Raw genomic sequence first — 57,671 nt, 5'->3', positions numbered from 1 at the left:
AGGATGCCGGGCGCAGTCGACGCAAGCAGCGCCGATCGGAAAATCGCTGAATATTGCAAGGTTAGATCCCCTTCATTTAATGCGAATAGTTATCATTCGCGAGGGGGGTTAGCGCTTCGGTCGGGACGTGCAACTGGCCCAGGGATAAGGTTGGGATGTTGTATATGCCCCCCAATGTTCCGGTAACTTATCGCGCGAGACGAACCTCTACAGCAAAACCGGGCTTGTCCAGAACGGTCGCACAGCCCCCATGGATTTGCGCGACAGCAGAGACAAGGGCCAGGCCCAGACCATGTCCGTCGGTGGTGCGGCTGGCTTCGGTCCGCGTAAAACGGCTGAACAGTCGATCACGCTCGGTTGCCGGAACACCGGGACCATCATCGCAGACTTCAAGAATAACGAAAGCCTCGCTGGCAGTCAGATTGAGCGCGACCGTCGTGCCAGCCGGCGTATGCCGCAGCGCATTATCCAGCAGGTTGGTGATGAGTTGGGACAGCAATCGGGCATCGCCCCGGATGCGAAGCCCCATATGGATGGTGGAATGCAGCGCATGACCTGAAAGCTCGAAATCGGGCGCATAGGTTTCGACCACATCCTCGACCAGATCTCCAAGCGCCAGTTCCTGAAAATCTCGCTTGAGCGTGCCCGCCTCGATTTCGGATATGCGAAGGATGGCCGAGAAGACCTCGAGCAGTTCATGGGATTCTGCTATTGCCGCCTCGATCGCGCGCGTGCGCTTGTCTCCGCTGAAGGCGAGTGCTTCATCCAGACGATTATTCAGGCGCGTCAGTGGCGTTCGAAGGTCATGCGCAACATCGCTCGACACCTGTCGAAGATTCTCGACCAGGGCAGCATTGCGGTCCAGCATATGATTGAGCGACTTGGCGACGCCGTCGAACTCGTTGTCAGATCCGTCCAGCGGCATGCGCTGGGTCAGGTCTCCTCCGATAATGGCCTGGGCCGCATCGTCGAATCGGCGCAATCGACTGCGCGTTACAGCGCCAACGGTCCAGGCGCCCCCGACAGCCAGAAGAAGCATGGCGGCAAATGAGGCCGAAAACAGCTTCAGGATCGTGATGTCCATCTCGTCAATCACCGTGCGATCTGCTGCCACCAGAAGGCGGCTGCCGTCGGGCAGATCGGTGATGAGTGCCTGGGCTATGGCGCCATCCTTCCCGTAGTGCAGTAATTCGAAATATCCTGCCTTTGCCGGAATTTGCGCATCCAGTGCGCCGGCCAGCCGTCGTCCTTGGGGATCGACCAGAATATATCCGAGGCTTGCCGTGCTGTGCCCGGCATCGCGCTGATGAATGAGTTCGGCCAGTGCCGGGGTTCCGCCAGCACCCGCCCGCTCCAGCAAGGCGCTCGTCTCGGTGGCGGTTCGATGGTCCAGTTGCACCTCCATCGCCTCATGGGTCAGCGCATAGGCCAAGAGCCCGATCACAAGCGTCGCCAGAACGAAGGCCAGGCTAACCAGTGCCGTAAGGCCAAAGGTCGTTTTCCATGGGCGGGGCATTAATTGCTCCTGATCATGTAACCCGCGCCGCGAACCGTCTCGATCGCATCGACATCGAAGCCCGCATTCAGCTTCGAGCGAAGCCGACTGAGATGGGTCTCCACGATATTGGTCTTGGGCTCGAAGTCGAAGTCCCATACGCGTTCGAGCAGCATCGTTCGGGTAACCACGCGATGAGAATTGCGCATGAGTTCGGCGAGCAGCGAGAATTCCCGCGGTTGCAAAATGACCTTCTTTCCTCCGCGATGCACTGTGCGCCTGTGAAAGTCGATATCGATGTCGCCAACGGTCAGCCGGGACTGTTCGACTTGCGGTGCCTGCCGTCGACCAAGGGCATTCAAGCGGGCGAGGAGCTCGGAAAAGGCGAAGGGCTTGACCAGATAGTCGTCGGCGCCTGCCTCGAGCCCCTCTACCCGATCCGCTATTCGACCAATTGCGGTCAACATGAGAACGGGCGTGAGGTCGCCGGTCGCGCGCAGCATCTTGAGCAGGGATAGACCGTCCAGTCCTGGCAGCATGCGATCAACGATGATCGCGTCATAATTGCTGTCCGTTGCCTGGAACAGTCCCTCTCGTCCTTCCTCCACAAGGGTCACGGCATGCCCCACTTCCTTGAGGCCTCGGCTGAGGAATTCGCGTGTTTCCCCATCGTCTTCGATAATCAGGATATGCATGCGTTCTTCTACTCCATCACCCTGACCGGATCGAGCGGCTCAGGTGCTCGCTGCCATCCACCGCCCAGCGCACGGAACAGGGAGATATAGGATTGTGCCAGCAGATGATCCGACTGTCCCTTTTGAAGAGCAGCCGTTGCAAGGGTTCGTTCGGCATCGATCACCAGCAATGGCGACGCGTCGCCAATCCTGGCCCGGGCACTGGTTCGACGGGCGTAAAGCCCTGCTGCCTCTCTTGCCCGATCAAGCGCCTGGTTCCGGATGGCTTCGCTTTGTAGGCCTGCAAGTCCGGTTTCGACTTCCCTGAGGGCGCGCAGAACGGCGTTGTCGAACGAAGCCAGCGCAGCGCGTTCGGCTGCCTGCGCCTGCGCGATCTTGGCGCGCGCCGGCGCCTGGTTGGGGAAGGACCAGGAAATTAGCGGTGAGGCACTGGCAGAAAAAGCGCCGGACAGAAGTCCCAATGCGCCGCCCAGCGTGATCCTGGGATAGAGTTCGGCCCGCGCGATGGTGATCTTGGCTGTTGCCGAAGCAAGCTTGCGCTCTGCTTCGCGAATATCGGGCCGACGTGCCAGCAGTGCAGCACCGTCGCCTATTGGCACTTCGCTGCTCGCTCTGGGCAGCAGCGTGCAATCAACCTTGGCCATCTGGGGGGTGGTAGGCGGCAAGCCCTGAAGCGTTGCGAGCCGGAATCTTGCGCTGGCGGCAGCGGCATCGAAAGCCGGGATCGTAGCTCTCGATGCTTCAAGCAGGCTGGCGGCTTGCGCGACCTCAAGGGGAGACACTTCCCCTGCCGACAATTGTTCGCGAACGGCCTTGAGATTGCGTTCCTGCGCATCGACAATCTTGTAGGCCACCGCCCCATTCTGACGCGCCGCACATAGATCGATGTAAGCGAGCACGGTATCTGCCGCCACGGCCACGCGCACACCATCCAGCGCGGTCGCTTGCGCCTGCGCGTCAGCGCGGGCGGCCAGCGCTCCCGCACGCAGCCGACCGAACAGATCGATATCCCAGCTTATGGTTGCTGCGGCATCATAATCACTGCTCGACACATTGGCTGCGCTTGGCTGCCCTGCAGGATTGTCGATCGCTGCGCTGCTTTCGAGGATCGGTTGCGGAAGTCGCGCTGCGTCCGCCTGCCGGGTCGCAGCGCGCGCTGCTTCGAGATTGGCAAAGGCTGCGCGAAGATCGGCATTAGCTGCGAGGCTCGCTTCAACAAGCGCATCGAGTTGGCTGTCATTGAAAAGCTGCCACCAGTTTTCCGGCAAGGGTCGGTCGATCACATGTTCGCCACGCGAAAAGGGAGGCGGAGCCTGGGTAAGGCCCGATGCGGGTGGCGCGCCTTGCTGGGAGACACAGCCGCTTGCCAGGAGTCCAGCAGTCATCAGGCACGCGTGAAGGATGGCCGTTTTCATATTGCTGCTCCCTTCATGCGAGCATCTTGGGGCGAGGGCTCGGCCGGCCCAGCCGCATCCTCGCCGTACCGAGCGTAGAGGGCAGGCATCAGGAAAAGATTGAGGAGCGTGGATGATACAAGTCCACCAAGAATGACGATCGCCATGGGATGTTCGATTTCATGGCCCGGCGCGTTCCCCGCCACGATCAGCGGCACAAGCGCAAGGCCCGCGCAGGCTGCAGTCATGAGGATGGGAACCAGCCGCTCTTCTGCTCCGCGCAGAACAAGCGATGGACCAAAAGCCTCTCCCTCATGAACACGCAAATGGTGATAATGCGACAGGAGCATGATGCCGTTGCGTGCCGCGATGCCGATGACGGTGACGAAGCCGACGAGTGATCCCAGCGACAAGAGGCTGCCGGTGAACGCCACCGCCACAACGCCACCGACCAGCGCGAAAGGAAGGCTGACCGCAACCAGCGCAGTGATCCGGTGAGAGCGGAACTCCATCCACACCAGCACCAATATCCCGACAAGACAGAATAGGCCGGTCGTCCAAAGTCGCTGGCGCGACTCCTTGAGTGCTGCATATTCGCCAAGGACCTTGGCATGATAGCCTTGAGCAAAGCGGGTCCTGGCCACGATGGACTCAACCGCCTGGGCGACTGTGCCCAGGTCCGCACCACTGACGTTGAGCGTCACATCGAGGCGTCGTTGACCATCCTCGCGCTTGATTTCATTGGGAGCAGGCACCACTGCCACGTCCGCCACATCGCGCAGGCGTACCGCACCGCCGTTGGGCGTCTGGATCATCAGATCAGCGAGGGCATGCATGTCGCCTCTGGTCGCTGCCTCTCCCCAGAGCGCCACGTCAAAGGCTTTCTGATCGCGGTAAATCTCGCCAAGCTTCTGTCCGGCAACGAGGGATTGTGCCTGGCGGCGCACCTCGCCCGGCGTCAGGCCGAAGGTTGCCAGATCGCCGCTGCGGGGACGGATGCGGATCTGCGGGACCAGAACCTGCTGCTCGACCTTGAGGTCCGCTACGCCTTCCACTCCGGCTACCTGTTGCTTGATCCGGTCCGCAGCAGCACGAAGCTCATTCTGATCGGGGCCAAAGATCCGCACCACAACCGTCGCGCTTGCACCGGACAGAACTTCCTTGATCCGTTCGCGCAGATAGGTGAGCACATCCCGGAAGAGCCCAGGATAGCCTTCTATCACCTCCTTGATCCTGGCCACGCTGCCGTCATAGTCCGCCTTCTCGTCGAGACTTATCCACAACTCGGTGAAGTTCGGGCCGACCACCTCGTCGGCCGCTTCCGCCCGCCCGATATGTGCGCCGAAATTACGGACGCCCGGGATCGCACGAAGCTCCTTGGAAACCCGGATGGTGATCCGATCCATGGCTTCGATGGAGGCTCCGGGTTTTTCGAGCCAGTGCATGAGGAAATCGGTTTCGCGGAATTCCGGCAGGAACTGATCCTTGAAAGTCGCATAGCCAACACCCGCCAGAAGCAGGCCCGCTCCGATCACGATCATAACCGCACGCGGTGCGGCAATGATACGAGGCAGCATTGCTCCATAACGCCCCTTGAGCGCTCGTACGAAACGCGTGTCACCTTCATGTTTGACCGGAGCATTGGGTAGCAGAAACAGGCAAAGGGCAGGGGTTACGACGAGCGCAACCAGCAGCGATGCTGCGATCGCCAGGACATAGGCAATGGCGAGCGGCTGGAAGAATGTGCCCGCGACCCCGCCCAGGAAGAAGATGGGGAGAAAGACCAACATCACGATCAGCGACGCGAAAACCACCGCAGAGCGCACCTCTAGCGACGCTGCCAGTACGACTTCGAATGGCGTCCTGGGATTATCGGCCTCGCGGTTGAGGCGGAGCCGCCGGGCAATATTCTCGACGTCGATGATGGCATCGTCGACGACCTCTCCAAGCGCGATCACCAGACCGGCAATAACCATGGTATTGATGGTCGCCCCGCTCCAGAGCAGGACGAGCCCGGCACCGAGCAACGACAGGGGAATGGCGACCAGACTGATAATCGCCTGCCGCCAGTCCCGGGTAAAAAGAAACAGAACGACCGCCACGAGGAAGCAACCAATCGCGAGTGCGCGGGTGAGATTGTCGATCGAGCGTTCGATGAAGGTCGCAGGTCGGAAGATGCTGCTGTCGACCTTGACGTCCTGCAAACCGGGCTTGAGCTCCTCCAGGGCAGCTTCGACCGAGCGCGTGAGTTCGAGAGTGTTGCCTGTCGGCTGCTTCTCTACGATGAGCATGATGCCTGGCCCATCATCAATGATCGCGTTCCCGATCGGCGCGGCATAGCTCTCGGTCACCCGGGCAACATCGCCTACGCGGATCGGTGCATCGCCGGTCAATTTGACGACAGTCCGAGCAAGGTCGTCGGCTGTTTGAACGGCGCTTGGCTGCTGCACCGCGAGGCGCTGATTGGCGTTGTCGACAAAGCCGCCGCCTCCCACCAGGACGGCATCACCGGTTGCCAGGCGCAGTTCGTTGAGAGTGACCCCAGCCGCACGTAGCTTGTCAGGGTCGACGAGAACCTGAAGCTGACGATCGCGCATGCCCCACATGGCGACATTGGCGACGCCAGGCACGGACATCAGCCTGGGTCGAATAGTCCAGCGAACCAGTTCGGACAGTTCCATCTGATCGAGCTTTTTCGAGGAAATGCCGATCTTCATGGCGCGGCTGGTCGACGAAAGCGGGGCCAGCATGATCGGAGGGCGTGCGGCAGCAGGCAGTCGAGCCTGTGCCTGGGTAACCCGCTCCTGCACCATCTGCCTTGCACGGAAGACATCCGCGCCGCGCTCCAGGAGAATGACCACGGACGAAAGACCCAGGACCGACTTGGACCTCAGCGTGGCTATACCAGGCACGCCATTCACCTGGGTTTCGATCGGAACGGTAATGAGGCTTTCGACTTCCTCCGTCGAGAGCCCTGGCGCTTCGGTCTGAATCTCCACGATCGGCGGCGCAAATTCTGGAAAGACATCCAGCGGCACATCGGTCGATGCCCGCAGTCCGAGCACGACCAGGATAGCGGCAAGAACAAGAACGATGACGCGCTGCTGAAGTGCGCTGCGGACGAGCCAGGCGAGCATCAGTGCGCCACTCCGAATTCGGTGCCGAACAGTTCCATGGCGCCGACCGAAACTACCTGTGCTTCAGGCGCCAGGCCGCGGATGACGACAGCGCCATCCTGCCCGCTCGACAGGGCTTCGATGCGCTGCCGGATGAAATTGCCCGGCGCCGTCTGGAGATAGACCCATTCTCCGCCGTAAATGTCCCGCACGATCGCACTGGCTGGGACGGAAAGCCCTTCCTGGGTCTTGCCGAGGGGAAGTCGAATGCCGACGCGCTGTCCCACGCGCCAGAATTGGTCGCTATTATCGAGCGCATAATAGAGGTCGACCGTACCAGCTACTGCATTGGCCGACGGCGGGGCTTGAACCGGTGTCCCTTTGCGTCCTCCCTGCGTTGTTCCCAGGGGCGCGACGATGATGGATGCATTGCGGTTGATGGCAGCAACATCTGTGCCGGCGACGGAAACGCGGACCCAGAGACGTGACTGGTTGCCCAACGACGCAACCGCGGGCCCGAGCAAGCGTCGTTGCTCGATCGCAACCTGGGCCTGGGCCTGGGCTGTTGCGAGCGCTGCCGCAGCCTCGTCCCGCGCCCTGACGCTTCCAGCTTCTTCTGCAACGAGCCTGCTGGCGCGTTCCAGCGCAATGCGCGCGAGCCGAACCTGCGCGCGCGTCCGCTCGACCTCGCCGTCGGCGCTCGCCTGGCTGGCACCAATTTGTGCCAGATTGCTGAGAGCACCGGTGGGTACGCCACCAGTCCCATTGGGAACGACGATTTCGCCGCTCGTTTCTCGCGCCAGCGCAGCCGTTCCCGCACCAACCCTGGTCGTCTCGATGCCGAGCCTTTTTACAGCTTCGGGCTTCAGCGTCAGCCTGACCAGTTCGGTCTCATGCGCGACAACCTCACCATGGGATGGAGGCGAAGAAGACTGCTTGCCCTGCTGACTGCAGGCGCCGAGCATTACGAGCGCGCTCAATGGCAGAAATAGGAGAGAGGTCGTTCGGATCATGCTGCTCACCGATAAATGGATCGGTTCGAGCCCTATCGAACTTGTCTGGCGTCCAAATCTCGCCAACTATACCATTTGTCCATCTTTGCTGGAAAAGTGGCTACAGCCCTCAAAATCGCAAAGCCATTGCAATCCCGCCCCCCTGCCCATCGCTCCAGGGAAGCATTCGAATATTGTTGTTGCGCCTGGTCGTGAGAAGCAGGCCTGATGCTTCGCCCAGAAGGGCCCCGGCAGCGACATCATACCAGTGATGTTTGGTACCCTGGACACGAGAGATTCCGACGATGGTCGCAACCAGATGGGCTGGAAGCCCGACTTTCCAGCCGTAGCGGTTCTGGAGCGTTGCAGCTGCCGCAAAGGAAGTGGCGGTATGGGTGGACGGAAAGCTCCGCCGGTCGCTGCCATCCGGGCGGGTTTCGGGAAAGATATCCTTCAGTCCAAGAGACACCAGCGTCGCGGCACCGACACTTCCACTTGCCTGAAGCGCGCCCTGCCAATCCTCCTGAACGAGGGGCGTGCCGAGCGCGGCAATCACCAGCGCGTCTCGACCGATATTACTGGTATCGCGCCACGTCCGGTCGGACGCCTGAGCAAATCGCGGCGTGAGCAGGACACAGCCAAATACTGCAATTACGATGAAAAGCCGCATGAAGATCCCCTGCCAGGCTGGATGCCCGTGCCGGCAGGACGGCGTCATCCAAGGGGTGCCTCAGTCGAGAAATGCCTGTGCAGCGAAAATTATGGGAAATGCTGTTGCGCTCGTTGAAACTAATGGTCCGATAACGATCTGGAGGGCGCCATCCCCCTCTCCTGCCCTACGCTATCAACGATCGTTTCTGAGCGCCCACCATATGATCCTGACCATGAGGGGCCAGCACCGACAGGTGCATTGGCGCTGGAAGGCGGGTTCGAGGGAAGATAGGACGGGATGCTTCTTTTCGGGTTCCACATCGAACCTCACAAGATTTCTGCGGCGGAGGCGGCCGCGCTGTGCGGGCGGTTGGCCGGGTAAGGGCGCCATTTTCGATGCGGAGGTTTCAGGCTGCATGGCGCACAGCAGTTCGCAGCGAGGAATAGGCCTCGAACAGCCAAGAAAAATGCTCGTCCATCGTGGTGACTGAAGCTGCCGCGGTTGCGGCTCGACTACGCCAAATGTCCGGATCGGTAGCTGCGAAATTTTCTATCGCTTCAACCAGACTTGCCGTGTCACCTGCACGGAAACGGAGACCGATTCCTGAACGCGCATGATCGGCAGCGCCTCCTTCATCGGGCACGATCACGGGGACGCCGCTGGCGCGCGCTTCGGCGGCGGTCATGCAGAAGGTCTCTGCCTCGCACCCGTGGACGAGGGCATCGGCGCTTGCCAGCAGGCTCGCGAGTCGCCGCCGGTCGGTCGTCGGCGCCAGCAGATGGATATGCGGGTTGTGCGCGGCTGCACGGCGCACCCGCGCGCTGTCCCGACCATCACCCAGGAGCACCAGGCCGACGGGCCGACGGTAACCGGCGAGCGTCGCAGCCTGTATGACCATTGGCCATCGCTTCTCGGGTGCATGCCGGCCGACCCCCATCAGCAGCAGGCCATTTTCATCCAGGCCGCATCGCGCGAGAAGATGCCGCCTCAAAGCTGCGTCGCGATGCGACGGGGTAAAAATATGGGGCTCTACCCCCATGGGGACGGTACAGACCGAACCGACGCCCCCGGCGCGCAGGCGCGCGGAAAGACTGTCATTTGCGCTCACGACCATGTCGAAAGCCTGTCCGAGCCGTCGCAAATGTCGCCAGTACCAGTCAAAGCCCCGGTCGATGGCTGCCCGCGGCGCAACATTGCCGAACCAGCGATAGGCGTAAGCCGACAGAGGATCTGCATGCATTACCAGTGCGCGCGGGACATCGCCGCGCCAGCGTGCAACCATGGAGGCACTCGACCATGGCGACGATGCTTCGACCAGGTCGGGGGCAAGCGCGTCCAGCATGCGATGCAGCGCTGCCTCATCATCGAAATAATGATAGCGCCGATCCAGCGGAAAACGCTTGGCTGGAATGGTCACGACGCTCCCGCCGCGCGCAGGCCGCCGCGCCAGTTTCTCGCCCGGCGCAAGGATGATTATGTCATGCCCCGCCGCTGCGCCGGCATGCAGTTTCCGCTCTACATAGGTCTTAACCCCGCCGCCCTGCGGCGCATAAAAAGCGCAAACGTCGACAATTCGCATGGGCTAGCGCTCCAAAGGTCCGAAGGAAAACAGGCCGCGCCGGTAATTGAGCCTGATGGGAATATGGGCCGGAGCGGCGCCTACGCGCGCCGATGCCTTTGCCGCTGACGGTTTCGACAATCCGAGTTTGGGATTGCCCGCAAAACCTACGCCGTCGATCGAGAGCGAGAATTTCCGGTTGGCATCGCGATCATGCATCAAGCTGATCGCGTAGACGCCGGGGCCTGGTGCCCGGATGCACAGCGTCACTGACCCCTGGGAGGGGACGGTTTCCTCGACCCGCCGAAACACCTTACCTTCCGAAATCAGGATATTGTCGTCGGCGAGAAAATCGGCGTCATTTGCTGGGTAGAGCTCAAGCTTGAGGCGTCCCCTGCGGTCCTTCAGTCCCTCGACCGACACGAGAAAGGCTGACCCGCTTTCATTTGGCCGACAGAGCCCCTCAGCCTTGCCCAGATCTGGCGATGAAGGGATCGGCGCAGCGGACATCATGGCAAACAGGATCATGTCCGATCCTTGATCAGGCCGTTCATTCCCAGAAGCAGACCGACAACAAGATGCGCGGCAAGAATCAGCGTGGCCATCAAAGCCATCGCCGAAACAATGTCGCTGTCCCGTCCGATCAAGAAAGCGGCCACACCCGCAAAGACGACGTCCTTGTTGGGAAGCAGGGGCAGCCTGGAAAGCAACTGTCTGATCGTTCCAAGGATGATCCACATGCTCAGGTCCACCGAGGGGAGCAGCAGGTGCCACATCATGGCGGCCAGCAATGTCGTGGCCAGGATACGCAGCACGTGAATGGCGGAAATCAGCCACAGTTCGTGCCGAGGCAGCGCGAACAGCCGATTGCGCAAAAGCATGGCAAGCATGGACGTCAGCAGGACGAAGAAGATGGATCCCGATATCTCCCATCTGCCAATCCCCGCGACGCCGCTGCCCAGAAGCGGGAAGGCGAAGATCATCATGATCAGCGTCACGACGTTGCCGGCGAGCGCAGACAGGATGGTGACGTCCTTGAGCGCCGCAAAGGGTGCGGACCTGATGTCGGCGCTACGCCTGGCCCATGCGTAAAAGTAGACCTCGCCAAGATAGCCCAGCAGAATCTCGTTGCTCACCAGCTTGCGAAGAAGCGCGCCGAAGCCCGCCGCTGGAATATGCCAGAGTCGCCGAAAAATGACCCATTCCGAGATCGGGCCGGCAAGATAATAGGCGGCGAACGCGGTCCAGAATATGGGTGTTGTCGGCAGAAGCTGCAGGAGGTGGGCCGTGTCCAGGCCCCTGAACTGCTGCAGGACCGCCAGCAGGATCAGCAGCGAGATGATCGGCCCCGCCCATATCGTCCAGTTGCGCCCTGTCCGTATCAGCGGCTCTGGCGAGATCATGGTGCCAATGGCTGGCACCGTGGGCTGGAAAACGAGATTTGAGGAAAGGACTGAACCACCTGAATTCGGGTCCGTCATGATCGTCTCTTGATAGTTGCGTCACCCATGGGACGGCGCACTCAGGACCGAACCTCAGCTTGCGGATGGCAATTATTTTCGGAGATAGAGTTGTATGTAACATGTTTAAAACAGGTGATATAATCGCCACATGCCTGTTCGATCGTGAAACGTTTCGCCTGGGAATAGCTGGCATCCTCGCATTGATCCATGCGGCGGGCTGCAGCGATCGCAGCAGCCAGATCATAGAGATTGCCGACAGGGACCAGCGTCGCCAGACGTCCATGTTGCGTGAGTTCGGACATGGCGGAACTGCAATCGGTCGCGATGATCGGAAGTCCGGCGCCGAGCGCTTCGATGATCACCGCTGGTACGCCCTCATAATTGGACGATAGCAAGAAAATATCGAATCCGGTGAGGTGCCTCGCCGGATCGGGCACATGGCCCTTGAAACGAACCCGATCTTCTATGCCTAGTTGCAGGGCCAGCGCAGCCAGGCGTTCGCGCTCCGGCCCGTCTCCATATATCGTCAGGCAATCGCGCGTTGTTGCAGCGACGGCGAAGGCGCGAAGCATGAGCCCGAAATTCTTCTGCGGGACAAGCCTTCCGACCGCCACGAATTGAAGGCCCTCATTTTCCTGCCGTCGACGGCCAGTGGCACCGGCTCGTAAAGTCTCGAGTTGGCGCTGGTCGATCGCAGGGTCGGCTATGATGGAGATGCATCTCGATGGGATGTGGATGGCGGAGGATATCTCCCTTTCCATTGCATGTTCCATACCCACGAAATGATCGATGAACCGGGCATGGAGGCGCACCCATAGCCGATACAGCGTGCGGATCGGCATGGGCATATCCCTGCGCTCGAGATCATTGCTGATCTTGGCGACAATAGGGGGACAACGCCTGCCAAGCAGCAATTTCATCGCCAGCGCAACGACCGTGTAGCTGTTGCCGGCACAAAATAGCAGATCAGGCTGGAGCCGCCGAATGACGGCCGGCAGGGTAATCATCATCCACAGCGTCTCGAACCGCCTGGTGGAAAAGGGGGGCTGGCGTGGCTGATGGAATTCGAGCGCGCGGGCGAGTTCGTTCCGCATCGGGCCATCGGACCGACCCATGAAGAGAGGGGCTTCAATACCGGCGCCCCGCCAGGCGCGGACAAGACGCAGCGCGATACGTTCCACGCCGCCGGCTTCGAAGCTGTGAAGAAATGTCAGCACGCGCATATTCGGTTCAATCGTCCAGCAAATGCCCATAGCGGCTCGGCCGGCGGGTCAGGACCGCCCGCTGCAGAACATCATTGATGCTGAGCATGATAGCCGGCTGGGTCGTGTCACCGGGATGGACGGCGACCCTGAAATTCTCCGACCGGTGCAATAGCGGCGGTAGGAGATATGCGACCGCCAGGGATGATGCCATGCGGAGTTTGCTCCGGCTGGCCCATGTCATGACCGGTCCACGCGCCAGAGTTTGCCCAGTCATGGGTGACCAGATCTTCATATGATCTTCCGCAATTGGGAAACCGAGTTCCTCAAGCGCTGTCAGGGCGGGTTCTCCATACAGCCAGGCCGGCGCAACAAAGCCGGCAATCGGTTGACCGGTAATCTCCTCGATCAGGGCCCGCCCGTCTGCAAGCCGCTGACGGGCCGTGGCGAGATCCAGTCCGAGAAATTCTCCCTCGCCAGCTGTCATGTGCTGAGCCTTGAACCGGGCGCCAAGGCCGCCGTGGCTGGCTCCGTCACGGTGAAACCAGCCATGCAGGAAAATCTCCGCGCCGCTTTCCGCCCATCGGCGAACCCGGCCAGCAAAGGGTGAGCGCGCCGAAATAGGATGATCGCCCCAATGGTTGGGGACCACCAGCATCGCGGTCCGGTCAAGCCGCACATAGGGGGCGACATGATCGACGAGGCGATCCACCTGGCCCTCAAAAGCTGGTCCGACGTCGTGGATCGAGAATAGAAGTCGCTTCTCTTTCATAGATGATAGCGAAAGCTGGCCAGGGCGCGCGCATCGTTGACAATGGCTGATCCCTCCAGGCCGGTGAGATCCATTGCGGGGCGACGCATGTCACTGACGCAAAGGCGCCAATCGATCGATCCGGAGACCCCCGGTGCCGGACTGGCAAGGGCAAGCTCAGGGCCAGAACCGGTCAATGGGGCGCCCCCCAGCGTCTCCGCCAGGCGAGTAAGGGCATCATGCCGTGACGGGCGAGAGATGGACCGATAGTCCAAGGAAAGGCGAGAGCCCCGCGCATCGTCGATGGCAAGCCCGATACTGGCAATATTGGTCGACAACCGGCGGGGGTTGATCTCCACGACATGGAGGCGTCGCCCCATATGCGCGTAATCCCCGTTCAGCGACAGGTTCAGCATATCCATCAATGGTATGGCCGCATTGAAGGATATGCTTCTCAAGGACCAGCGATCCTGATCAGCGCTTCCATCCTGATGAACAAAGGATGCGGCACGGTTGGCGGACAGACGCAGGCTGGAAGGACCAAGCAGCAGATTGAGCGAACGGGATCTGACCCGTGCCAGATCGAAATGATCGGTGGGCGTCGCGACGGCAAGCGCGTAGGTCTTGGGGGCGTGCGCAACCGGTATCCCGTGCAAGAGCCTGGCATTGCTCGCTACCAGTAGGGGAGCATAGCGTGGATCTTCATTGGCGGCTCGAGCCGGCATGGCTTCAAAAGCTCCGAATAAGACCAGCGTCACGATCCCGAACGCATGATGCGCAGATATAATCATCAGCTCACATCTCCCCGTTGCGTGCCTCGACGGCGTGGTGAGATGGAGACCTCAGCTTCAAGCCCAGCAATTTTTTCCGTGATGGAAACTGAGGTGCCCGTGCATTCGCATCGTCGCAGGCGGCGAATACGGGAGACACAATTTGCGGACCTCGAAGGCAGTTCTGATCGCAGCTTCGCTCATGGGCATGCTCGGCGCTGCGGCACCGACCCCGTCATCGCCGGATCTGACGCCCAGGCTCCCGCTGCCTTTCGACGGGCATTTGTCCGTGCTGACCTATAATATCCATGGTCTGCCCTGGCCCGTCGCAAGAGGGCGGACACAGGCATTCGCGCAGATTGTGCAGCATTTGCGGACCATGCGCGAGGATGGGACGCAACCTCACATCATCGTTCTGCAGGAAGCCTTTACGACTGACGCTCGGGCGATCGGCCGGGCAGCGGGCTACCGATATGTAGTGGAAGGTCCGGGCGCGCAGATGCCTGGACAGGGAAATCTGCCGTCCGGCTCGCATGCTCTGACAGACGCTGCCGCATGGTATCATGGTGAAACGCTCGGCAAATATGTCGGAAGCGGGCTTCAGATCCTGTCCGATTATCCGATTGCGGGCGTCCGGAAAATGGCCTTCCCGGCCTTTGCCTGTGCAGGATTTGATTGTCTGGCAAACAAGGGCGCGCTGCTGGTCAGCGTCGCTCTCCCCGGGCAATGGGACAGGGTCGATATCGTCACGACGCATCTGAACAGCAGGCGTGCGTCACGGGTCCAGGATGACCGATCGCTGGCCGCCTACCGATTGCAGGTCGATTATCTCACCAACTTCATTACGAGCGCGCATGATCCATCGCGGCCCCTGATCGTTGCTGGGGACTTTAATGTGGGCAGCGTTCCAGCGCGCAAGCAAATGCTGCTCTCCAGGGCTCAGTCCAGATGGTGTCAGGATGGCGATATTGACGACGCCTATGGAGAAGCGGCCCGTCGTGGCATCGCTCTTTCGGCCGATGCGCGTTTTTCAAGGAAGCGCGCCCGCGACTGGCAGTTTTTCACACCTGGCCGACGTACCGACCTCGAGTTGAGCAGCATCGATGTCCCGTTCGGCCATGAACCGGACGGAACCATGCTGTCTGACCATGTGGGTTATTCTGCGACCTATCAATTGCGCAATCGCCAGCCTCTTACCAGGATCGCGCCAGGGCGAGTGTAAGGGTGCGAGGTCGGATTGGCGTATATTGCGCTTCCTCCCGGATCGCGAAAGGATTGCCGAAGGAGAAGCTGTCACCCCGAATATCGAACAGATTGTCCATATTGACGCTGAGGGTCCAGTGGCCTCGCGTCGCCTCTGCATGGGCGGACGCGGTCGCATAATTGCCCATGCTTCGGTCCAGATCATCGTCGAAGGACAATCTTGCTTTCCCGATATAATTGGCCTGCAGCCCGGTCCTGGCCTGCCAGCCACCGGCCAAGGCGAAGGATTTGCCAAAAGATGCCCGGCCAGCGAAGGCCGGGGCTATGGGAAGGCTGCGATCATCGAGCTTGACGCCATCGGCCGCACGCGTGAGCAAGGCCGACTGCGCGCTGCCACCGGCGGAAATGGTAAAGCCATTGCCCAGATTCCAATCCAGAGCGATCTCGGCTCCGATGATCCGTCCCTTGCCTGCATTGCGGGTAGAGACCAGCCCATCTTCGAGCAGATAGTCCGACTGGATGTCGTTCCAGAGCGTGTAATAGGTGCTAGCTGAAAGGGACCAGCGACCATCAAAGGCAGTCTTGCGAAAGCCAAGATCGAAGGTGCTCAATTCGTCCGCATCGAATTGGCGCGCCGACGTGGTTTCCGCAGGCGCCAGACCTCCAGGACGCATCGCCCTTGCATAGCGGAGATAGACAATACCTGATCCGTTCAATCGATAGGAGATTGCAGCGCTGGGAGACAGGATGGTCTTGCGCGCACGAACGGGCGTGATCCTGGGTTCGTCACCGGTTCCATCGCGCGTGATGCTCTGAAACAGGCGCGCGCCGATCGTCGCATCCAGGCGATTGAAGAGCGGCAAGGTCGCTTCACCGAATATCGCATATTCGACAACCTGCCGATCGTAGATTTCCACTATGGCGGGATCGCCCCCTTCCGGGGTGACGGAAGCCTCCCCTCGAGTGGTCGCCCGAAGGTAGGAAAGGCCAGCAAGCCAATGCTGCTCGCCTTGAGGTGCGATGCGCAGTTCCTGGTTCAGCACCGTATATCGACGATCATCGTCGAACCGGACCTGGCCCGTCAATCCGAACTGGTCGGCAGCGCTGCTGGCATCGAGAATATAGTCGAAACCATGCTCGACATAGCTGGTCGCCGACGTCAGTTCCAGCGTACCGATATTGCCTTTGACGGTGCCATGCCACAGCTTGAAATCATTGTCGGTGGGCTCGGCAATGGGATGATCACGCGACAGCATTTCGTCGGATTGAAGCACATATTGGCTGTCGCGCGCATTGATGTCCTGCAGCATGAAGCCTGCATCGACCGTCCATCGCTCTGAGGGCTGCCATCGCAGCGCTATCCGCGCGCCGACGGTCTCCGTTGAATTGGTCGCCTTGTCGGAACCATCATTGGATATCCAGCCGCCTTCCAGAAGACGATAGCCCACGGCGCGTAATGCCAGGCGGCCATCGACGACAGGCAGGTTCATGATGCCCTCGGCGCCCGTGCCCAATTCGCCATGCTGAACGGCCTGAGCTGACAGTCGCGCCAGGGCATAGCTGTCATCCAGTTCGGCCTTTCTGGTGACGATGTGATAGATGCCACCCAGTGCGCCCGAACCATAGAGCGGCCCTTGCGGTCCCTTGAGGACTTCGATCCGATCGACATCGATGAGCCGGAGATCGGGATCCGGCGCATTGAATGTCACCCTTGCCTCATCGACCTGGACTGCAACCGTCGATTGGCTCAGGCCGTTGAATGGGCTGTCGGCAACCCCGCGGATAAACTGTCGGTTACGCCCTGGTCCCATGTTGGTCATGGCCAGGCCTTCCATGTCGAGGCTGATGTCGCGGGACGTCGGACTTCTCGCTCCCCCCAGCGGATCAAGCGACAGCACGGATACTGATAAGGGGATATTCGCGAGCGGCTGTGGCCGCTTCTGCGCGGTCACGATGATTTCACTTGCCGCAGGCGCCACTGTGGGGGCAGGCGTGCGAGGGGATTGTCGGACTGCGATTACCGCCGGCTTGGGCTCGATACGATAGAGGCGATCACCGATCCTGAGCGCTTGAAGTCCGGTTCCTTCGAGCAACCGCGCCAGGGCTTCCTCGGGCGACAAGCGCCCTTTCACACCACGCGTTTTCAGTTGTGTGACATTGGCCTTGAAGCCGATGGAGATACCCGTCGAGGCGGAGAATTTGTCCATCGCGGCCATGAGCGGCCCGGGCGCGATATCGAGACTGACTACCGGTGCGCGTGCAAGAACCGTTTCCGGGCCAATCTCACCGGCCAGCAGCAATATGCACAAGATCGCCTTGCTGACGCACTTCGAGCCCCATGACGGCCGCCAGGTCGCTGGCAAGTTTCGATCCGTCACCGATGACAAGAATGCCCGAAAAATGCTTGTTCTCCAGCGCGAAATCGACAGAAATCCTCTTGCCCGAATATCGTTCGATGTCGCCAGCCACCATTGCAAGCGGCGCATTCGTATAGGTCAGCCGGCCACTGCGCCAGCTTCCCACTTGGGAGGGCTCTACCGTGCTGAGTGTCAATAGACCATCCTTGCCGACCAACTGATGGCCGGCATCGACCCTGACTGCCGAAGCGGTCTGCGCGCCGGCGACGGAAACCGCCCCCTGTGCGACACCGACCCGCAAGGCAGAGTTTGCAAGATTGACCGAAAAGCGGGTGCCAATATCGGTAACGCGATAGTTGCCGGCCGATACGGTCAGGACGCGCGAGGGATCGTGGCGGACGTCAAAATAGGCCTCCCCCTTCGCAAGCTCGATTTGCCCGTCATTCTTTGCCGATACCAGAATGGCGCTTCCCGGCGACAGGGTGACGCTGGTGCCGCTGGCCAGAGCGATCATGCGCGGCGCCGAGCCTTCGTTGCTGTAGGCAATGGGTCTGGATGTCTGCCAGAATGTCGGGAGCGCAACGGCAAGCGCCAGGCAAGCGGCGAGAGCACCGCCCATCACCAGTCTCGGCTTCCAACGGTGTCTTGGATCGATTTCGGCGACAGGAGGAGAAGGCTCATGGCTCAGAACGTCCCGATGTTCGCGGACAGCAGCATCGACCAGGGCAATCGAATCAAAGGCTTCCCGGTGCCGGGGGTTTGCCTCCAGCCACGCGAGATAGCCGTCCCAATCCGCATCGTCGTGCTCGAGCGCCGCCTGCCAGGCAATCGCCTGGTCAAGCATCGCTTCGTCAAAATCCGCACGCGCCGTCATGGCGATTGCCCTTCCACCTGTTTGATCACTGTGTGACGATATCGTGACGGCATTACCTCAGTCCGTGAGCGCGCGGCGAAGATATTTCATGGCGACGGCCATATGTTTTTCGACGCCGCTCTTGCTGATGCCCAACTGCGCAGCCACCTCGCCATGTGTCAGCCCTCGAAGCTTGTGCAGTTCGAATGCCCTTCTTGCCCCTTCCGGCAGCGTCTCGAGCGCCGTTTTGATGCGCTGCACTTCCTCGCGCGCGATGATCTGGTCCTCGGCGGTTTGCGACCGATCGACCGGGTCGATGCCCGGTGCCGTGAAATCGGTTTCCTGATCGTTCCAGCGCCGCTCCCGAGCCATGCGCCGCTGCTGCTCGCGAAGTCGATCAAGAACGAGATTCTGGGCCATCTTGTAAAGATAGGCGCGACCATTGCCGATCGGCCCTGCCGCCACATTCCTGGCACGCACCCACAATTCCTGAAGCAGATCATCTGCTTCGGCAGCATCTCCGACGCGCGCGATCAGAAAGCGACGTAAATCAGCACGATGAACGCCATAAATGAGCTCAAGATCGCTATCGTCGCTAAGACTCATGATCGCGATTTGACAGATAAACGGACGAACCGGAAAGAGATTCTGGCCCAACGCCTGCTCTGGCGCCCGGCAGCCGATGTGCGATCAGCAACGCCATGGCCGCCCAACTCGCTCCTACGCACCATCCCGCTACCACATCGCTCGGCCAGTGAACGCCCAGGTAGATGCGAGAGCTGCCGATCGCTAGGGTGAGGCAGATTGCCACGGAGATGATGTAGATCCGTACTCGAGGAGCCTGCTCGGCTCTGGCCAGCAAGGCGCCGACCGTAAGATAGACGATAGCGGAGTTCATCGCGTGCCCGCTGGGAAAGCTGGCAGAGCTGACCTCCACCAGATGCTTGACGATATCCGGTCTCGGCCTTGCATATTCAATTTTGAAAAGCGCGCTCATCGCGGCGCCAGCCGCAATGGAGATCGGGAGAAAGAGGGCGGTTACCTGCTTTCGCGCAGCAAGAAGATAGCCCGATGCCAACAGGGTGATGAGCGTCAGCAGATTGATGCCACCCAGCGCGGAAATATCCACCATTGCCGATCGGAGCCAGGCGGGGCCGATCGGAATTGCGCTATCCGAACTGCGACGCAGGCACTGGAGAAGATATCGGTCTATCGCGAAGCTGTCGCCCTCCAATATTTCGGATCCAAGCTTCAGGAAGAGCAATATGCCCGCTGCTGCCGCAAGGAACATGACCAGTATATAGCTGTCGATACGATGCCTGGCGGATAATTTCTGCAGGACAGAGGGCATGAGGTTCCTCGCTGAGGTATTTGACGATCAACCCGCAATTTGGCGGCGCGATATCACAAGCACATGGAAACTGCCTGGCATGGGCTGCAGAGGTCCGCTGCCGCTCGGCGGCGATACCATGTTGGCGACCGGAAGATAGATCGTCCCCGTGGCCGGATCTATCGCGCCGGTGCGCGCGCCAATTTCGGTTTCCACGCGGCCAATCCTGCGGACCTCAGGGCCCTCGAGCGAAAAGATATCGAGTACCCCATCCTTGCCGCAAGGAATGAAGGCCAGTCTATGGGTCTCGTCGATCAGGACTGCGTCAGGTCCCCGCCCAATGTCTACAAGCTTGACCAAGCGGCGGCTTCGCGCATCCACTATCGCGGCCTTGCCATTGGCGCAGGCGGCGATCAGTCGGGTGGACTTCCCGTCGAGAGCAAGGCCGCTGGGGCCCTCGCATCCAGGAAGCGGGATCGACTGTCCCATCTTTCCCGTGATGGTGTCGAGCAGTTCGATCTCGCTGAAATCCTCGTTATTGACGAACATGGTGCCGGTCCGGTCGAGTACCGCATATTCCAGGCCCGGTTTCGCCTTGATTGTTCTTTCGATTTTCATGCTCTGGACATCGACGACCGATATCGTGCCGCTTGTCGCATTCATGACGAAAGCGCGCTTGCCATCGTGGGAGAGGATCGCCGCATCCGGCTTCAATCCGACGGTCAAGCGTGCCAGTTGCTTGCCATTGGCACGCTGAAGGAATCTTACGCTTGCATCGTCGCCGCTGGTCACCAGAAGTCGATCGTCCGAGACCGGCACTGCAGAATGACCGTGAGCGATGACGCCTAGCGAGCCGATCATCTTGTGGGTGCGGGTGTCGATTACCGTCACCTCGCGGGCACGGGCGACATAGAGCTGATGTGTCCGGCTATCGACGCGGGCATAGTCCCATCCCCCATCGGGTCCGGCAATTTTATCGGTGATCCGGTAAGGAGGGGGGCTCGCTGCAGCGAGCGCGCTGCCGCTTCCTGCCAGGGCGGCGAGAAGGAGGAGGGCATGTTTCATGGGCTGTTCCTTCAGATGGGCAGATTGCTGCTGGGGCGCTGGCCCTCTTGATATGGTCATGTGGCCGGTAGGGCTCCCGTCCCGGCTTGTGCCGTTTCGCCGCGCGGCAAAGTCAGTCGCACCAGCACTGGCATCGCCAGCAGCACGAGCGGGAACTGAAGCAGCAGGCCAGCGATGATCGCTATCGCCAGCGGCTGCTGGATGCCCGATCCCTGCCCGATAGCCAGCGCCAGCGGCAGGAGTGTCAACATTGCGGCCAGGGTCGTCATCAGGATCGGTCGCAGGCGATTCCGGCTGGCTTCCCGGGTGGCTTGTGCGGCGGGCATTACGCGGCAGAGTTCCTCGAACTCGGACACGTAGAAGATCGCCATTTCGGTGCCGATGCCGATGATCATCGTCATGCCCATGAGAGCGGTGATGTTGAGGTCCACGCCCGCGAGCCAGAGGGCCGTAAAGACGGCGGTGGTCGAAAGCAGGGAACAGCCGATGATGATGACCGGCAGCCAGAAGCGCCGATACAGGATCAGCAGGAGTATGAGTTCGGCGACCAGGGCCATGGCGAACACCTTGATCAGTCCTGCAAAGGCGATCTGCTGCTGTTGATAGAGGCCGCCCATTTCGTAGCGCACGCCGGTGCCAAGTGCCCCCGGCCTGTCGAGCGCCCTGGTTACGTCACCGACGGCTGCGCCGATACCGCGCCCCTGGATACGCCCCGTCACAGCCACCATCGGCTCGAGATTCTCGCGCGCAATCTGCGGTTGGCCGGTGACGGCCTCGATCGTGGCGACCCGCGAGAGCGGAAATATATGACCGTCGCCAGCCCGGATCGGCAGTTGAGACAGGCCATCCTGGCTGAGCGTCATTGTCTCGGCCAAGCGGACACGCACATCGACCGCCTTGCTGGGCTGCGCCAGTGTCGTGGCGATCGCCCCGGTAAGAGCGGTGGAAAGCTGCGCCTCGACATCTGCGGGGGCGACTCCTTCGATTCCGGCGCGAACAGGATCGACATGGACGTTGAGCGCGTCGCCGGCGAGTTGCACGCCGTCCTTCACCTCGATGACGCCTGGAATTTGCCCGATCAAGGCTGCAACTTTGCGTGCCTCGCTCTGTAGAATGCCAGGATCAGCGGCATAAAGCTTTACCTCGATCGGTTGAGGAACAGCCGTCAGATCGCCGATGAGATCCTCCATCAACTGCGCGACTTCCACTTCAACACCGGGAACCTTGATGGCGATCTCGCTTGCGATCGAGGCGGCAAGCACTTCGGTCGGCGTGCTGTGATCCGGCTTCAGTCGCACAAAATAGTCGCCATGATAGCTTTGTCCGAGGTCGCCCCCGAGCCCGGTGCCGAGGCGACGCGAGAAGGTCAGCACCTGGGGATTGGCACGCAGCATCGCATCGATCTGCCCGACCTGTCGGCCGGTCTCCTCGAGCGATGTGCCGGGCGCCGTGAAATAATCCATGATGAAGCCGCCTTCATCGACCTTCGGCATGAACCCGGTGGGCACATTGGAATAGCCGACAAAGCCGATCAGCAGCAGCGGGCCTGCGATCATGGCAAGGAGCCATGGACGAGCCGAAAGGCGATCGAGCGTACGCTCATGTAGACGCCCAATACGTCCGTCACCGGCCAGTCCAGGATCATGCCACTGGTTGAAATCGATCAGCCAGCGCGCGAGTATCGGAACGACGAAGGCCGTCATCGCCCAGGAAAGAGCCAGTGCTCCGGCCATGGTGATGGAAAGAGCCTTGGAAAAGGCACCGGTCACGCCGGTCAGGAAGGACAGCGGCAGAAACACGATCAAGGTGGCAAGGCTGGAGCCGGTGAGTGGTACCATGAACTCTCGCGCTGCGGGCAGGACGGCGGCGTCGCCGAGTGGCTTCCCATCGCTGCCAAGGGCGCCCGCCCGCCGCGCAATATGTTCGACCATCACGATTACATCGTCGATGAGCAGGCCGACGGCCGCTGCAATGCCGCCAAGGGTCATGATGTTGAAGCTCATGCCGAGCAGCGAAAGCAGCAATATTGTCGCTGCCAATGTGGCGGGGACGACGATCACCGCGATCAGCGTCACGCGCCAACTGCGCAGGAACCACAACAGGACGAGACCGGCCAGGACAAGGCCGATCAATACGGCATCACGCACGCTTGCTGCAGATTGGGTGACCAGTTCGCTTTGATCATACCAGTTCACCAGCTTGACGCCGGCTGGCAGTTTTACGCCAGCCAGCTTTGCCTGCACTTCACGGGCTATCTGGACCGCGTTGCCATCGGGCTGCTCATAGATATTGAACAGCACCGCAGGCTTGCCGTCGTCGACGATGCGCTGCCAAACCGGAACCGCGCCGTCCTGGACTGTCGCGACATCGCGGACGTGAACGATCCCGGCAGTTGCAGCCTTGATGACGATGTTGCCGACGTCGCCCGCACTGATGATGCTGCGGTCGGCGATGACCAACGACAGACGGCCGCGATCCTGCACCTGGCCGACCGCGCTCAACACATTGCCATTGCGGATTGCGCTGGCCAGGTCGGTCATCGACAGGCCGTGATCGGCTAATCGATATGGGTCGGCGAGCACCTGTACCTCGGCGGTATCACCGCCTTGGACACCGACACGCGCCAGGCCATTGATCGATGAAAGCAGGGGCGTGATCTGATAGGTGGCCAAATCCTGCAAGGCCACCGGGTCGCCATGCTCGGATACCAGCGCATAGGAGATGATCGGAAAGACCGTAGGATCCATGCGACGGACGTCATATTGGGTGCCGGCGAGCAGCGACGGCAATATCCGCCCCAAAGCCGTGTCGACCAGCAAAGTGCTGGCGACCATGTCGCGCCCCCAGCCAAAATCGACCGAGATCTGCGCCGATCCGCGGCTCGTTTCCGAGCGGACATTCTGGACGCCGGGTATGGCGCGGATCGCTTCTTCTGCCGGGCGGGTAATTGTGAGCGCCGTCTGGTCGGCCGGACGGCTTCCGGCGTTGAGATCGACCACCACCCGAGGGAAGGACACCTGGGGAAACAGTCCCGTGGGCAGCGATAGCGATGCAACGACACCTGCCAGCGCAAGCGCCATGGCGATGAGAACCAATGTACGCGCTTGCGTACGGAGCAGATATTCCAGCATCAGTTGCTCCACCGCACGGCGTCGCCGTCACTGACCTGATAGGCGCCCGAGACGATCAGCGGCTTGCCTGGATCAAGTGCGCCCTCGACGACATCGCCCCGGTCGGAGGCAAGCAGGATGCGGATCGGGATCGCCCGGGCCTGGCGATTGGCCACCTGAAACAGGCGGGCCGGGCCGCCAGCCGTCACCACCGACTGATGTGGCACGATCCAGCCGGAAACCTGGCCGGTCTCGATGGCTACCTGCATGGCTTCGCCGGGGAGCAGCGCGCCAGCCGGGAAGCTGACATCAACATCGATCAGTCGGGTGAGTGGGTTAAGAGCGCTGTCTGCCCGAACGACTTGTCCTGCCAGGCTTTGCCCGCCCGAAAGCCGCTTGAGCGATGCAGGCATGCCTACCGCTACGCGGCCATGGACGGCGGGATCGACCCCAACGGTGACGACAATCCCACCGGCCCTGGCAACCGTGACGATCGGGGCGCCAGCCTGCAGGCGATCGCCCTGTGCGACAGATATGCTGGTCACGATCCCGTCAAAGGGCGCGACAAGCGTGCGGGCTGCCTGCCCCGCCCCTTCCGCCTGAAGGGCTGCGAGTGCATGTTGCGCGTCGGAAACCGCCTTGTTCGCCTGGGTGAGCTGATCCTGGGTCGCGAGTTGTTGCGAGAGGAGTTGCGCTGTCGTCGCAGCCTGTTTGCGCGCGGCAGCCAGCCCGCTCGAGGCCTGCTCATAAGCGCTGCGGGCCGAGGGCGCGACCATGAAAGTCGCCAGGGATTGGCCCGCTTTCACGGCCGTGCCGGGCGCTACCAGCAGCGCGGTAACCTGTCCGGGTTGCGCAACGCTCAGGCTCTGTGTTCCATTGATGGCAGGTGCCACGGTGCCATAGCAGTCGAGCGTTGCCGGCAGTGCGCCACGCCGCGCTGTCACTGTGCTGACCAATGTCGTCGGCGCATCGCTCGGCGCCACTGGCGTATTTCCGCATCCTGCAAGAAGCAGGACGATGGGCGCAAGGAAAGCTGCGCCCTTCATCGTGCCGCATCCGGCGCAGTCAGCGCATCTGCCTTGGGCAGGCCCGATCCGATGAGGGTCTGTATGGCGATCTGGCGATCGAGGAGCGCAAGTTCGAGTGTCATGATTTCCTGCTCCTTGGTGAAGCGATTGGAAACGAGGTCGACATAGCCGCGCTCGTCGAGATTGGACGCGCCAAAGGCGGCCTGTGCCCGCTCGGCAGCAAGGCGTGCGGCGGGAAGATCATGCCGGGCCGTCATGAGCTGGGCTGAAAGCTGCTCTGCCTCGCTCAACATGGCTTCGACTGTGCCCATCGTGGCCGCGAGCCGCGCGGAATAATCGGCATGAAGCTGTTCGCGGGTAGCCCGGGCGATGGCGATATTGCCCTGGTTGCGATCAAATATCGGCAGGCCGATCTGAATATTCGGGCCACCATTGATGACCTTGGCATTGTCGCTTGCGACGCTTCCGCCAAGGTTCATGTCGGGAAATTGGGAAAGGATCGCCTGGCGCACTTGCTCGTCTGACGAGGCATAGCCCATGCGCAGGGCTATGAGATCGGGGCGGCGAGCCGGCAAGTTGGGAAGATCGGCCCTGATCGCTGCCATGTCGAATGGTGGGAGATCGACCTGCTCGGCCAATGGAAGCTGCGCGTCGGGCGTGAGGCCCAGCAATGCATTGAGCTGATGCTTGAGACCAAGTTGACGCTGATCCAGGGCATCGAGCGCGGCGCGGGCAGACTGCAAAGCTAGTCGATCGGGCGCGACCGTCACCAGCGTCACGCTATGCGCTGCCAATGCCTTCTCAAGCTTGGTGTTGCGCTCGACCAGAAGCGTGTAGGCTCCAGCATAGCTCGGGCGGGCGCGGTTCCCCATGATGAGGTCGCAGGCGAGTTGGCGCGCCTGGCCTGCAACCTGCCATTCCTGCCAGATGATGTCGGCTGCGACCTGTTGTTCACTGTCGGCGGCGGCACGGCGCCTGGAACGGTAGGTGACCAGGCTCTTGATATCCTGCGCAATGCCCAGATTCCACGCCGGTACGCTGCCGGCGCCGGATAGCAGCGGCAGCAGTGCGCCGCTCAGCGACGGATTGGGCAGAAGGCCGGCTTGCAATGTCTGTCCGGTGGCGATGCCGCGCTTGAACCGGATCGCCCTGAGATCGGGATTGTTCGCAAGGGCAAGGGTAACCACCTGCTCCACGCCAAGCGGTTCGCTGGGGATGGACGGATCCAGCGAGCGAAGATCAGGCGCGAGCGGCGCCTGGGTTGCGAGCGGCAGAGGCGTATAATGCGCGCAGCCAGCAAGCGACAGTGCCAGCAGGCTAAGGCTTGCAGACATGGGAAGGCGACGTGGCATGAGAAGGCTGACCCCTGTTTATGGAGCGACCGGGCCGGTTGGCCTGGCCCGGTACCAGGCGCTCAATCCGGGTTATGGCCTTCAGGCACATTTTCGAGCGGTTTGCCCGTCACGGCGTCGATGCCCACTTCATAGGCCCGTCCCTTGCTCATGATGTCGAAGGAATAGCGCAGTCCGCTGCCGCGCTTTTCCTTTTCCAGTTCCTGATCGGTTATCGTGCCGGGGCGCAGCTTGAGCGCCGCCATCCGCGCAGCAGCGAGCGAGAGCTTGGATTGAGCAGCATATTGGCTGCCCTTGAGTTTTGCAGCGGGCGCGGCGGGCAGCATCGTGGCAATGCTGCCAATCAGGGCAGCCGCCAGGGCGGTTGGCATCCTTTTCATGGCGATATCCTCCTGCGCGAATCTGCGCATTACCCGCTCTAGCGGTCGCCAGTTTCGCGCAGCGTGACGCGAACATTGATAATCCCCAACTTGCGGGAACGAAGGAAGATGAAGCAAAATCCTTCTGTTGAAGACCAGGATCGTGCGATGAGGACGGGCGATGAAGCTGCTGCTGCTCGAGGATGATGAAACGACGCGCGTCCATCTCGAGCGCGTCCTGACTGCTGCCGGTCATGTGCTGGATGTGTGCGACAATGGCCGCGATGCGATCTTCCTGGGATCAAGCGGGGACCATGCCGTCCTCATTCTCGACCGAATGGTACCGGGCCTTGACGGATTGGCGGTCTTGAAAGCGCTGCGCGCAGCTGGCGTGAGAGCGCCAGCCCTGTTCCTCACCGCCATGAATGGCGTCGAAGACCGCGTCGAGGGGCTTGAAGCGGGCGCAGATGACTATCTCGCCAAACCTTTCGCCGCGACCGAACTGCTTGCCCGCGTCAATGCGCTGGCGCGTCGTCCGCCCATCGCCGAAACAGTTTCCGTTCTTGAGGTCTCCGATCTCAGCCTGGACAGGATCAAGCGAACGGTGCTCCGAGGCGGTAATCGGATCGAATTGCAGGCGCAGGAATTCAAGCTGCTCGAATATCTGATGCTGCATGCCGGGGAGATCGTCACAAGGACGATGCTCCTCGAAAATGTCTGGTCATTCCATTTTGATCCGAGAACCAACATCATCGAAAGCCATGTCAGTCGGCTGCGCGCCAAGGTCGATCGCGGATTTGGCAGGGAACTGATCCAGACCGTGCGCGGGGCGGGATATCGTATCGATGACGTTTGAAGCCGTGCTGCGTGCGCCCTTGCGTAGCGCGGCGTTTCGATTTGCCGTGCTGCTGGCCCTGATCTTTGCGATCGGGGCTGGGGCACTTCTGTTCACTGTTCGGAGCCAGATTGGACATTATGCAGCCGAGGCGACGAGCGGCCGATTGAAGGCGGAAGTTGCCATCCTTGGCGGCGAATATGCGCAGCTAGGACAATCGGGCCTGACCGATGCCATCGCGCGCCACCAGAGCGTGGGCGATGACGCGCAATTTCACTATCTGCTGGTCGATGCGCAGCGGCGGCGTCTTGCCGGCGACCTGCCGGTCAGCGCGGCCCGGGTTGGCACATATGCGCTCGAAATGGTTGAGCATGACAGCGGCCCGGTCAGCGGTCGGTTGGAGACGCTGACGGCGCTGGGGACGAGCCTACCGGACGGCCTGACGCTGGTCGTCGCCACCGACAATTTCGATGTGCTGGATCTGCGCAGTCGCCTCCTTGCCTTCACCCTGCTCAGCGGGGTGGGCATTACGCTGTTCGTTCTGGTGGGCGGTTTCCTGGCGGCCGTCCTATTCCTGCGGCGCCTGGAACGCGTAAATCTGGCGGTAAGCCGGATTGTCGAAGGCGAGCGGGAGGAGCGATTGCCGATGATCGGCTTTGGCCCGGAATTTGACGGGCTCGCCCACAATCTCAACATCATGCTCGATCGCAACGAGGCGGCTATGGAGGCCCTCCGCCAGGTTTCCACCGACATAGCCCACGACCTGCGTACCCCCCTCACAAGGCTGCACCAGCAACTGGAGCAGATGCGGGATGCCGATCCGATCGAGCCGGCGGCAGTGGAGGCAGCGCTGGCACAGACATCGGGCCTGCTTGCCACATTCAACGCCCTTCTGCGCATTGGCACCGTGGAGGGAGGAATTGGGCGCAGGCGGTTCAAGGCCGTGGATTTGAGCGAACTCATGGATCGGATCCAGCAACTCTATGAGCCTGTTGCGGAAGATGGCGACCACCATCTCCTTGCCGACCATGCCGGAAATATTCTGATCCATGGCGATGGCGAGTTGCTTACCCAATTGGTGATCAACCTCATCGAAAACGCCCTCGTTCATACGCCTGCCGGCACACGGATCACCTCACGACTCCGCTATCAGGATACTTCGCCTGTCATCGAGATCTGCGATGATGGCCCAGGCATACCAGCAGACGAGCGGGAAAAGGTGTTCGGTCGCTTCTATCGCCTGGATGCCAGTCGCAACACCGAGGGCTCCGGATTGGGGCTGGCGCTCGTGGCCGCGATAGCGAACTTGCATCAAGCACATTGCACAATCTGTGAGGATAGTGCCGGCATGTGTGTGCAAGTCACCTTTCCGACGCTTCAGCCCCAAGGATGATATGGCATCGCCCGTCGATGCGATCAGGTCGGATCTGCGCAACGGCTTGCCGGATATTCTGCAGGACGGAACGAACGGCGCAAATGGCGGAAAGCAGCAACGCCGGAATGGCATTGAAGGTAATTGCCCGCAGCAACTGACCTTCAAGCCACAGGTCTGAAAGCGCCCTGCTATCAACGGGCCAATCGTACAGAATATGGAGAGAACGAAGCTCCAGATCGCAAAACTCATCGGATGGCGCCTTCCGCAAATATTTTTCGTTCGTGAGCTGAGGTGGCTCCAGTGCCACGGCGTCAGCGCCCCATGCGCATCGGCTTCCTGTTCAACCATGATCAGATCCACCAACTGGCCCACAGCCTGCCCATAGCGATTTCACTCGCTGCGGGCGGTTTTGCCGGCGAGATCATCATCGCAACAACAAATGATCGCCTGGCCCATGAGGTGCGGCGGTTGGCGGGACCGTTACTGGGATCAAGGATCCAGCATGTCGAACTCGGCCTGACGACGCGGTCGGAGCGGCTTGTCGGGATGCTGGGCAGCATGATCCCGGCCAGGAAATTGCTGCTCTATCGGGACAATCTCGAATTTTTCCGTAGCCTGGACATGCTTGTCGTGGCGGAGAAGACATCTCTGCTCCTCAAGAAGCGCTATGGCCTCGACAAGCTCTTCATGATTCATACGCGTCATGGCGCGGGCGATCGTGCGATCGGCTTTGACAAGGCCAGTGCCGGGTTCGACCATGTTCTGTGTTCGGGCGAGAAGATCCGTCGCCGGCTGATCGCTGAAGCCGGGATTGATCCCTCTACCATCAGCATCGTGGGCTATCCCAAATTCGATCTTGTTCGGCAGGCGGGCAGAACCCAGCATTTTTCCCGCGAGCGGCCGATCATTTTATATAATCCGCACTGCTCGCCGCATCTTTCTTCCTGGTACAAGCATGGCAGACAGGTGCTCGATCATTTCGTCGAGCGGGATGCGCAAGAGCTTATTTTTGCACCCCATGTAATGCTCTTCGAAAGGCCGTTCGTAGTCACGATAGACAAGTTGAGCGTCAATCGCCCGGGGACCATCGCGAAGCGCTTTCTGCATGGCGACAATATCCATATTGACCTCGGCAGCCGGGCATCGACCGATATGAGCTATACGCTGATCGCCGATGTCTATCTGGGCGACGCGAGTAGCCAGGTCTATGAATTTCTGCTGCGTCCGCGACCCTGTGTGTTTCTCAACAGCCATGGCATCGACTGGCGGGGGGATCCGAACTTTGCGCACTGGCGAGCCGGCGAAGTCATCTCGGATCCCAAGGATCTTGGCCCGGCTCTCGCCCGCGCAAATGGTCTGCATCGCGATCACTACCAAGCCATTCAGGAGAATCTGTTCGCCGACAGCTTCGATCTGGACGGCCGACCGTCGTCAGACCGGGCAGCGGCGGTCATCACGCAGCTTGCAGACAAGCGCCGAGGCAACGTCGTTGGCTTCAGCAATTTTCGTGCTGCCTGATGTCCTCGCTGACCATCATTCTGCCTTTCTTCAATGAGGAAGGCTGGATCGACAAGACGGTTCAGACCCTTGCGATTCAAAGTGATATTCGTTTCCGACTGCTTCTTATCGACAATGGCTCGACTGACAACGGCACCGAACAAGCGCGCGAGGCAGCCCGATCTCTCGGATCCAGGGCAGAGATATTGTCGTGCCCGACCCCCGGGAAAATTCACGCCATGGCGCTTGGCCTGTCGAGGGTTGAGACCGCCTTTGTGGCGATCTGTGATGCGGACACGGAATATCCGATCGACTATGTAAAGCGCATCCTCGACCTGTTTACGGGCGATCCGGAAGCGGCCTCGGTGATGGCCATCGACCTTTATGCGCCGCTGGAGAGCGCTGAGTCACGAAAACGGACCGATTTCATCCTGCGCAAGAGCCGACGTTTCTCGGCGAAATGTCATGCCGGTGGCTATGCCCAGGCCTATCGCACGGATGCCTTGCGGGCAGCAGGCGGCTTCGACGCCAAACGATGGCCCTATGTCCTTGAGGATCATGAAATCGTGCATCGCGTGATGACGCATGGCCGCGCCATCTACGACCGGGATCATGTCTGTTTTCCCTCAGCGCGGCGATCATGCCGCAAGGCCGTAAGCTGGACACGGGCCGAACGGCTGATCTACCGCTACACGCCGCGATTTGCCCTGGACTGGTATTTCTACACTTTCCTCGGCCGGCGTCTTGCGGCACGCAACGGCACGGGCGATGCCCTGCGCATGAAAGACTGGCCTGCCCAACGCCCATGATCGAACGAGCAACCGTTACAGGGCGTATTTTCAGGGGATTGGGACTTGTGCTCGGCGGCAAGGCCGGCGCCGGGCTCATCAGTCTCGTCTATCTTGTCATCGCCGCGCGCGCCCTGGGGCCGCATGACTATGGCATATTGGTTCTCGTCCATGCCTATGTGACGGCGATATGCGGCATCGTCGAATTTCCGGCCTGGCAGGCGATCGTGCGCTATGGCGCGGAGGCGCGACAGGAAGGGGCATCGCACCGCCTCGCACGTCTGCTTCGTTTCGGTGCCAAGGTCGAACTGGCGGGCGGCGTCGCGGCGATCATCGCCGCCATGCTGCTGGCGCCCTGGGTCGGACCACATCTGGGCTGGCCGCCCGAAACCATGGCTTTCGCCATTCCTTACAGCTTCGCCGTGCTGGGATCGGTGCGCTCTACGCCGGCGGGCTATCTGCAACTGATCGACCGCTTCGACCTTATCGGCCTGCACAATATGGTCCAGCCGCTCGTGCGCCTGTGCGGAGCCTCGCTGGCGCTGCTGTTCGGCTGGGGGCTCAAGGGCTTCCTCGCTGCCTGGCTGCTGGCCGCCATCGCCGAGTTCGCGGTACTCTGGGGCATGGGGCTTATCTGTGCCTACACAAGACTGGGCGCGGTCCTGATCCGTCCACAGGCGGGTAATGTGGCAAGCGAAAATGCCGGCATCTGGCGGTTCCTGGTGGCCAGCAATGCCGATGTCACGCTAGCGGAACTGGCTGGGCGGCTCGCACCGCTGATCGTCGGCTGGGTCATGGGGCCTGCCGTCGCCGGGCTTTTCGCGGTCGCCCAGCGCGCGACCGTGATCATCTCGCAGCCGGCACAGATATTGGGGAACACCGCCTATGCCGAACTGGCAGGGATGGTTGCCTCCGGCCAAGGCGGCGCACCGCTCCGCCGCACGCTTGTGCGCGTCATTCTGATCGCGATCGCCGCGGCCTTGCCCGTGGTCATCCTGGCGGCGCTTTTCCCGACCATGATGGTTACCCTGCTGGCGGGCAGCGCGTTCCAGGCGGCCGGCGCGGTCATGGTGGTTCTGATCATTGCGCGGGTAATCGCGCTGGTCGGACCGCCCTGCAGTTCTGCGCTTTCCGCTATGGGATATCCGGCCCTGTCGATGAGCGCGAACCTCTTTGCGAGCCTCATTTTCCTGCCGGCGCTGCCCTGGTTGCTCGGGTCGTTCGGGCTGATGGGCGCAGGGATACAGGCCGTTGGTCAGGCCCTGATTGCCAGTCTCCTGCTGGGCGGCCTGGCCTGGCACCGGAGCCTGTCGCAGTGAACGGCATGCGCATTGCCTATGTCATCAATTCGGTCGAAGGCGGCGGCGCTGCGCAGCCCGTGCCCGCCATAGCCGACGTGCTGCGCGCCGGCGGCGCGCAGGTGCGGTTGTTCGCGCTTCGGCCAAGCGACAGGCGCGGCTTGCCCGCGATTATCGAGGCGGGGCTGCTTCCGCGCGTTCGGGAAGGCGGGACAGGCGATCATCTGGCGGCCGCCTTGTGGCTACGGCGGGAACTGATGGACTGGGGCGCGACCCATATCTGGACGTCGCTCAGCCGTGCCACGATCCTTGGTCTCATTATCGGGCCTTCCCTCGGACTTCCGGTCGTCTGCTGGCAGCATGCTGCCTTCCTCAAGCCCTGGAATGAAAGGCTGATGCGCCTCCTGGCGCCCAGGGCGGCTTTGTGGGTGGGGGATTCGCAGTCCGTCACCGATCTGACGCAGCATCGACTCCAGGTTCCGGACGAGCGGCTACGCTGCTGGCCCATCTACGCCGTCGATCCAGCCATGCCGCAGGCATCCCCATGGCAGGCCGGCGAGCCGATCCGCATCGGTTCTTTGGGACGGCTTCATCGGGTCAAGGGCTATGACATCTTGATCGCGGCCCTGGCGCAAATCAAGGCTCGGGGCCTTGCCACGCCTCCATTCTCGCTGGCGATCGCGGGTGAGGGGAGCGAGCGCGGTCGCCTGGAGATGCTGGCTCGCAACGCAGGGGTCGATGTCGAATTCGCCGGATTTACCGATGCCCCCAAGAGCTTCCTCGCCGGACTGCATCTCTATGTTCAGCCGTCACGATCCGAAGGCTTTTGCATCGCCGCGCATGAGGCGATGGCGGCCGGGCTGCCGGTGATCGCTTCAGCGGTCGGGGAAATGCCCTATTCGATCATGCCGGGCGTCAGCGGCCTGACCTGCGCACCGGCAGATACTGATGCTCTCGCCCATGCGCTGGAGACCCTGCTTGCTACGCCTTCAAGGCTTGAAGAAATGGGGCAGGCCGCACGAAACCTGGTGAACCAGCGCTACTCAAGAGAGCGTTTCGAAAGAACAGGTACAGCCATTCTCACCCATATCCGCCAAGCGCACGCCTGATTTCCAGCGCCAGCCCGCGTGCGGATCGGTCGATCCGCTTCACATCGACCAGGCTGATCTCCCCGCATGCGGTCAGGCTGTGCATGCCGTCCCGATAGGCGCCGGCGGACAATGGGACCGGCATGGCGTCGCCGGCTTTCGCGCTGAAATTCGCCTCATCCAGCCTGTCGATCCAGAGAGGACGGATGGCTCCGCCATAGGTGCTGCTGCAGTCTTGGACCGGCAGAACGACATGTCCGGACAGGATCTGGGGCGAGCCACCAGGGCGCGATGATGTCACATCGACGCGCACGGGATTGCGCGGATGCACGATCCAGGGGCCCGCCAGGCGCTCGGCCCAGGCGATATGAAGCTGCGATATCTTTGTCTGCTTTGAGGTGGCCGGCGAATAAAAGAGCCACCAGCGGTCTTGATGATGGAGGATCGTTGCATCGACCGGAACGCAGTCCAGTGCGATGCGCAGTTCCGGCCGCCAGTCAGCCAGGCCGCCATGGTCGCGATAAAGCGTCAGCGCGCCCGATCGATGCGCCTCGGGCAGCATCCAGGTCGCACCTTCGCCGGCGAAAATCTGGGGGTAGGACAGGTGCCAGGGCTCACTCAGGCAAAGGCGCCGTTCGACAACCGACAGATGCTCATCGAGCGACAGGCGCATGATCGTGCCATGACGATGGCGATAATCATAATGCTCGGCAAAGATGTGAAGCGTTCCGTCCGCACCTCTCCATCCGAATGGATCGGCAAGAAACTGGAATGCCGGCTCCTCCGGGAGCCATGTCAACGCGCTATCGATCCGGCCCGATGCGATGATTGCAGCCATCGGCTGATGGACGATCCCGCATCTCCATATGTCTTTGCGCCGGGGCATGACTTGCTATGCACATCGGTCCAATATTCCGCTACCCCCTTGCTCTGGGATGATGGCCATGCTCGACGGCAATCGCACGCTTCGTGCCTCGATGATTTCCCACCCGGAACCGGACTGGCAGCTAGTGCATCTCGGCCGACGAGAAACTGCCATTCCGCAATCGGCCATCCCTCGCATTCCGGGAAACGATCATCAGTGCTTCAGGAACGGCAGGTGTTGGACGGGAACCTGCCGTTCCCGGCGCAGCTCGCGAACGTCGGTTTTGTCCCAACCCCAGTCATGAGCGGACTAACCGCTAATAAACGCACATTTTTTGAGCTGGAGACCCGCAAAAACCGGGTAATTTCGGCCTGGCTTGACAGACGTCGAGGCTTCGGAGCGCACGAACGGCATCGTTCGGACCGATTTCCACGATGCCTAGCGTTGATTTCGCCGGTTTGGCTGGCTTGCAGACAGAGTCAGCCCCTGCATTCCCGGCGTTCGTGGAAAATCAGGCGGTTGAAGTTGTAGGCCAAGTTGCAAAGCGTCAGTTTTGCCTCAGCGCGGGCGAGGCCGATGGTGCGGATGAACAGGTTGAACCGGTTCTTCTGATGGGCGAAGACATGTTCGACATGGGCCCGGATCGAGGATTTGGCTGCATTGGCCCGCGAGGTGGCCTTCGACATCGGCTTGCCCATAGGTTTGCGCCGATGAATGCGGGACGTGAGCATCTGATCCGACAACCACTTCTCGTTGCGCCTGGAGCGATAGGCACTGTCTGCCCAGACCTCGGAACTGGTATTGTCCGTGCTGACGACCTGCCGGAGAAGACGCCCGTCCGCCGCTGACGCCGAAGTCACCGCCATGCCTCGGATGAAGCCGAAGCGTCGATCGATGCTGATGTGGGATTTGTAGCCGAAGACCGGCAGGGCGATCATGGGGAGCGGCGTTCCATCCGCTCGATACCGAACTTTCCCGCCGATCTTGAGGGTCCAGCGCGCGTCGGTATCCTTCTGTGCTGCCTTGTTCGGCTCGTTCGGCCAGATATCTCTGGCGCTCTTGCCCGACTTGATCGCTTCGCGTTCGCCCTCGGTGTTCCGCTGTCTTGGTGCAGGCACCAGCGAGGCGTCCACGAGTTGCCCGGACATTGGAATGTAGCCCTTCTTCTGGAGTTGCCAGTCAAAGGCCTTCATCACCCGCTTGAGCGTTCCCGTCTCGGTCAGGCGATTGCGAAAATGCCGGATCGTGTTCTCATCCGGCGTGCGGTCCCCAAGCGACAGTCCCAGAAACCGCAGCCAACTCAGCCGATCGCGGATCATGAACTCCATCCGGGCGTCTGACAGATTATGCTGCGCCTGCAGGATCAGGGCCTTGAACATCATCACCGGATCGAAGGGTGGGCGTCCGCCTTTGGCTCCATCGCCATAACCAAGCCCTTCGACCAGCCACGCTCGGAAATACTCGAAATCCACCGTCTCCTGCAAAACCTCAAGCGGATCGCCCTCCTTGCTCAATGCCTCAAGGTGATCGCTCAAACTGAACAGGGACTTGGGATCCATGGCTGGCCTCCGTGATCGCGCGCCCTCAATGAATCATCATAGCCGTCCAAACACTACCGGTTTTTGCGGGTCTCCAGCTTTATCTCGCGCAGCTGGGATGTCAGCGCTAGAACTTGATACGCTTGAGCTCGTTAGTAATCCCCGCAGCAACAAACTGATCTTCTGGCTCAATCTGGTGAACATCAAGGAATGTTGCCAGTGAAGCCGCCAATTGATTATCGCGCTCCATTCGTTTCAATAATCCTCGAAATTTCGAAGCTAGGGCAGCATCACGAACCAGGATTGGACTGCCAGCATGGCGAGAAAACTGAGCCACCAGCCGATTCAGATATCGACGTAGCGTCTTTATTCTAGCGTGTCCGGCAACCTCAGCGATTTCCATGAGCACCATCTTTCGATCCCATGCACTCCCATGCATCGCCATGTGGCGGAAGAATGCCTCCCTCGTAAGTCTTTCGAGGCATGCGGCTCGTAGTCGATGGGCAGACCCCGGTACCTTTGCTTCCTTAAAAGCAGCATTTATCATATTACCAATCGAATTCGGTTGATAGCCACGACCAGTTTTCCGGCTAAGGAATAGACAGTCATCTTTAATCTTTCTTACAAAATCTGGCCTTATGTTCCAGATATAATGTAAATTGTACTCAAGATGATCTAGCGGCAATGGAACCTTTCTCTTCTTACGCCCCTTCTCGATCACGATCACAGATATGAATGTGAAACCCTTCTTGCGAAGTTCAGATACTTTTTCCGTGATAATAGCTTTCTGCTCATCAGACGCGTTTTCCAAATCATATGGATCACCGCCCTCTGTCACTACCCCGTGTTCTGCGAGCGCGTCTGCGATAGAAGGTACCGAGACCTGTGCTACCCCACCACATCTCAAAGTGCTGTAATACATCCAGCCTGCCATCAACCACCGCATGAATTTCATCTCGCTGGTAGAGGTCATTGCGTTGAGCTTCGTCAGCACCGCATCGACCTGCTCCTCGTCGGGCGTCGGCCGAGGCAGAGAGCCGCCGGATCGATCAATCTTAACGGCGCAGACATAGCGTGGGACCAAACGGCCTTTGTCTCGTTTATACGCTATTTCGACAGAAATGGGAAAGCCAGGGCCATCCAATCCATTCAAAGGATCGGCTACCATTCCCCTATACTCATCATATGATGAACTTGAATGAACGTAGAACTTAAATATCACATCTATTGTTCTTGCAAGCCTCCTCTCTCCAATTCCTTTTTCTTTAAGATATTCATAGAAATCCGATATTGTATAATTCGATGCATCAACAAGATTTACATTTTGCTTTATTAAGAAACTCATCCAACTTTTCAGAATGTATGCTTCATCGTTTAGCGTCCCTACACTTATCTTCCTCATTGTGAATCGATAGAAAATATATCTCTGCAGTTCCCATATCACTCCTGATTCGTCGTCGACCAATATCGGCAATCGAGGACCATTCCTCCTACGATATTTATAATCTTGTGGAGCATGTATTATTTTTATCATAAAATTATACGGATTTCATGCCGACAACATTCTGAGTATTTTTCAGAAGTTCAGCATAGTCTCTTTTTTTATTTTCTAGTTTTTGCTTTGTAACGACGTGAGCCTGTTGTTCACGCTCCAAGTCAGCCATTATATTGATAATCTGGGCCGCTAAGGCAGAATTTAGGGCGTTTGAGTTCTTGGCTTTCTGGCCATTGAATTTCCGGATGATCGCTTCAAATCTGGCTCGAAGCAAATGATTGGACGACGAGTAATAGTCGTTCGGACTCGACCAAGCGACCACAACGAATTCCTGCTGGCCAACAACGCAGACACCTGCCCAGCGCCGCAACTCAGATGGATTACGGGGGATACTGGCATCCGGCAAAACGCCGGCAGCGAACATTGCCTCCAGCGCTATTACTTTTGTTTCGAACCGATCACGAACTGAGGGGGCAGCTCTGGCCAACTTAAGCCTCCCCTATCCCGAAATACCGCCGAATGTGCTCTCGGATCCTGCGCTCGCGCTCCTCGGAAACTTTGCGCGATATCTCATCAGTTGCAGCCTCAACGCCAGCTTTCGCACGGGCGTGAATTCCCTCCCATTTGCCCTGAAGCGCGCGAAACTGAACGTTATGGGGGCACAGGCTGCAGACCATGTCCGTCGCATTCGCTACCGACTTGCCCAACAACGGCAGTTCGCCGTCCTTTTCCATTGCCTCAGCTAAGCATGCCGCAGCAGAAAGGTCCGCCGCATCTAGACCGCATTTGCAATAGGAATGCCCCTCAGGATGAGGCTCCAACCATTTGCCTATTATCCACACCGACAGCACCTGATCGAACGACGGGTGCGCGCTGTCGAGCTCATTCACCGCGATGCCCGGTTCGATCGCGAGGATCATTTGTTCGATCTCGCGCTTCCAGGCCTTACCCCCGATACCCGTCATGCTTCCAGGATCGTCAAAGGCCTCGGTGACTGAATCTTTGATATGCTGAACCCGTACTCGCTCGAAATCCTCTCGCGCCTGCTTGGCTTCGTTGACGCGCCGCTTCGCATGCTGCGCCTCAGCCCAATTCAGCCTGTCACCCGCGATGTGTGAGTGCACATAGTATCGCGTACGCTCCATTCCGGAATGCCCGAGAAACTGAGACAGGGCGTCAAGCCAGGGATACTTGAAGCGGTAGTAGTAGACCGTCGCAAAAAAGTGCCGCTGATGATACGCGCTCCACCTCTCTCCATTAGGCAGGAGAACACCGGCGGCCTCCGCAAACATATTGACCGCTCTATTCACGCATGGCGACGGTGCTGCTTTACCGGTGATCGGATTCTGAATGGAAAGAAGCCAACCCGCCTCATTCCCCGGCCCTTCACCGATCGCCTCAAGGAGTTCAAACGTGACGGCGACAGTCCGAGGCGCCGGGATGGTTTTCATATCCCCTTCGGTCTTAGATGCGAGATGAGTTACCGTGTAATGGCCATTATCAAAAGACGTAATCGCTCGCGTCTTCATGCTATTAATCTCATTCGGCCTACGTGCCAGAAATGTGCTCGCAGCAATTATGCTCCCGCCGATAACTGACCCGTTGAAAAATCGAAGCATCCTATAATTGAGTGAATACCAAGTTCCGTCATCTCCGTTGCGCCAATAGTTGAAGTGAGAATTAACTGCATCATTGAGGCAAATCGCGCTGACGCTCCTCTCCACCGCACTGATTTTAGCTTGCGAGTTGGCTTTATAATAGCTGGCGACCGGTTCGTAAGATACCACAATGGAACGGTGGAAATCGATGATCTCGTTTTTACCGGTTACGATGAACTCGATTGCACGGGCCGCCAATTCGCACACTTTTTCGGGCGGAGGGAGTGTCCGGGTGTTATATTCTGGCTTAACTATGCTGTTTGATACCGAATCTATGGTTTCATGCGGCAGAAGTGCGCGGAACTCGATCGGATCATGATGAAGGTTATCGCGGTAGCACCACAAGTGCTCCCAAACGGCGACAGCGGAACGAACGCGGGATGCAGAACCACCCTTATAAGCTGCGTTATTACGAGGCGTATGATTACATTCCAGTTTTGGCCACCGGTCTTGGACAAGCTTCGCCACACGCTCCCACTGTGGAGCAGGTACCTGACCTCGGGAGCCCAACCCAACCAAGCCTACGAGTGAATTACTACGCAACCTCCCGAAATCATCATAGGTGGATATATCGAAGTCAGTCGAGGAAATGATCTCCAAGAGACGGTCGACCCGCGCCTCGACAGCTATGAGCTTGTGAATCCCTCCTTCTGCTAGTTCATCAATGTATTCTAAATAGTTTCCTCTCGTCAGGTCTGAAAAATTCACTATATCTTGATCGTCTTTCCATCTCACCATGTTCAGAAAGGCCATGTGAAGCTGTGAGGCATTTTTCGCGCTCTTAACAAAGCCTTTGTCTGGATCCATCGCACACGACATCGCTATTTTGCACGTGTACAAATCGTTCATGCGACCTCCTTCGCGCATGGATTGACCGCTCAGGAACATTGGGTGATCGAACCTGAGGGTCGTATCTATGCGACGTTCGAGTTCCTCGTCATGCATCATGATCTTCCAGACGTCATCTTCGAGACTGTTCCCGAAGAACCAGTACGGTCTTCCGAATTCCGCCAGTACACTTGATGCAGAATTCCCGCGCTCTATTGACGTCTTTGGTGCCAATGACATGGTCAGAATATCTCCGGCAAGCAGATCAGACCCTCTTTGAACTCTGCCGCCACGGCCTTGGAGACTTGTTCAAAGTCGAAGCGGTAAGGACTACGCTTCAGGCGCCGATGATAAGCGATCACCAAGGCATGCCATGGGAGCCAGACAGCGTACCAACGCTTTGGGTTTTCTTCAGATATCCGCTCGCTTGCGAGGTCTAGCGCAATTTGCGCGATGGCCAGCGAACGGAAGGCCTTCATCGAGGGTGCGAACCGCCTGACCGGACAGTGCGGGCAAGGATCTAGCGGAGTGCAAGAGGGCCCAGTTCGAGCCAGTTGGCTCACATCGACGTCTTTATCGCTGCAGTAGAAGCTCAAGCCGAGGTCGTCGGCCTCAGCCTTCCTTTGATCGATCAATATGCTCGATACCCCGGCAAAGGCCTCCCAATTCACATCGGGCGCGATTGCCACCTCAAGCAAGTTCATGAAATGGCGAATGTGCGACTCGATGGCTTTGGCCATCCAAGGAGCATTCAAGTAGTGATCAAACGTGGTACTGACGTCCTCATGCCCAGCCAGCGCCTGAGCGATTGAAATGTCGGCGTCATTATCGAAGTAAGACAGCTGCAAAACGGTTTTTCGTATCGTAGCCCGATTTATCTTCAGTCCACCTATAATCTCATTTCTTTCATGCCTATTTAGAAAATCTCTCCATTCATTGCCAGAAAATCTGGATGCATCATTGCTAAATTGGCCAATTTTGTATCCACCATTCAAACCGTATATTATCAACTTCTTCGAAGCATCTTCTTGGCCAGATTTTTTAGCCTCTGTTCGAATTTCCGACGTCATCTCCCGATACATGGCAATGGCATCACACGTATTCAGTGAATTCTTCCGCGACGTTGCGACTTGCGCCTCTTGACCCTCGATCAATCCGTAAACCACCTTACCTTTTGCGCGCCGCTTCCTCGCTGCAATCGTCGATAACGTGGTTTTGCCGTGAGACTCCTTGTTCAGGAAAGGATTCTCCGGAAGGTCAGAGACAACGCTCGGGTTGAACCCAGTGTCACAAATAATTAAGCCAGATATTGCATTCGCTGCATGTCCATTTGGCCTGATATATTTCAATATTTCAGTGAGTCCGCCAAATTTCTCAATAAGAAGCCTGTACCTATTAGGCATGGCCGTCACTTTTATATCATCGTTATACCGGGATTTGATCATGAATATCAAAGCTGGAAGAGTTTCGGACTTCATCTTAAGAAATGATGAGCTGCTGGTGTCTTTCGAAAGCAATTCGAATACCCTCGGCTTGGATATCATCCGCTCCGCCTCAATTTCTCCCAAGTCAGAGTACATTGATATATATCCCTGACCGATCTTCCATTTTTCATACATGGATTTCAAATCGTTCAGCAGAACCGTTTTCAGCTCTTCAAGGATAGCTCTAGAATGTTCAATCTGTATTAGACCAGATTCTTCCAGAGGAACGTATCCTTCTTGTTCTGTATTACCATTGCAGCGCCTCAATTGCCCCAGTGTGGCAACCTTGCCTGGCTTTTTCCGTCCCCCTCGGAGGCCTCGGATTGGTTGAAAATCAAGACAATGACCCCGATCCTCTAGCGCAGCGAGCATTGAGTTAAATGTGTACGCGACGTTATTCCGCTTACTCAGGGTCTTATTTGTAGCCCTATTCCACTGCGGGCATATCTCTGACAGATAGTTGCGGATCGATTTTTCCCACAACCTCCCATCAAGTGGCCCTGTGTTATTAATAAGGTCTTCAAAAATTCCGCTAAAATCCAATGTTGGCTTGGATTTATTCATCGATCTCATTTCACAGAGCGTTCGGACTAGCACACTATGGGCCTGCTCTACTGTTCCAGATGGCACAAACTGGAAGGTGAGCACCCACATTTGCATCAACCGCTGCGCGGCCATTGCGCCATAAGCTTCTGCGATACGATCAAACCGATAAGGACGATGATGCCCTGCCAGCCGGAGTGTAAAGACACTGTCCTGTTTGATACGACTCATAGTCAAGCTGTATGAAATCGATGTTCGATGCGTCAACAGCGTTAATCATGGGACGTATCAATGCTATTATTTGTCTATTTTTTGTCGATTACGTCCGTTAATGACCAGAAAATCGTAAATCAAACGGACGTAGGCCGAGGCACGTCCGTAGAAATTTGATTAGCCCCAACATTTGCATCGGACATGATATGTGGACTGGGCTGTCGATTTATCTTCATTCCGAGCACTTTGGGTCACTAGAAAACTGCCTCAACGGAAATCCCGCGTCCTGATCCGATGCCCTCCGTTGGCTGGCCAGGGGCAATGCGCGACGTCAGGCTTAAAACGGGATCATACATATCACGTGGGCGGCGGCCCGACGGGTCGGTTCCACGGATCCCGCCGATCCGGTGCTGCCGGGCTGCTCAGCACATCAGGCACGTTGTCTCCCAGCGACAAGGCCATTGAATCAGGGCGGGCCATTACTGCAAGGTCGGGTTTTTCCATACTATCGACCAAAGCCGGTCGTTCCTAATAGACATATCGACGTCTGCTCATGCCAAAAGCAGACTTTCGTTGGCCATGATCAAATCGCGGTGTCATCATAGTGCCGATGGCACTGAAGCACGATCTTCTCGAGAAGGGGTATCTACCCGAGAACCTACCGCCGACTTTCGTGACGGCTGCTATCGGCGCCAACCTTGCGGCTCGCAACGAATGGCTCACCGACGGGAGGCATCCGGTTAGGTCATCTCCGTTCAACGCGTCCAAACGAGGGATGACGCGTCGCGAATTTTCATTCGTCCATCCGTCGACCGCCCACGATCTCGCGCGCTTTGTCGCCAACCGGGAGGTGGAGCTGACGCAGCATTTCGCGCTGTCGAATTTCAGCCTGTCCAAACCGGTCCACAACCCAGATATGGACAGGGCGGTAACGATCGCATCGCATTCCGAGCTTGAAAGCGCTCGGCTATCGCGTCTCGCTCGGTATCGCTTCGTCGCGCGGACTGACATCTCGCGGTTCTACCACACGATCTACACCCACTCGATTCCTTGGGCCGTGCACGGGCGGGCCGCCGCAAAGGCGGACCGCAATCCCGCCTCCGCGAACTGTTACGCCAACCGTCTCGACCTAATCGTCCGGGCAGGGCAAGACGGCCAGACGGTTGGCGTTCCAGTCGGACCTGACGCGTCGAGATACGTCGCGGAGGTGATCGGCACCGCGATCGACCAAGAATTTGTCCGCCGCGGCGGTCACCAGAACTGCGACCTGATACGGCACGTCGACGACGTTTGGATCGGTGCCGACACCCACGCCGCAGCCGAGGAGGCACTGTGGCGTTACAGGGAAGCCATTCGGTTTTTTGAGTTGGACATCAACGAATCGAAGACGGCGATTTACTCCGATAATTTCTCCTTTTCCGACACATGGCCGACTGACATCGCCGCCAAGTTCGAGTTCGCGAGCAATTCGCTTGATCGACGCATTCCGGAGCGACTTCGTGCAGCGCTTGAATACGCTTTCTCGCTCACCTCGAAAAACAACGACGACGGGGTTCTCAAGTACACCCTTCGCTACTTGGATCGGTCGAACCTCGCCGCCACCCAGTGGCCTGTTGTGGAACCCTTCCTCAAGCGCGCTGCGGTGCATTTCGGTCATTCCATCGACTACGTCGCCCGAATGATCGTCTGGCGCCACTTGGCGTTCCGCGACCTCGTAATCGCCGACTGGTCGCCGATCCTGGTGGCGATACTGGATCGGCACGGGCGCCTCGGAAACGATGGTGAAGTGTCGTGGGCACTTTATGCCGCGATCCGGCTCGGCATTGAGATCCCCATCAGAACGGCCAATCTGATAGTTCAGAACTGCGGTCCGCTCACTGTGATGGCGCTGCTCTCCTGCGTCGAGCAGACTCTGGTCGCACCCGCCGTATTTGAAGCTGCCGCTGAGATCGTCACGAACGAAACTGGGTCTGGACCCTATTGGCCGTTGCTTCTGGAATGGCGGTCGCGACGCTGGGCAGGTAGCGCAAACCTAACGCTCGGAAACGAACTCATCGAGGATCTCGCTCAGCAAGGTATAACCCTGTTCGCACCCAATAGACTTCCGAGCGTCTTCCAGGATCTCGACGAGAACGACTTCGGCTCAGTGGCCTTCGCCATCGAAGAGCGCTCAAGCCAGTATGACGACGACAACGATGAGGAGGAAGACGATGACCTCGACGAGGACGAGGATCAGCCCTTCTGATCGGCCATTCGTTCTATCATCGGGCATCCCGACTATATAGCGGCACTTGGATTTGTCGGGAGAACGTGCTGGACTTTCGGAACAATTTTGTCTCGGTCGACCGGGTCAGTTGTGGCACAGCTTCATGAATACAGGTCGGGGGAATGTATGGAGTGGAAGGCGCACGGCTACCGGGTGGGATCTTCAAATGAGACCTTCGACGACATCCCGACGGACGCTGATGAACTCGATCAGTTCGTCGCGCTGCACCGTCGCCGGATCGAGCCCTGGCTATCTGCGGTATTTCAGGCAGAGCATCTCAACCTCCTGCTAGGTAGCGGATTCACGACATCCGTCGCGTTCGCGGCGGGGGTAGCCGCAACGGGAATGGATGTGGCCGCTGGCACTTCGGCCCATGCCAAGGCCATCATGGATCATGCTGCCGCCAGCGCCAAGAAGATGGGGCGCGGCGAAGCTAATATCGAGGATCAGCTACGCAGCGCCATCGCTGTGCTCGACGGGCTCGACATCATTGACAAGGATGCTGCGGAATCCGTCCGTGCCGACATCAACGCTGCTATTGAGACCTTTCTCTATTCCCTGCTTGCGACCGAACGGGGTATCGCCGACGCCGACAGCGCGCCGGCCTCCGCCATGCTCCAGTCCTTTCTACTGAGTTTCGCCAGCCGTGCGGCGTCACGCGAGCGCCTGCACGTGTTCACGACCAACTACGACCGACTGATCGAACGCGGGTGCGACGACGCCGGCCTGCGCATCATCGATCGGTTTGTAGGCACTTTGCGCCCCTTGTTTCGCAACACACGCATCGAGCTGGACTATCACTATAATCCGCCAGGAATTCGTGGTGAACCGCGCTTCATGGAAGGCGTCGTTCGCCTGACGAAATTGCACGGCAGTCTCGATTGGCGCTTCGACGAGTCTACGCGGCGTATCTATCGTGCCGAGACCCCCTTTGGTGCGGCGGAAGATCATCCAAGCCTTCCGGATTCTCCCGTCGATACCGTCATGATCTATCCAAATCCGGCGAAAGACGTAGAGACGACCCAATATCCGTATGCAGAGCTGTTTCGAGATTTCGCTTCTGCGACGTGCAAGCCCAATTCCGTCGTCGTCACCTACGGCTATGGCTTTGGTGACGATCACATCAACCGAGTGCTCCTCGACATGCTGTCGGTGCCATCTGCGCATCTCGTTATCATCGCGTTCGATCTCGATGATCGCATCAAGGGGTTCCTCGCGCATACCCGGCCAGCCCAGGTCAGCCTCCTTGCTGGCCGTCATTTCGGGAGCCTTCAGCGTCTGGTCGACGACTATCTTCCAAAGCCCGCGCTCGACTATATCACCGGACGGATGTCGGAGCTCCTGAAGAACCGGGCCTTCACCGAAGTCCCGGTTGTCGTCGCGGCACCGGCTGCGGATGCGCCGGCTGAACCGGGCGGTGCCGCATGAGCTCTCCTGTTGAGCGCTTGTCTGAGCTGGTCATCGGCACGGTCGAGTCCATCTCGTCCGATGAAATTCGCGTCCTCCTGGATCTTGATGCTCCACAATCAACTGCACTCAATACAGGTACGCCGACCAGTTTTCCCCGCCTCAACAGCTATGTTCTGATACCCAATGAGGCCGGCGCGACAGTGGCCTATGTCACCTGGATCGGCATCGAGCGCTCGCCATTTCCAAAACGCTCGGGGCTGAAAGACTTCGGCCTCATCGACCTGCCGTTCCCGCTGCGAAAAATGGCGCTAACTCCGATCGGCACGCTGACCGTGCGCCGCGACCGCCGCGCAGGAACCAGCGTTTACGACCTCAGCCGCGGCGTGGTCGCTTTTCCTTCGGTCGGCGATCAGATCCTTATACCGACGCCCGAACAGATCGCAGCGATCGTCGGTGCAAAGGATAAGGATCGCCGTGTCCGGATCGGCTCTTCGCCGCTTGCCGCAAACACCTCGATCATGGTCGATCCGGACAAGATTTTTGGGCGTCACGTCGCTGTGCTCGGTAATACCGGCAGCGGCAAGTCCTGCTCGGTTGCAGGTCTAATCCGATGGTCGCTCGACGCCGCGCAAACTGCGCTCACAAACCCGGCTGAAGGGCCGAACGCCCGGTTCATTATTCTCGACCCCAATGGAGAATACGCCAAAGCGTTCGCCGATCGCGCGGACAATGTCCGGCTGTTCCGCGTGCCACCCGTCGATGATCAGAAGGGTGAGCGAGCACTGCGCCTGCCGGCCTGGCTCTGGAACGGCCATGAATGGACGGCGGTGTCATTCGCCCGACCGGGCGCGCAGCGACCGCTGTTGCTCCAGGCCCTTCGTGACCTGAAAAGCGGCAATCTCGCCGACGTGCCGGCGGCGGCGCTGGTTCGGCGGCACATCTACTCGTACAGGCTGCTGGTCGATGCCTTGCTCGCGCGCGGACCGGCAGCGTTTGCGGGCGATGCCGGGCCACGACGCCAATGCGGCGACCTGATGGACAACATGGCAGCGGATTGCGACGCGATGAGCGCGCGGCTCGACGGAGACCCTGCGGCAACGCTCACCGACATTGCCGCGACCATTCGAGACGTCGCCAACAATCGTCGCGGAAACAACGGTTGGTTCAACAGCTTCGCCGTCGAGGAAATCGAATCCGTTCAGGCTGCCCTGCAATCATTCCTCGATCAGGTCGAGGATGCCTTGGCGGCCGCACAAATCACCGAGGATGCGCCGATCCCCTTCGACGTGCAGATGTTGCCGGATCACCTCGAGCGGATCGCCGCGACCGAAGGGGGCGGCCTTGCGGGCTTCATCAGCACGCTTGGCATGCGAATCCGGGGAATGATGGCAGATCCCCGGCTTGGGCAGGTTGTCGGCAGCGAACCGCAGATCAGCTTCGATACCTGGCTCGACGATCTGATCGGCAGCAACGCGTCGGCGAACGGTCAGGTGGCGATCATCGATCTTTCACTCGTTCCCTCCGAGGTCGTCCATATCGTTGTCGCCGTGCTCGGCCGACTGACCTTCGAAGCATTGCAGCGCTACAGACGGCTGCATCCGGACGGAAAGCCGTTGCCCACGACGCTGGTCCTGGAAGAGGCGCATAGCTTTGTTCGCCGCGGTGGGAACGATGAGGGCGTTCCTGAGAACCCCGCGCAACTCTGCCGCGAGACATTCGAAAAGATCGCGCGAGAAGGACGAAAGTTCGGCCTGGGCCTCATGCTATCCTCCCAGCGACCGTCCGAGCTGTCCCCGACCATCCTTGCCCAGTGCAACACCTTCCTGCTTCATCGGATCGTGAATGACCTTGACCAGGCGTTAGTCGCACGGCTTATTCCGGATAATGTTGCGGGTCTGCTGAAGGAGCTTCCTAGCCTGCCATCGCGTCAGGCCGTGCTTCTCGGTTGGGCGACGCCGATCCCTTTGCTGGTTGAAATGGACGAACTGGCCGAGGAACATCGGCCGCAATCCTCAGACCCTGATTTCTGGGACGTGTGGACCGGTAAGAGTCCGCGCGTGATCGACTGGCCTACGCTCGTGCAGGACTGGACTGGCGAGCCGCCCGCTCAACCCTAGGCGGGAAGGTCGGCAAGTTCACTTGGCGATCAAGCGTGAACGCCTGTTCGAACCATCCGTTCTGACAGCGCACCAGTCTTTGATTGTCTCCGAGCGGCACGCGCAGCCACGATCTGTCGGAGCGGATTCGCCTCTATGAGGGCGTACGCGGCTTGATCGGGTGCGTATTGATCCTGATGCACGACTACGAACCGGTCCCAGTCCGGCTGGGCACGAGCTCCGATCACGGGGAAGGCCAGAGGGCGAACTCAAAGCGCGAGAACCAGTAGAACAAGTCAAACGCAAGCTCGCGCAGGCCGGCCGCGACCTCGTCTTGCCTCACGTGGCTGCCGCTTTCGCGGATTCCGCCGGGCCACGCTTCGGTTTGGGCTTTCCATCTCCGAAGACCAAGTAGACGCGCCAGTTCTTCGAAGTGCCGACCTTCTTCATCTCGGCATCGACCTGATCCTGGGAAAGATAGGCGCCCGTTAGGTAGACGAGTCCGACAAAGAGCGAGAATTCGCTGTCCTCGTATCCCTTCATATCTTCATACAGTTCGCCTATCGCTGACTTCGCCTTCTGCTTGTCGTCGGCGAACTTCACCTCGACCGCCGTCGCAATGGAATCGATGCCGAAGTCCGGATGGTAGGTCTTGGTCTGTTTCGGGATGGGTGGTTCGCGAATGACGTCGGGGAACGCGAGCCGTAGCGCCGGCTGAAGAGCGTCTTGCACGTCCTTTTCCCTGGTCGGTACATTATTTATCGCGTCGAGGTAATGCGCGGTCTGTCGCAGCATCCGAGCGAGCACGCGTCGCTCGGTCCTCACGTCCGCCGGAATCTCGATAAGCGGCGCGATGCGATCAAGGCGCCGACTCACCGCGTCCACCACCACGTTGTTCGCACCGTAATATTCGTCGAAGTATCCGACCTTCGTGAAGTCGACTGCCTCGAACACTGCGATCTGGTCGTCGAAGTCGATCCGCGTCGCGTCGAGGCCGAGCAGCTCAAGCAGAATCCGCAGTGCGTCGATGGCCTTCCGGCTCAGTTCCTCCAGCTGGAGACCCGCAAAAACCGGTAGTGTTTGGACGGCTATGATGATTCATTGAGGGCGCGCGATCACGGAGGCCAGCCATGGATCCCAAGTCCCTGTTCAGTTTGAGCGATCACCTTGAGGCATTGAGCAAGGAGGGCGATCCGCTTGAGGTTTTGCAGGAGACGGTGGATTTCGAGTATTTCCGAGCGTGGCTGGTCGAAGGGCTTGGTTATGGCGATGGAGCCAAAGGCGGACGCCCACCCTTCGATCCGGTGATGATGTTCAAGGCCCTGATCCTGCAGGCGCAGCATAATCTGTCAGACGCCCGGATGGAGTTCATGATCCGCGATCGGCTGAGTTGGCTGCGGTTTCTGGGACTGTCGCTTGGGGACCGCACGCCGGATGAGAACACGATCCGGCATTTTCGCAATCGCCTGACCGAGACGGGAACGCTCAAGCGGGTGATGAAGGCCTTTGACTGGCAACTCCAGAAGAAGGGCTACATTCCAATGTCCGGGCAACTCGTGGACGCCTCGCTGGTGCCTGCACCAAGACAGCGGAACACCGAGGGCGAACGCGAAGCGATCAAGTCGGGCAAGAGCGCCAGAGATATCTGGCCGAACGAGCCGAACAAGGCAGCACAGAAGGATACCGACGCGCGCTGGACCCTCAAGATCGGCGGGAAAGTTCGGTATCGAGCGGATGGAACGCCGCTCCCCATGATCGCCCTGCCGGTCTTCGGCTACAAATCCCACATCAGCATCGATCGACGCTTCGGCTTCATCCGAGGCATGGCGGTGACTTCGGCGTCAGCGGCGGACGGGCGTCTTCTCCGGCAGGTCGTCAGCACGGACAATACCAGTTCCGAGGTCTGGGCAGACAGTGCCTATCGCTCCAGGCGCAACGAGAAGTGGTTGTCGGATCAGATGCTCACGTCCCGCATTCATCGGCGCAAACCTATGGGCAAGCCGATGTCGAAGGCCACCTCGCGGGCCAATGCAGCCAAATCCTCGATCCGGGCCCATGTCGAACATGTCTTCGCCCATCAGAAGAACCGGTTCAACCTGTTCATCCGCACCATCGGCCTCGCCCGCGCTGAGGCAAAACTGACGCTTTGCAACTTGGCCTACAACTTCAACCGCCTGATTTTCCACGAACGCCGGGAATGCAGGGGCTGACTCTGTCTGCAAGCCAGCCAAACCGGCGAAATCAACGCTAGGCATCGTGGAAATCGGTCCGAACGATGCCGTTCGTGCGCTCCGAAGCCTCGACGTCTGTCAAGCCAGGCCGAAATTACCCGGTTTTTGCGGGTCTCCAGCTGTGCCGCCATGTCCTGCAGGTATTCCTCAGGGTCGAAGTCGTCGGGACGGTTCTCATCCGCATCGGCGTAGGCGTTCACCTGCGCATGGCAGTTCTGGACCGCCGCCCGCGCGGCGCCATAGGCCTTGGTTGCGAGTTCGATATCGGTCTTGGTCAGTTGAGTCATAGCAGCGGTCCGCTTGGGTTATTAGCATCTGTTCCAGTGTAGGGTGATCGACGGCAGTGGCCACTGGCTAGATGAGACATTCCGTTATGCCCGAGGACGGCCTGAGCGTCCGCTATCGTCTAATGCAGTCGATCAAGGCGGGTGATCGTGAACGACGGCTTTGTCCCAAGACCTTCCGGCATTTGTCGTCCATAGCCATTCGCTCCTGTCTCCATCGGCGAACGTTCATCCCCAGCTTAGCCGTCCGTTCGCCCTGCGGCGTCAAAACAGCATGAATTGATCGGGGCCGGGGAGGGTGCGCGTACCTAGTCGGAATGGTTCGAATAATGCTGCCACAAGAACACTTTCCAGAATTGGAGACGGATAGAAGGTGTTCTGGAGATAATCGAATGCGCAATCACAGATAAGTCGGTGATCGCGCGCCTTATTGCGGACATATATTCCACAATGCGTTTGGCCATTAAACGTACCCCGCTAGCGGCGCGCTTCCAGGGCTATGATACACACAGCATGGGAACGTTCGGCGATCCGCGCGAGTGCCGCCCGCTTTCGCGCCGTTCGCCGAAGCCCTGAATTGCGCATCGCTTCGGTGCGCTCGGGGCTATCCACGATGCCAAGCTCGACTTTGCGAGCGCGTATGCGCGCCAAATGCTCATCAAGGGTAACGATCATTTTTGCCCCTTTCGCATCACCAGCTTGGATCGTCCTCGACATCATCGTCGAGTTTGGGGATTAGTACCCTTACGTGCCGCATGGGAGTAAATTTCGCGGGCGCAAATCCATCTGAGTGTTGAGGACAGACAGTCGCGTAAAACCCATCAGTCGTTCGCGAAAGAACGGCAGGTTCCGCACATGTTTGACACAGGGTACGAGAACGAGCCGTAGCGGCGTCAGTAAGGGCAAAAGCTGGCTCGCTGTAAGCCTTCAAATAGACCCGCATCTCGCCAAATTTCTCTTTAGCTTGGACCACCGTTGCGGTTCCATCGACCTTTGCTACATCGTGGATCACTTGCCGATAGAGCGCTTGCCATCCGGTCGGTAGACCGACTGCCAATTCGAGATTCCTTTGGAGAATTTCATCCTCAGTCATCTCGACCCGCCCCTATGTTGAACATGTTGAATTCCATGTCCTCAGGCCGATCGCGGAACGTGATGGTCTCCGGCGCCTGAAGTTGTACAACGGTTGGAATGGCAGCCAGTTCTTCGCCTGGTATCGTCAACGATGCCATAAAGCCGTCACTGTCAACCGCTTGCCGTCGCTCTCCTCCGGCACTCCATGCAAGAAAATCGAGGGTGACGCTGTTTATCTTCGCGACGCCCTCTTCCGCGAGCACGCACATAGCTGCTGCTACAACCCGATCAAAATCCTCGGGCTTAATATTACCCGTAAACTCGATACGCATGCTCAGTCCTCCAACGCTGCAAGCAGGGGCGGACCGGCAGAGCCGGGTGTTGGTAACTTAGGCTGATGCTCCAAGCGCCGTCGCCTTTAGGCGAGCCTTGGACATGCGCGACGGCCACCCGGCCGCAACACTTTGCGACCGGCCATCAGCTAGAGAGGTTACCACGCCCCATCGTCAGGCTTACCACCAACGACGTCCGATCAGTCGCAGATTGGAGGCGCTACGGCAAGAGCTCCACTGTGTTCAAATTTCACCTTCGGAGCATGAATTCTTGCGGCCGTTTCCACGTTGGCTGCCGCGTCGGCAAAACATCTCAAAGGAAGAAACATACGTATGAATTGCAATGTCATCCGTGATCGCGAGCCATAGCACTGACTCGCAACGATTATTTCAATTACAGCCGAGCATACGAAAGTTCAAAAAGGGGAAAGAATGGTCTTCTTTAGGAAGGTCGGCCGGCGACAGATTTACCGTGATGCGCTTGGGCGGCAGCGACAGGCCGATCGCGGCGATGGCGTTGCGCACCCGCTCACGACTTTCCGCCACCGCCTTGTCGGGCAGGCCGACCAGAATGAAGTTGGGCAGGCCGGGGACCAGTTGGCACTGCACCTCCACGGCGCGCGCCTCCAGCCCCAGATAGGCGACCGTCGAAACCGTTGCGACCAAATGCCCCCATTCCCCTCTGGCGGCTACTCCGCCTGTTCGTCTGCGCGCCCCTTGAACCCCTGCGCCACGACATACCATTCGACGCTGCCCTTGCGGCTGGCGGGCGGCTTGGCATGTTTGATCGTGGTGAAATGCCTTTTGAGCACCGCCAGCAATTCGGTGTCGGTACCGCCGGCAAAGACCTTCGCGACGAAGGTGCCGCCCTTGCGCAGATTCTGCACGGCGAAATCGGCCGCCGCTTCGACCAGCCCCATGGTGCGCAGATGATCGGTCTGGGCATGGCCGACCGTATTGGCCGCCATGTCGGAAATGATCAGGTCCGGCGCCTGCCCCAGCGCTTCGCGCAGCAGGTCGGGCGCCTTGTCATCCATGAAATCCATTTCGAACAAAGTGACGCCTGGCAACGGATCGACCGGCAGCAGGTCGATGCCGACCACGGCCGCCTTCGGCGCCATCTTGCGCACCACCTGCGCCCATCCGCCCGGCGCTACGCCAAGGTCCACGACCGCCTTCGATCCCTTCACGAAATGAAATTTCTCGTCCAGTTCAATGAGCTTGAAGGCGGCCCGGCTGCGCCAGCCCTCCTGCTTCGCCTTGCGGACATAGGGGTCGTTCAGATGCCGCTCCAGCCAGCGCACCGATTGCGCCGTCCGTCCCTTGGCCGACTTGACCCGCACCTTGCCGGCACCCGTACCCCTCACATCACTCTCCCGTCGCGGTCCATCAGCCCGCGTAAAATGCCTTCACGAATGCCCCGATCGGCCACGCCCAGTCGCTCGGCCGGCCAGATGTCGAGGATCGATTCCAATATGGCGCAACCCGCCACAACCAGATCGGCCCGTTCGGTGCCGATACAGGGCAGCTTCTGCCGTTCGGCCAGCGCCATGCCCGACAAGCGGTCGGAAATGGCGCGCATCGATTCGCACGGCACGATCAGGCCGTCGATCGCCTGCCTGTCATAGCGTGGCAGGCCCAGATGCAGGCTGGCCAGCGTCGTCACCGTGCCCGATGTGCCGAGCAGGCGCATGCCCTGCGCCTCCTGCGGCAGCCGGCGGGCAAGCGGCGAGAAAGCTTCGGCCACGCGCGCGCGCATCCGGCCATAGGCGGCCAGACGCTGCGCCGGATCATCATGGTCGAACGCCTCGCTTTCCGTCAGCGACACCACGCCCCAGGGCGCGCTGACCCAGTCGACGATGCGCGGCGCACCATCGCCATGCGCGTCGACCAGCACCAGTTCGGTCGATCCGCCGCCAATGTCGAAGATCAGCGCCGGTCCGTCGCCCGGCTCCAGCAGCGCGTGACAACCCAGCACCGCCAGCCGCGCTTCTTCCTGCGCGCTGATGATGTCGAGCGCGATGCCGGTTTCCCGATAGACGCGCTGGATGAACTCCGCCCCGTTGGAGGCGCGACGGCAGGCTTCCGTAGCAACTGAGCGCGCCAGCGTCACATGGCGGCGGCGCAACTTGTCGGCGCACACGGACAGGGCGGCGATGGCGCGATCGATCGCCGCATCACTGATTCGCCCGGTCGCGGCCAGCCCTTCGCCCAGCCGCACGATGCGGGAAAAGGCGTCGACAACAATGAACCCGTCGGCCGACGGCTTGGCGATCAGCAGCCGGCAATTATTGGTGCCAAGGTCGATCGCGGCATAGGATCGCCGGTCGCGTGCGCCGTGAAGCGCGAATCCCCGCTGCTTGGACGGGGGAGGAATGGCCGCAGCCTTGCTCCCTTCACCCGGACCGGAGCGGACGCGCTTGCCCACATGGAGGCCGGTCGGGCCGGAACTCTGCGGCGATGGGCGGCTTTGCTGCACCATGCCGTAACTCACTTCTGCACTCGCCAGTCCCCAATGCGGGACCGGAACTTGCTTCCATGCTTAAGCAGATACGCACCAATGCGCAAGCAGCGGGGCGCCGCCCATCGCGCGCGACTCGCCATTGAGCTTGTTCAGATGCGTTTCACGACGCATGTCGGCGCCAGCCCACTCCCCAACCGGCCACCCAATGGAAACATCATAGGGGTGGCCGGGCGGGGGGATGGGCTGGCCCGGCCCCGAAATGCGCGCTTCAGCGCATTTCTCAAAAGACCATGTTACTGGGTGTAGCTTTTCACCAGACGATATAGGAAGGCGCGGCCGTCCATCAGCGACTTCACCCGGATGCGTTCGTTCAGGCCATGGACGCCCTGTCCATCGGGGTCGGCGAACATGCCCGACACGCCATAGGTGGGGATGCCCGCCGCATTGGTGAAGCGTCCGTCGGTCGCTCCGGTGGCGAGACGCGGGATGACCGGAACGCCGGGCCACATTTCCTTCGTCAGCGCCTCGATCGGCCCCATGATCTGGGGCGTCAGTTCCGGCGCGGAGGATTTGGGCTGGGGCGGATCGGCCAACGTCACCTTGACCCGCGGATCGGCCGCCACCTCGCTCAGCCGCGCCAATATGGCGTCGACGCTTTCGCCCGGAATGATGCGGCAATTGACGTTGGCCGTTACCGATTGGGGTTGGGCATTGGGGGCATGGCCGCCGGAGATCAGCGTCGGGATGCAGGTGGTGCGCAAAGTCGCGTTCCAGCTGGCGCTTTCGGCCGACACGGCGGCATAGTCCGCATCGCTCGCCTTGCCAGCGCCGATCGCCGCCATCGCCGCCGACACCTTGGCCGGATAGAGCGACGCCGACGCCCCGAAATAGGCTTTGGCCGCCGGGGTCAGATCGACCGGGAAATCATAGTCGTTCACCCGCGACAGGGCGGCCGCCATCCATCCGATCGCATTGACATGGGGTGTCTGGCGCGAACTGTGACCGCCGGGTGCGGTCGCGGTGAAGGTGAAGTCCTGATAGACTTTCTCGCCCGCCTGCACGCCCTGGCTCACCGGCTTGCCATTTTCGTCCAGCGATCCGCCGCCGCCTTCGTTGAGCGCCCAGCCGGCCTTGAGCGCATCGGGATGGTTCTTGAGCAGATATTCGACGCCGTTCAGCGCCTTTTCCGTTTCCTCGCCGCAGGTCAGCGCCAGCTTGATCGTGCGCTTGGGCTTGTAGCCTTCCGCCTTGTAGCGGATCATCTGGTCGGTGAAGGCGGCCGCCATCGCCTTGTCGTCGGACGTGCCCCGACCATAAAAATAGCCGCCCTCCTCGATCAGGGTGAAGGGATCGCGCTGCCAGTCGGCGCGCTTGGCCGCGACGACGTCGATATGGGCGAGAAGAAGGACGGCGGGCAGCTTCGCATTGCTGCCGCGCAGGATGGCGGTCAGATTGCCTTCCTTGGGGTGCGCAGGGTCAACGATGATCTGGATATCGCCATCGGCATAGCCCGCCGCCTTGAGCCGGGCCCCCATCCGTTCCGCCGCGATTGTACAACTGCCGTCGGGCCAGCTCGAATCGGTTTCCACCAGTTCCTTGTACAGGCCACGAAATTCGGTTTCGCCGCTGCGCGCCTGCGCATCAGGGGTGGCGGCATGGGCGCTGGCGGTGACGAGCAGCGCCGCCAGAAGGGCGGCGGCGGGACGGCGGAACGACATGAAAAAGCCCCCTTGGTTCAAAGAGGGGGCGACATTGGCCAAAGCGCGGGAGGAGGGCAAGGCCCCCTCTCCCGTCGCCATCACAGCGGCAGCAGCGCGGCGACGATCTGCCGTTCTTCGGCGCGCAGCACGCCCCAGGCGCGGGCGGCGGCGCGGCTGTCCATCGCCTCCACGCCGATGCCCAGCGCCTCGACCGCGCGGACAAACGCGCGTGGCGGCTGGCGCAGGCCCGCCCCTGTACCCAGCAACAGAAATTCTGGCCGGGGTTCGGTGTCGAACAGGTCGCCGAGCGCTTCGATCGTCAATGCGTCAACGCCGGGCGCATCGATCCACGCCAGCGCCCGCACCGGGCTAAGCAGCAGGCCGTCCGGGAATACGTCATCACGCACCCGGAAACCCCGCCCCTGAAAGCCGGTGACGATCGGTCCCTGACCGTCATCGTCCCGGCGCAGCTTGATGCCCTCATCTCTGGACATGGCGCCGGTCAGGGGCGTGCCCCATCATCGCGGGGACCAACACGCTCGGCATTGCCGGCATAGCCCTTCTTCGTCGCCTTCTTTTCCGCCGCCGCCGGGGTCAGCCCCAGCGAGATCAGCAGCGAAGACGACACATAGATGGACGAATAGGTGCCGACCACGACGCCCAGCATCATCGCGGCGGTGAAGCCGCGCAGCACATGGCCGCCCAGCAACAGCAGCGATCCCAGCGCCAGCAGGATGGTGAGCGAGGTCATCACCGTGCGCGGCAGGGTTTCGTTGACCGACAGGTCAATCAGCGCCTTCATGTCCATCTTGCGATATTTGCGCATATTTTCGCGGATGCGATCGTCGATCACCATCTTGTCGTTGATCGAATAGCCCACGATCGTCAGCACGGCCGCCACGATATTGAGGTCGAATTCCAACTGGGTGATGGCAAAGAAGCCCAGCGTCATCAGGACGTCGTGCATGATCGCGACGAAGGTCGAGACGCCGAACTGCCATTCATAGCGGAACCAGGAAAAGACCGCGATGCCGATCACCGCCAGCATCACCGCCAGCACGCCGGTCTGGATCAGTTCGCCCGATACCTTGCCCGACACCGTGTCATAGCGGGAGAAGGTGACGCCGGGGAATTCCGCCGTCATGGCGTTGCGGGTTTTTTCCACCACCACATTGGCCGCGCCGGCCCCGCCCTGTTCGGGCAGCGGCAGACGAATCTGCACCGTATTGGCGTCGCCGAACTGCTGGAGCGAGCTTTCGCCCACTTTCAGCCGATCGATCGTAGCGCGCACCTTGTCGGTTTCCACCGCCTGCGGGAACTTCGCCTCGATCATCAGGCCGCCGACAAAGTCGACGCCCATATTCAGGCCTTTGTGGAAGGTCGCGCCGACCGCCAGCACCGTCAGCAACGCGGTGAGCGCGAACGCCCATTTCCGCATCGCGACGAAGCCGATATTGGTGTTGTCGGGGACAAGCTTGAGCAATTTCATCGTTTCTCTCCCGCCCCGTCAGATGTTGATTTCGGTCGGGCGCTGGGTGCGCACCCAATGCGCCGCGAGCACGCG

Annotated in this window: 51 protein-coding genes and 1 pseudogene (2 of these 52 running past the window's edge); 12 read left to right on the top strand and 40 right to left on the bottom strand. The window is 59.8% G+C overall.

Annotated elements, in window-relative coordinates:
- The 13 genes from ACFOKF_RS02375 to ACFOKF_RS02315 all read right to left on the bottom strand — a co-directional run.
- Window positions 1-59: the 5' portion of a TonB-dependent receptor gene (locus tag ACFOKF_RS02375; RefSeq protein WP_380792807.1), read on the bottom strand. 2,128 nt of this gene lie to the left of the window's left edge; only the first 59 of its 2,187 coding nucleotides appear in the window; its start codon is at window positions 57-59; the stop codon falls past the left edge of the window.
- Window positions 60-187: 128 nt separating this feature from the next.
- Entirely contained in the window at window positions 188-1,516 is a 1,329-nt protein-coding gene (locus ACFOKF_RS02370) for a sensor histidine kinase (protein ID WP_010338374.1), read from the bottom strand.
- Complete coding sequence (locus ACFOKF_RS02365) at window positions 1,516-2,190, bottom strand: response regulator transcription factor (protein WP_010338372.1); 675 nt, start codon at window positions 2,188-2,190, stop codon at window positions 1,516-1,518. Before ACFOKF_RS02365 ends, ACFOKF_RS02370 begins: the two co-directional genes overlap by 1 nt.
- 8 nt (window positions 2,191-2,198) lie before the next feature.
- Window positions 2,199-3,605, bottom strand: a complete 1,407-nt coding sequence (locus tag ACFOKF_RS02360) for an efflux transporter outer membrane subunit (protein ID WP_380792804.1) — start codon at window positions 3,603-3,605, stop codon at window positions 2,199-2,201.
- Complete coding sequence (locus tag ACFOKF_RS02355) at window positions 3,602-6,721, bottom strand: efflux RND transporter permease subunit (protein ID WP_010338370.1); 3,120 nt, start codon at window positions 6,719-6,721, stop codon at window positions 3,602-3,604. Before ACFOKF_RS02355 ends, ACFOKF_RS02360 begins: the two co-directional genes overlap by 4 nt.
- Complete coding sequence (locus ACFOKF_RS02350) at window positions 6,721-7,713, bottom strand: efflux RND transporter periplasmic adaptor subunit (RefSeq protein ID WP_010338369.1); 993 nt, start codon at window positions 7,711-7,713, stop codon at window positions 6,721-6,723. The genes ACFOKF_RS02355 and ACFOKF_RS02350 overlap by 1 nt, the downstream gene beginning before the upstream one ends.
- Before the next feature lie 109 nt (window positions 7,714-7,822).
- Window positions 7,823-8,362, bottom strand: a complete 540-nt coding sequence (locus ACFOKF_RS02345) for a phosphatase PAP2 family protein (protein ID WP_380792802.1) — start codon at window positions 8,360-8,362, stop codon at window positions 7,823-7,825.
- A gap of 388 nt (window positions 8,363-8,750) precedes the next feature.
- Complete coding sequence (locus ACFOKF_RS02340; RefSeq protein ID WP_037509339.1) at window positions 8,751-9,923, bottom strand: glycosyltransferase; 1,173 nt, start codon at window positions 9,921-9,923, stop codon at window positions 8,751-8,753.
- A 3-nt stretch (window positions 9,924-9,926) separates the two neighbouring features.
- Window positions 9,927-10,430 (bottom strand): DUF2141 domain-containing protein, encoded by a 504-nt coding sequence (locus ACFOKF_RS02335; RefSeq protein ID WP_037509337.1) that lies wholly within the window; start codon window positions 10,428-10,430, stop codon window positions 9,927-9,929.
- Window positions 10,427-11,383, bottom strand: a complete 957-nt coding sequence (locus ACFOKF_RS02330; RefSeq protein ID WP_230588555.1) for a hypothetical protein — start codon at window positions 11,381-11,383, stop codon at window positions 10,427-10,429. Before ACFOKF_RS02330 ends, ACFOKF_RS02335 begins: the two co-directional genes overlap by 4 nt.
- Before the next feature lie 41 nt (window positions 11,384-11,424).
- Window positions 11,425-12,588 (bottom strand): glycosyltransferase, encoded by a 1,164-nt coding sequence (locus ACFOKF_RS02325; RefSeq protein ID WP_051887075.1) that lies wholly within the window; start codon window positions 12,586-12,588, stop codon window positions 11,425-11,427.
- 7 nt (window positions 12,589-12,595) lie between these two features.
- Window positions 12,596-13,339, bottom strand: coding sequence for a DUF2334 domain-containing protein (locus ACFOKF_RS02320; protein ID WP_037509333.1), 744 nt, complete (start codon window positions 13,337-13,339; stop codon window positions 12,596-12,598).
- Window positions 13,336-14,109: a hypothetical protein gene (locus tag ACFOKF_RS02315; RefSeq protein ID WP_037509331.1), complete on the bottom strand. Its 774-nt coding sequence runs from the start codon at window positions 14,107-14,109 to the stop codon at window positions 13,336-13,338. Before ACFOKF_RS02315 ends, ACFOKF_RS02320 begins: the two co-directional genes overlap by 4 nt.
- A gap of 142 nt (window positions 14,110-14,251) precedes the next feature.
- Between ACFOKF_RS02315 and ACFOKF_RS02310 the strand changes: the two genes are divergently transcribed.
- On the top strand, window positions 14,252-15,310 hold the full coding sequence (locus ACFOKF_RS02310) for an endonuclease/exonuclease/phosphatase family protein (protein WP_037509330.1): 1,059 nt from the start codon (window positions 14,252-14,254) through the stop codon (window positions 15,308-15,310).
- Here the strand turns inward: ACFOKF_RS02310 and ACFOKF_RS02305 are convergent.
- From ACFOKF_RS02305 to ACFOKF_RS02265, 9 genes are all read right to left on the bottom strand, one after another.
- A complete protein-coding gene (locus ACFOKF_RS02305) occupies window positions 15,282-17,591 on the bottom strand; it encodes a TonB-dependent receptor domain-containing protein (protein ID WP_017183065.1) in 2,310 nt (769 codons plus the stop codon). The genes ACFOKF_RS02310 and ACFOKF_RS02305 overlap by 29 nt on opposite strands.
- Window positions 17,575-18,522, bottom strand: coding sequence for a FecR family protein (locus ACFOKF_RS02300; RefSeq protein WP_380792799.1), 948 nt, complete (start codon window positions 18,520-18,522; stop codon window positions 17,575-17,577). The genes ACFOKF_RS02305 and ACFOKF_RS02300 overlap by 17 nt, the downstream gene beginning before the upstream one ends.
- 57 nt (window positions 18,523-18,579) lie before the next feature.
- On the bottom strand, window positions 18,580-19,158 hold the full coding sequence (locus ACFOKF_RS02295; protein ID WP_241763643.1) for an RNA polymerase sigma factor: 579 nt from the start codon (window positions 19,156-19,158) through the stop codon (window positions 18,580-18,582).
- Window positions 19,097-19,852, bottom strand: a complete 756-nt coding sequence (locus ACFOKF_RS02290) for a phosphatase PAP2 family protein (protein ID WP_017183063.1) — start codon at window positions 19,850-19,852, stop codon at window positions 19,097-19,099. Before ACFOKF_RS02290 ends, ACFOKF_RS02295 begins: the two co-directional genes overlap by 62 nt.
- Before the next feature lie 27 nt (window positions 19,853-19,879).
- Window positions 19,880-20,896 carry a YncE family protein gene (locus ACFOKF_RS02285; protein WP_010335878.1) on the bottom strand — a complete coding sequence of 339 codons (1,017 nt, stop codon included), beginning with the start codon at window positions 20,894-20,896 and terminating at the stop codon, window positions 19,880-19,882.
- 56 nt (window positions 20,897-20,952) lie between these two features.
- On the bottom strand, window positions 20,953-24,027 hold the full coding sequence (locus tag ACFOKF_RS02280; RefSeq protein ID WP_380792796.1) for an efflux RND transporter permease subunit: 3,075 nt from the start codon (window positions 24,025-24,027) through the stop codon (window positions 20,953-20,955).
- The gene (locus tag ACFOKF_RS02275) at window positions 24,027-25,052 is read right to left on the bottom strand and encodes an efflux RND transporter periplasmic adaptor subunit (RefSeq protein WP_017183061.1); all 1,026 of its coding nucleotides are present in this window, start codon (window positions 25,050-25,052) and stop codon (window positions 24,027-24,029) included. Before ACFOKF_RS02275 ends, ACFOKF_RS02280 begins: the two co-directional genes overlap by 1 nt.
- Window positions 25,049-26,368, bottom strand: a complete 1,320-nt coding sequence (locus tag ACFOKF_RS02270; RefSeq protein WP_010335874.1) for a TolC family protein — start codon at window positions 26,366-26,368, stop codon at window positions 25,049-25,051. The genes ACFOKF_RS02275 and ACFOKF_RS02270 overlap by 4 nt, the downstream gene beginning before the upstream one ends.
- Window positions 26,369-26,448: 80 nt before the next feature.
- Window positions 26,449-26,766 (bottom strand): PepSY domain-containing protein, encoded by a 318-nt coding sequence (locus tag ACFOKF_RS02265; protein ID WP_380792794.1) that lies wholly within the window; start codon window positions 26,764-26,766, stop codon window positions 26,449-26,451.
- 160 nt (window positions 26,767-26,926) lie between these two features.
- On the opposite strand from ACFOKF_RS02265, the gene ACFOKF_RS02260 reads away from it, so the two are divergent.
- The 7 genes from ACFOKF_RS02260 (at window position 26,927) to ACFOKF_RS02230 (ending at window position 33,647) form a co-directional block, all read left to right on the top strand.
- On the top strand, window positions 26,927-27,601 hold the full coding sequence (locus ACFOKF_RS02260; RefSeq protein WP_010335872.1) for a winged helix-turn-helix domain-containing protein: 675 nt from the start codon (window positions 26,927-26,929) through the stop codon (window positions 27,599-27,601).
- Window positions 27,591-28,973 carry a sensor histidine kinase gene (locus tag ACFOKF_RS02255; RefSeq protein WP_010335871.1) on the top strand — a complete coding sequence of 461 codons (1,383 nt, stop codon included), beginning with the start codon at window positions 27,591-27,593 and terminating at the stop codon, window positions 28,971-28,973. Before ACFOKF_RS02260 ends, ACFOKF_RS02255 begins: the two co-directional genes overlap by 11 nt.
- Window position 28,974: 1 nt before the next feature.
- Window positions 28,975-29,133 carry a hypothetical protein gene (locus ACFOKF_RS02250; RefSeq protein ID WP_380792790.1) on the top strand — a complete coding sequence of 53 codons (159 nt, stop codon included), beginning with the start codon at window positions 28,975-28,977 and terminating at the stop codon, window positions 29,131-29,133.
- A gap of 143 nt (window positions 29,134-29,276) precedes the next feature.
- Window positions 29,277-30,473, top strand: a complete 1,197-nt coding sequence (locus tag ACFOKF_RS02245; RefSeq protein WP_010335870.1) for a hypothetical protein — start codon at window positions 29,277-29,279, stop codon at window positions 30,471-30,473.
- Window positions 30,473-31,261 (top strand): glycosyltransferase, encoded by a 789-nt coding sequence (locus ACFOKF_RS02240; protein WP_010335869.1) that lies wholly within the window; start codon window positions 30,473-30,475, stop codon window positions 31,259-31,261. The genes ACFOKF_RS02245 and ACFOKF_RS02240 overlap by 1 nt, the downstream gene beginning before the upstream one ends.
- A 47-nt stretch (window positions 31,262-31,308) precedes the next feature.
- The gene (locus tag ACFOKF_RS02235) at window positions 31,309-32,559 is read left to right on the top strand and encodes a lipopolysaccharide biosynthesis protein (RefSeq protein WP_010335868.1); all 1,251 of its coding nucleotides are present in this window, start codon (window positions 31,309-31,311) and stop codon (window positions 32,557-32,559) included.
- A gap of 5 nt (window positions 32,560-32,564) precedes the next feature.
- On the top strand, window positions 32,565-33,647 hold the full coding sequence (locus tag ACFOKF_RS02230) for a glycosyltransferase family 4 protein (RefSeq protein WP_017183057.1): 1,083 nt from the start codon (window positions 32,565-32,567) through the stop codon (window positions 33,645-33,647).
- On the opposite strand, the gene ACFOKF_RS02225 is transcribed toward ACFOKF_RS02230, so the two are convergent.
- From ACFOKF_RS02225 to ACFOKF_RS02200, 6 genes are all read right to left on the bottom strand, one after another.
- Window positions 33,619-34,464 carry a glucosamine inositolphosphorylceramide transferase family protein gene (locus ACFOKF_RS02225; protein WP_010335866.1) on the bottom strand — a complete coding sequence of 282 codons (846 nt, stop codon included), beginning with the start codon at window positions 34,462-34,464 and terminating at the stop codon, window positions 33,619-33,621. The genes ACFOKF_RS02230 and ACFOKF_RS02225 overlap by 29 nt on opposite strands.
- 506 nt (window positions 34,465-34,970) lie before the next feature.
- The gene (locus ACFOKF_RS02220) at window positions 34,971-36,050 is read right to left on the bottom strand and encodes an IS5/IS1182 family transposase (protein WP_021233694.1); all 1,080 of its coding nucleotides are present in this window, start codon (window positions 36,048-36,050) and stop codon (window positions 34,971-34,973) included.
- A 106-nt stretch (window positions 36,051-36,156) separates the two neighbouring features.
- Complete coding sequence (locus ACFOKF_RS02215; protein WP_380792785.1) at window positions 36,157-37,431, bottom strand: hypothetical protein; 1,275 nt, start codon at window positions 37,429-37,431, stop codon at window positions 36,157-36,159.
- Window positions 37,432-37,567: 136 nt separating this feature from the next.
- Window positions 37,568-38,011, bottom strand: coding sequence for a hypothetical protein (locus ACFOKF_RS02210; RefSeq protein WP_380792782.1), 444 nt, complete (start codon window positions 38,009-38,011; stop codon window positions 37,568-37,570).
- A gap of 1 nt (window position 38,012) precedes the next feature.
- Window positions 38,013-40,031 (bottom strand): hypothetical protein, encoded by a 2,019-nt coding sequence (locus tag ACFOKF_RS02205; protein ID WP_380792779.1) that lies wholly within the window; start codon window positions 40,029-40,031, stop codon window positions 38,013-38,015.
- 221 nt (window positions 40,032-40,252) lie between these two features.
- Complete coding sequence (locus ACFOKF_RS02200; RefSeq protein WP_380792776.1) at window positions 40,253-42,268, bottom strand: hypothetical protein; 2,016 nt, start codon at window positions 42,266-42,268, stop codon at window positions 40,253-40,255.
- Between the two features lie 592 nt (window positions 42,269-42,860).
- On the opposite strand from ACFOKF_RS02200, the gene ACFOKF_RS02195 reads away from it, so the two are divergent.
- From ACFOKF_RS02195 to ACFOKF_RS02185, 3 genes are all read left to right on the top strand, one after another.
- Window positions 42,861-44,495: an RNA-directed DNA polymerase gene (locus ACFOKF_RS02195; RefSeq protein WP_228227595.1), complete on the top strand. Its 1,635-nt coding sequence runs from the start codon at window positions 42,861-42,863 to the stop codon at window positions 44,493-44,495.
- A gap of 147 nt (window positions 44,496-44,642) precedes the next feature.
- Window positions 44,643-45,944, top strand: a complete 1,302-nt coding sequence (locus ACFOKF_RS02190; RefSeq protein WP_228227596.1) for an SIR2 family protein — start codon at window positions 44,643-44,645, stop codon at window positions 45,942-45,944.
- Window positions 45,941-48,043, top strand: a complete 2,103-nt coding sequence (locus ACFOKF_RS02185; RefSeq protein WP_380792773.1) for an ATP-binding protein — start codon at window positions 45,941-45,943, stop codon at window positions 48,041-48,043. Before ACFOKF_RS02190 ends, ACFOKF_RS02185 begins: the two co-directional genes overlap by 4 nt.
- A gap of 318 nt (window positions 48,044-48,361) precedes the next feature.
- Here the strand turns inward: ACFOKF_RS02185 and ACFOKF_RS02180 are convergent, their stop codons facing one another.
- A complete protein-coding gene (locus ACFOKF_RS02180; RefSeq protein WP_380792770.1) occupies window positions 48,362-48,976 on the bottom strand; it encodes a PD-(D/E)XK nuclease domain-containing protein in 615 nt (204 codons plus the stop codon).
- A gap of 176 nt (window positions 48,977-49,152) precedes the next feature.
- Here ACFOKF_RS02180 and ACFOKF_RS02175 point away from each other — a divergent pair, with 176 nt between their 5' ends.
- Window positions 49,153-50,232 carry an IS5/IS1182 family transposase gene (locus ACFOKF_RS02175; RefSeq protein ID WP_021233694.1) on the top strand — a complete coding sequence of 360 codons (1,080 nt, stop codon included), beginning with the start codon at window positions 49,153-49,155 and terminating at the stop codon, window positions 50,230-50,232.
- Here ACFOKF_RS02175 and ACFOKF_RS02170 read toward each other — a convergent pair.
- From ACFOKF_RS02170 to secD, 11 genes and pseudogenes are all read right to left on the bottom strand, one after another.
- Complete coding sequence (locus ACFOKF_RS02170) at window positions 50,181-50,540, bottom strand: hypothetical protein (protein WP_380792767.1); 360 nt, start codon at window positions 50,538-50,540, stop codon at window positions 50,181-50,183. The genes ACFOKF_RS02175 and ACFOKF_RS02170 overlap by 52 nt on opposite strands.
- A gap of 474 nt (window positions 50,541-51,014) precedes the next feature.
- Entirely contained in the window at window positions 51,015-51,212 is a 198-nt protein-coding gene (locus ACFOKF_RS02165; protein ID WP_228228058.1) for a hypothetical protein, read from the bottom strand.
- A 16-nt stretch (window positions 51,213-51,228) separates the two neighbouring features.
- A complete protein-coding gene (locus ACFOKF_RS02160; protein WP_133084307.1) occupies window positions 51,229-51,630 on the bottom strand; it encodes a hypothetical protein in 402 nt (133 codons plus the stop codon).
- Complete coding sequence (locus ACFOKF_RS02155) at window positions 51,623-51,943, bottom strand: hypothetical protein (protein WP_133084308.1); 321 nt, start codon at window positions 51,941-51,943, stop codon at window positions 51,623-51,625. Before ACFOKF_RS02155 ends, ACFOKF_RS02160 begins: the two co-directional genes overlap by 8 nt.
- A gap of 438 nt (window positions 51,944-52,381) precedes the next feature.
- Window positions 52,382-52,609: pseudogene (locus tag ACFOKF_RS02150) on the bottom strand (magnesium chelatase domain-containing protein); the annotation flags it as partial.
- A gap of 23 nt (window positions 52,610-52,632) precedes the next feature.
- Complete coding sequence (locus ACFOKF_RS02145) at window positions 52,633-53,310, bottom strand: RlmE family RNA methyltransferase (RefSeq protein ID WP_298400455.1); 678 nt, start codon at window positions 53,308-53,310, stop codon at window positions 52,633-52,635.
- Window positions 53,307-54,425 carry a Ppx/GppA phosphatase family protein gene (locus tag ACFOKF_RS02140; protein WP_380792762.1) on the bottom strand — a complete coding sequence of 373 codons (1,119 nt, stop codon included), beginning with the start codon at window positions 54,423-54,425 and terminating at the stop codon, window positions 53,307-53,309. The genes ACFOKF_RS02145 and ACFOKF_RS02140 overlap by 4 nt, the downstream gene beginning before the upstream one ends.
- Before the next feature lie 275 nt (window positions 54,426-54,700).
- A complete protein-coding gene (locus ACFOKF_RS02135) occupies window positions 54,701-56,125 on the bottom strand; it encodes a M20/M25/M40 family metallo-hydrolase (protein WP_380792759.1) in 1,425 nt (474 codons plus the stop codon).
- 80 nt (window positions 56,126-56,205) lie between these two features.
- The gene (locus ACFOKF_RS02130) at window positions 56,206-56,601 is read right to left on the bottom strand and encodes an Mth938-like domain-containing protein (RefSeq protein ID WP_380792756.1); all 396 of its coding nucleotides are present in this window, start codon (window positions 56,599-56,601) and stop codon (window positions 56,206-56,208) included.
- An 8-nt stretch (window positions 56,602-56,609) separates the two neighbouring features.
- Window positions 56,610-57,596: a protein translocase subunit SecF gene (gene secF, locus ACFOKF_RS02125; protein WP_380792753.1), complete on the bottom strand. Its 987-nt coding sequence runs from the start codon at window positions 57,594-57,596 to the stop codon at window positions 56,610-56,612.
- A gap of 18 nt (window positions 57,597-57,614) precedes the next feature.
- Window positions 57,615-57,671, bottom strand: partial view of a protein translocase subunit SecD gene (secD, locus tag ACFOKF_RS02120; RefSeq protein WP_380792750.1) — the final stretch only. The gene runs 1,542 nt beyond the window's last position; only the last 57 of its 1,599 coding nucleotides appear in the window; its start codon lies beyond the right edge, outside the window; its stop codon occupies window positions 57,615-57,617.

Origin of the sequence: Sphingobium rhizovicinum, from assembly GCF_042647625.1 — a bacterium.
Lineage (GTDB): Bacteria > Pseudomonadota > Alphaproteobacteria > Sphingomonadales > Sphingomonadaceae > Sphingobium > Sphingobium rhizovicinum.
This window is presented reverse-complemented; position numbering and strand designations above follow the sequence as displayed.

Bases quoted from the DNA above. Each gene is read 5' to 3' on its own strand.
- ACFOKF_RS02340 (WP_037509339.1), bottom strand. From the start codon at position 9,923: ATGCGAATTGTCGACGTTTGCGCTTTTTATGCGCCGCAGGGCGGCGGG.
- ACFOKF_RS02260 (WP_010335872.1), top strand. From the start codon at position 26,927: ATGAAGCTGCTGCTGCTCGAGGATGATGAAACGACGCGCGTCCATCTC.
- ACFOKF_RS02130 (WP_380792756.1), bottom strand. From the start codon at position 56,601: ATGTCCAGAGATGAGGGCATCAAGCTGCGCCGGGACGATGACGGTCAG.
- ACFOKF_RS02190 (WP_228227596.1), top strand. From the start codon at position 44,643: ATGGAGTGGAAGGCGCACGGCTACCGGGTGGGATCTTCAAATGAGACC.
- ACFOKF_RS02265 (WP_380792794.1), bottom strand. From the start codon at position 26,766: ATGAAAAGGATGCCAACCGCCCTGGCGGCTGCCCTGATTGGCAGCATT.
- ACFOKF_RS02240 (WP_010335869.1), top strand. From the start codon at position 30,473: ATGTCCTCGCTGACCATCATTCTGCCTTTCTTCAATGAGGAAGGCTGG.
- ACFOKF_RS02225 (WP_010335866.1), bottom strand. From the start codon at position 34,464: ATGGCTGCAATCATCGCATCGGGCCGGATCGATAGCGCGTTGACATGG.
- ACFOKF_RS02335 (WP_037509337.1), bottom strand. From the start codon at position 10,430: ATGATCCTGTTTGCCATGATGTCCGCTGCGCCGATCCCTTCATCGCCA.
- ACFOKF_RS02195 (WP_228227595.1), top strand. From the start codon at position 42,861: ATGGCACTGAAGCACGATCTTCTCGAGAAGGGGTATCTACCCGAGAAC.
- ACFOKF_RS02160 (WP_133084307.1), bottom strand. From the start codon at position 51,630: ATGACTGAGGATGAAATTCTCCAAAGGAATCTCGAATTGGCAGTCGGT.
- ACFOKF_RS02165 (WP_228228058.1), bottom strand. From the start codon at position 51,212: ATGATCGTTACCCTTGATGAGCATTTGGCGCGCATACGCGCTCGCAAA.
- ACFOKF_RS02350 (WP_010338369.1), bottom strand. From the start codon at position 7,713: ATGATCCGAACGACCTCTCTCCTATTTCTGCCATTGAGCGCGCTCGTA.
- ACFOKF_RS02345 (WP_380792802.1), bottom strand. From the start codon at position 8,362: ATGCGGCTTTTCATCGTAATTGCAGTATTTGGCTGTGTCCTGCTCACG.
- ACFOKF_RS02140 (WP_380792762.1), bottom strand. From the start codon at position 54,425: ATGGTGCAGCAAAGCCGCCCATCGCCGCAGAGTTCCGGCCCGACCGGC.
- ACFOKF_RS02315 (WP_037509331.1), bottom strand. From the start codon at position 14,109: ATGATTATATCTGCGCATCATGCGTTCGGGATCGTGACGCTGGTCTTA.
- ACFOKF_RS02300 (WP_380792799.1), bottom strand. From the start codon at position 18,522: ATGACGGCGCGTGCGGATTTTGACGAAGCGATGCTTGACCAGGCGATT.
- ACFOKF_RS02215 (WP_380792785.1), bottom strand. From the start codon at position 37,431: ATGAGGAAGATAAGTGTAGGGACGCTAAACGATGAAGCATACATTCTG.
- ACFOKF_RS02205 (WP_380792779.1), bottom strand. From the start codon at position 40,031: ATGAACGATTTGTACACGTGCAAAATAGCGATGTCGTGTGCGATGGAT.
- ACFOKF_RS02360 (WP_380792804.1), bottom strand. From the start codon at position 3,605: ATGAAAACGGCCATCCTTCACGCGTGCCTGATGACTGCTGGACTCCTG.
- ACFOKF_RS02290 (WP_017183063.1), bottom strand. From the start codon at position 19,852: ATGCCCTCTGTCCTGCAGAAATTATCCGCCAGGCATCGTATCGACAGC.
- ACFOKF_RS02330 (WP_230588555.1), bottom strand. From the start codon at position 11,383: ATGACGGACCCGAATTCAGGTGGTTCAGTCCTTTCCTCAAATCTCGTT.
- ACFOKF_RS02275 (WP_017183061.1), bottom strand. From the start codon at position 25,052: ATGAAGGGCGCAGCTTTCCTTGCGCCCATCGTCCTGCTTCTTGCAGGA.
- ACFOKF_RS02250 (WP_380792790.1), top strand. From the start codon at position 28,975: ATGGCATCGCCCGTCGATGCGATCAGGTCGGATCTGCGCAACGGCTTG.
- ACFOKF_RS02230 (WP_017183057.1), top strand. From the start codon at position 32,565: ATGCGCATTGCCTATGTCATCAATTCGGTCGAAGGCGGCGGCGCTGCG.
- ACFOKF_RS02270 (WP_010335874.1), bottom strand. From the start codon at position 26,368: ATGTCTGCAAGCCTTAGCCTGCTGGCACTGTCGCTTGCTGGCTGCGCG.
- ACFOKF_RS02255 (WP_010335871.1), top strand. From the start codon at position 27,591: ATGACGTTTGAAGCCGTGCTGCGTGCGCCCTTGCGTAGCGCGGCGTTT.
- ACFOKF_RS02365 (WP_010338372.1), bottom strand. From the start codon at position 2,190: ATGCATATCCTGATTATCGAAGACGATGGGGAAACACGCGAATTCCTC.
- ACFOKF_RS02200 (WP_380792776.1), bottom strand. From the start codon at position 42,268: ATGAGTCGTATCAAACAGGACAGTGTCTTTACACTCCGGCTGGCAGGG.
- ACFOKF_RS02155 (WP_133084308.1), bottom strand. From the start codon at position 51,943: ATGCGTATCGAGTTTACGGGTAATATTAAGCCCGAGGATTTTGATCGG.
- ACFOKF_RS02325 (WP_051887075.1), bottom strand. From the start codon at position 12,588: ATGCGCGTGCTGACATTTCTTCACAGCTTCGAAGCCGGCGGCGTGGAA.
- ACFOKF_RS02320 (WP_037509333.1), bottom strand. From the start codon at position 13,339: ATGAAAGAGAAGCGACTTCTATTCTCGATCCACGACGTCGGACCAGCT.
- ACFOKF_RS02355 (WP_010338370.1), bottom strand. From the start codon at position 6,721: ATGCTCGCCTGGCTCGTCCGCAGCGCACTTCAGCAGCGCGTCATCGTT.
- ACFOKF_RS02285 (WP_010335878.1), bottom strand. From the start codon at position 20,896: ATGAAACATGCCCTCCTCCTTCTCGCCGCCCTGGCAGGAAGCGGCAGC.
- ACFOKF_RS02185 (WP_380792773.1), top strand. From the start codon at position 45,941: ATGAGCTCTCCTGTTGAGCGCTTGTCTGAGCTGGTCATCGGCACGGTC.
- ACFOKF_RS02175 (WP_021233694.1), top strand. From the start codon at position 49,153: ATGGATCCCAAGTCCCTGTTCAGTTTGAGCGATCACCTTGAGGCATTG.
- ACFOKF_RS02280 (WP_380792796.1), bottom strand. From the start codon at position 24,027: ATGCTGGAATATCTGCTCCGTACGCAAGCGCGTACATTGGTTCTCATC.
- ACFOKF_RS02135 (WP_380792759.1), bottom strand. From the start codon at position 56,125: ATGTCGTTCCGCCGTCCCGCCGCCGCCCTTCTGGCGGCGCTGCTCGTC.
- ACFOKF_RS02170 (WP_380792767.1), bottom strand. From the start codon at position 50,540: ATGACTCAACTGACCAAGACCGATATCGAACTCGCAACCAAGGCCTAT.
- ACFOKF_RS02370 (WP_010338374.1), bottom strand. From the start codon at position 1,516: ATGCCCCGCCCATGGAAAACGACCTTTGGCCTTACGGCACTGGTTAGC.
- secF (WP_380792753.1), bottom strand. From the start codon at position 57,596: ATGAAATTGCTCAAGCTTGTCCCCGACAACACCAATATCGGCTTCGTC.
- ACFOKF_RS02245 (WP_010335870.1), top strand. From the start codon at position 29,277: ATGCGCATCGGCTTCCTGTTCAACCATGATCAGATCCACCAACTGGCC.
- ACFOKF_RS02220 (WP_021233694.1), bottom strand. From the start codon at position 36,050: ATGGATCCCAAGTCCCTGTTCAGTTTGAGCGATCACCTTGAGGCATTG.